A 57,671-nucleotide genomic window follows, 5' to 3' on the forward strand; every position below is an offset into this window, starting at 1 on the left:
CACTCGGGCACTCGGGCACTCGGGCACTCGGGCACTCGGGCACTCGGGCACTCGGGCACTCGGGCACTCGGGCACTCGGGCACTCGGGCACTCGGGCACTCGGGCACCGCGCGATGGCCGGCACCCCGTTCCGCCACCGGGACACGCACACGGATGGCCGGCACCCCGGCGCCGCAGTGCGCGATGGCGCGCATTGGCGCGATCGTGCCCCGTACGCTCGCCCAAAGTCCGCACACGCCCGCCACGCGCGACACCCGCAGCGCGGGCGGCGACCGCGCTACTCCCGCGGCGCGTCGCCGTTCGCCCGGCGGTCGCCCGCGCGCCTGCCGTTGATGCGGTGGGTCTTCGTGACCTCGAAGGTGCGCTGCAGGGGCTCGGTGACGTCGTCGCCGCGGCGCTGGGCGATGCGCACGAACAGGAAGTCGACGAGGGCCAGTTGGGCGATGCGGCTCGACATCGCGCCCATGCGGTAGCTCGACTCGCGCGCATGCGTCGTGAGCACGAAGTCGGCGAGTTCGGCGACCGGCGAGTCCGGCGAGTTCGTGATCGCCACCGTCGTGGCGCCCGCGTCACGCGCGACGCCGAGCGTATGCGTCGTCTCGGTCGTGAGCCCCGAGTGCGAGATCCCGATCGCGACGTCGCTCGGCTTCCGCAGCGCCGCCGAGACGAGGGCCAGGTGCACATCGACCGAGCAGAAGGCCGAGATGCCGATGCGGGCGAGCTTCTGCTGCAGGTCCTGCGCCGTGAGCCCGCTCGCGCCGAACCCGTAGAGGTCGACGTGGGCGCCGCCGACGATCGCCTCGACGACCCCGTCGAGCACCGCTGTATCGAGCCCCTCGACGGTCTGCTCGATGGCCAGTACCTCGTGGAACGCGATCTTCGCGACGACGTCTTCGGCGCTGTCGAGCGGGTCGATGTCGGAGTTCGCGAGGCCGAAGCGCTCGCGCTCGGCGGCCTCGCGGCTCACCGCGCTCGCGACCTCCATGCGGAACTCCCGGTAGCCCGAGTAGCCGAGCGTCTGGCAGAATCGCGCGACCGTCGAGAGCGACGTGCCGCACACGCGCGCGAGGTCGGTGATCGTGAGGTCGACGACGAGGTGCGGGTCGGCGATGATCGCCTCGGCGACACGCGCTTCCGACGAGCTGAGGCGCGGCAGCGCCTCACGGGCGGCGGAGAGCACGTTCGCCGTCATCTATCGGCTCCTCGATCGGTGGTCGGGTTGCGTCAGGATCGGTTCCTGCACGCTGGAGATAGCATCCCGCAGCACTCCATCCTCTGCGGCGAGGCGCGCGAGCGCGACTTCGGGTGCGACCCCGGTCAGGGTGACGAGAATCGCCGCCTTGACCGAGCCGTCGACCGAAACGAGGGCCGACGACGCCGCGGCGGCATCGACCCCGGTCGCCTGCATGACGATCCGTTCCGCGCGCGCACGGAGCTTGGCATTCGTGGCGCGCACGTCGACCATGAGGTTGCCGTGCACCTTGCCGAGCCGCACCATCGCGATCGTCGAGATCGCGTTGAGCACGAGCTTCTGCGCTGTGCCGCCCTTGAGCCTCGTCGACCCGGCGACGATCTCGGGGCCGACGACGGTCTCGATCACGAGGTCGGCGGCCGCACCGATCGCCGAGTCGGCGTTGCACGCGAAGCCCACCGTCAGCGCCCCGGCGCGGCGCGCGTACTCGATGCCGCCGAGCACGTACGGGGTGCGTCCCGACGCCGAGATGCCGACGAGCGCGTCGTCGGGGCCGAGGCCGATCGCCTCGAGGTCGGCCGCGCCGCGGGCCGGCTCGTCCTCGGCGTCCTCGACCGCCGAGCGCAGCGCGACCTCGCCGCCGGCGATGACCCCCACGACGAGCGCGGGGTCGGTGCCGAACGTCGGCGGGATCTCGCTCGCGTCGAGCACCCCCATGCGCCCTGCGGTGCCTGCGCCGGCGTAGACCAGCCGACCCCCGCCGCGGAGTCGTGCGACGATCGCGTCGATCGCGGCAGCGATCTGCGGTGCGGCCTCCGACACGGCGGCGACCGCCTGCGCGCTCTCCTCCTGCATCGCCACGAGCTGCGACTCGGTCGAGAGCAGATCGAAGCCCGCGTACTCCTCGTTGACTCGCTCGGTCGAGAGTTCGCCGAGCAGGTCGCGCAGCGCGACATGTTCGGGCGACTGCTTCGGTGCGGGTGTCATCGGGCCCCTCCCCCGGTTTCGATGGGTTCGCCGCGTTCGATGCGATCGATGCGATCGACGCGGGCGATGGTGACGGATGTCCCGGCCGCGAGCGGCTCGGGAAGTCGAAGTGGCCCCGGGCCCGCCGAGAGGCGCCCGAGCACGCGGGCGGGCGCATCGCGCGCGAGCGCGAACGGCACCCCGTGCCAGCTGCAGTACCCGAGGAACGCGAAGAGCAGCGACTCCTTGAACGCGGGGTCGATGCCGCGATCGGCGCTCGACTCGACGGCGATGCCGTGCTCGGCGCCGAGCGTCGTGAGCCGTGCGATCAGCACCGGGTTCAGGGTGCCGCCACCCGAGCAGATGAGTGCCGCGGGCGGTTCGGACGGTTCGGTCGTGATCGCCTCGATGACGCTGCGCGCGGTGAGCTCGGTGAGCGTCGCGACGAGGTCGTGCACGCCGAGCCCGAACGCGCCCGATGCGACGATCGCCGCGTCGACGAGTCCGAGGTCGAATGTCTCGCGCCCGGTCGACTTCGGCGTCGGCGCCGCGAAGTACGGATGCTGCAGCAATTGCTCGAGCAGACCGTCGTGCACGCGTCCCGCCGCGGCGAGGCGCCCGCCGTCGTCGAAGCCGTCGACGCCGCGGGAATGCCGGTCGACGACCGCATCGATCAGGCAGTTGCCCGGTCCGCTGTCGAACGCGACGACGTCACCGTCGGTGCCGATGAGCTGCACGTTCGCGATGCCCCCCAGGTTGGCCGTGGCGATGCTGCGGCCCTCGGCGCGCGCGTCGGCACCCAGCCAGGCGCGGTCGAAGGCGGCCATGAGCGGCGCGCCCTCACCGCCCGCGGCGATGTCGGCCATGCGCACGTCGGAGAGTACGGGCACACCCGTGCGCTCGGTGATCCACGCGGGCTCTCCGAGCTGCAGGGTGCCACGGGCGTGCCCGGACTCCACCCAGTGGTACACGGTCTGGCCGTGCGAGACGATGAGGCCGGGCACGACGCCCGATTCGCGGATGCCCCGTGCCGCGGCCTCGGCGAACGCCTGACCGAGTCGCGTGGTGAGCCGGGTCCAGGCGCCCGCATCGAGGGCCTCGCCCGCGGCGACCGCGAGGATCTGCGCGCGGAGGCCGGGCTCCCAGGCGACGGTCTCGGCGTGCAGGCAGGTCATCGCGACCCCGGTGGGTTGAGGAGGCGCGCCAGCGCCTCCGTCGCTCCTCAACCCGCTCAGGGCGAACTCGACGACGGCGACATCGATGCCGTCGGCAGAGGTGCCCGATTGCAGTGACAGCACGATCACGCGGGTGCTCCCGAGTCGAGCAGGTCGCGAGCCGCCTCGGCCGCGAGGCGGCTCGCGGCACGCACGTGCAGGGTCGGGAGCGGCAGCGCGGCGCCCGGCATGCCGGCGTTGACGACGATCGCATCGGGTCGGATGCGTGCGATGTTCGCGACCCGGTCGAGCTGAGGCCCGGGCACGCCCACGGCATCGACGAGCACGACGAGCGAACCCGATCCCGGCACCGCCGCGTCGCCCCGCAGCACTGTGCCGCCGGCGGCCAGCGTCGACTCGACGTAGTCGCGATCACTGTCGACCGCGAGGGTCGAGCGGCCGCGCACGTCGAGCACGGTGCGCGGGCCCGGCTTCGCAGGCACCGGTCCCTCGACGCTGATCGCATCGCGTGCGACGAGCGGCGCATCGAGGGACATCCGTTCACCGACGGCCGACCGGGCCACCGAATCGGCGAGCGCGCGCACCCGGCGTGCCGCGCGCTCGAGTGCCTCGACGGGCAGTGTGCCGGCGTCGAGCGCGTCGAAGATCGCGTGCTGTACCTCGCGGAAGTCGCGCACGTCCTGATCGGGCGCCGCGGCCGCGCCGAGGTTCGCCGGGTTCGAGATGCAGAGCAGGTCGGCACCGGCGAGCAGCGCCTGCACGGCCCCGGGGCCTGCGCCGACGGTCTTGCGAACCGCGGCCATGTCGAGCGCGTCGGTCACGATGACGCCCTCGAAACCCATGCTGCGAAGATGGCCGAGGGCCACGGGGTTGAGCGTCGCGGGCGCGTCGCCCCATGCCGGCACGATGATGTGCGCGGTCATCACCATCGCGACGCCCGCGTCGATCGCCGCCCGGAACGGAGCCAGGTGCACCCGCTCGAGCTCGTCGAGCCCGATCGTGAGCGCCGGCGCCGCGTGGTGCGAGTCGAGGTGCGTGTCGCCGTGCCCCGGGAAGTGCTTGACGCACGCGGCTGCGCCCGCCGACTGGATGCCGCGCAGTGCGGCGACGGTGTGCCGGGCGACGAGCTCGGGCGACTCGCCGAACGAGCGCACCCCGATCACGGGGTTGCGGAGGTCGGTGTTGACGTCGGCGACCGGGCCGAGCACGGCGTTCGCGCCGACGGCGAGCGACCGGTCGGCGAGGTGCTGTCCGACCGCCTCGGTCACGGCGAGGTCGTCGAGGTACCCGAGCTGCGCGGCTCCCGGCAGGGTCGAGCCCGAGTCCGCGTCGACGCGAGTGACGTTGCCGCCCTCTTCATCGATGCCCACGAGCAGCGACGGGCGGATGCCGCGAAGATCTGCGGCGAGGGACATCCGGCTTCGAGACGCTCCTTCGTCGCTCCTCAACCCACCTTCAGCGTGGAGGTTGTGCGCGAACAGCACCGCACCTGCGAGACCCTCGTCGAACTCGCGTCGAAGCCAGTCGGGAACGGTGCGGCCGAGGAATCCCGGCCACAGCACCCCGCCCACGAGCGCCCGCAGCGCCCGGTCGTCTGCGGCGGTCATCCCTTGACCGCTCCCGCGACCAGGCCGCTCGAGAGGCGGCGTTGCACGATGACGAAGAAGATCATGACGGGGATCGTGATGATCGTCGAGGCGGCCATGATGTAGCCCCACTCGTTGGAGTGCTCGCCGAAGAACTGCTTGAGCCCGATCGCGACGGTGTAGTTCTCGGACGCGCCGCCGAGCAGCGTCATCGCGAAGATGAACTCGTTCCACGCGGTGATGAACGAGAAGACGGATGTCGCGACCAGGCCCGGCATCACGAGCGGCAGCATGACCGACCGGAACATGCGACCCCAGCTCGCGCCGTCGAGGTACGCGGCCTCCTCGAGTTCGACGGGCACTGCGGCGACGAAGCCGCGCAGCATCCAGATGCCGAACGGCAGCGAGAGCGCCACGTACACGACCATCAGCCCGAGCAGGGTGTTCAGCAACTGCAGATCGCGCACCTGCACGAACAGCGGGATGACGAGCGCCTCGAGCGGCACCATCTGCACGATGAGGATCATCAGCAGCATCGCCGTGCGGAACTTGAAGCGGAACCTGGCGACCGCGACCGAGGCGAGCAGGGCGAGCACGGCGCTCGCGAGCACCGTGACGAGCGCGACGATCGCCGAGTTGCGCAGGAACACGTCGAAGCCGCCCTCGGTGAGCACGTAGGCGAAGTTGTCGAGCGTGAACTCGCGCGGCAGCAACTGCTGGCCGCCGGTGCCGGCCTTGGAGTCGAACGCGCTCGAGAGCATCCAGAACGCGGGGAACAGGGTGAATGCCAGCAGCAGCACGACGAGCACGGCCTTGCCCGCGGCCGAGCGGGTCTTGCGGGCCGAACGTCGGCTCGTGCGTACGGCGGGAGTGACGGATGCCTCGGGGCGGGCGCTCACTGCGACATCCGCCGTCGTATTCGTGGTGGAGACGCTCACAGCTCGTCCTCCTTCAGCATGGTGCGCACGTACACGACGGTGATGGCGAGCAGCACGAGGGTCAGCAGCACGGCGATCGCCGAACCGAAGCCGTAGCGGTTCTGCCCGAAGGACTCGACGTACGACCAGACGCCGAGGTTCAGCGCCTCGCGGTTCGAGCCCGCGCCGCCGGGCATCAGGTAGACCTGCGCGAACACCTTGAAGTCCCAGATGGTCGACAGGATGATCACGACCGCGAACACCTGCTTGAGGTTCGGCACGATGATGCGCCAGAACCGGCGCCATGCGCCCGCGCCGTCCATCTCGGCGGCCTCGAGCATCTCTTTCGGCACGCCGAGCAGACCGGCGAGGATCGTGATCGCCACGAACGGGAAGCCGTGGTGGATGACGTTGAGCAGCACGATCGCGTAGAAGGTGTAGCGGTTCGTGAACCAGTTGACGGGCTCATCCTGCAGCCCGAGCGCCTGCAGGGTCTCGTTGAAGATGCCGCGGTCGGCGTCGAAGATCCACACCCAGACGTAGGTGCCGGTGACCGCGGGCATCGCCCAGGCGATCATGATGGCGCTGCCGACGACGGTGCGCCAGAAGGGGCCGAGCGCGGCCATCAGCACGGCGACGGCGGTGCCGAGGGCGACGGTGCCCGCGACGGCCAGGACCGCGAAGCCCACGGTGTTGGGCAGTACGACGGTGTACAGCTCGGGGCTCGTGAAGATCTCGCCGAAGTTGGCGAGGCCGATCCAGTTGGGCTCGCCCGAGACGATCTCGCGCAGCCCGTAGTCCTGCAGTGAGAAGAGGAACACCCGCACGAGCGGCCAGAGCAGCAGCACCGCGAGCACGGCGAGTGCGGGTGCCAGGAGCAGCCACGGCCTGGTACGGGTCAGGAGGTTCTTGGTGCGGCCGGGCCCGCCGGCCGCGCGGGGAGCCGGGGCTCCCTGCGCGACCGACGGCGCCTGAAGGGTGTTGGTCACTCGATCAGCCGTTCATGATCTCGTTCATCTCCGCGGCGGCGTCAGCGGTGGCCTGTTCGACCGTCTTCTGCCCGGAGAGGATCGCCTGGATGGCGGTGTTGGTGGTCTTCTTCGCCTGCACTGCACCGTACTTCGGGGTCACCGGCACCGTGCCGCCGCCCTCGACGAGCTGCGTGGCGAACGGGGCGACGAGCGGGTCATCCGACTCCATCGTCTCGGCGAGCAGCGACGCCTGGCCGGGGAAGTACCCCGACTGCTGGCCCCACTGGTCGGCGAACTCGCCCGTCGTCATGAGCTCGACGAACTCCCACGCGAGTTCCTTGTTCTCTGCCGTCTCGAACATCGAGAGGTGCGAGCCGCCGAGCACCGACGGAGCGATGCCGCCGTCCTTGCCGGGGATCGGCGTCGCGGCGAACTTGCCCTCGAGCTCGGCGTTCTTCTCGACGATCGCCGCGGGCGTCCACGAACCCATCAGGGCCATTCCGACGTTGCCCTGCGCGAAGTTGTCGAGCACGTCGGTCTCCTTCCACGTGGTGGCGCCGGCCGACGAGAAGCCGTGCTCGGTGGCGAGGCCGGTGTAGAAGCCGATGCCCTCCTGCGACTCCGCGCTGTCGAGACCTGAGGCCCACTCGTCGCCCTCCTGCGTCGCGACCTCGCCGCCGGCACCCCAGACCCACGGGTACACGGGGAACTCGGCGTCGCCCGGAACGGCGAACGGCATCATGTCGGGGTGCGCGGCCTTGATGGCCTCGCCCGCGGCGACGATCTCGTCCCAGCTCGTCGGCGCCTCGAGGCCGAGCTCCTCGAAGATGTCGGCGCGGTAGACGAGCGAGCGCACACCGGCGTACCACGGCATGCCGTAGAGCTCTTCCTCGTAGGTGCCCGACTCGACGAGGCCCTCGACGAGGTCGTCGCCCAGACCTGCCTCGTCGACGAATTCGCCGATGGGCGCGAGCGCGCCGGCGTCGGCGAACTCGGCGGTCCAGGTGGTGCCGGTCTCGGCGACGTCGGGCGTGGTGCCGCCCGCGATCGAGGTGACGAAGCGGTCGTGGGCGTCGGCCCACTGCACGAACTCGACGTCGAGCTCGGCGCCGGTCTCTTCGGTGAACGCCTCGCCGACCGAGTCGAAGAACGCCTCGGATTCGGGGTTGGTGCCTTCCATGATCCAGACGGTGAGCGTCTGGCCTTCGGCGTCGACCCCGCCGCCGGCGGTGTCGTCGGAGCCGCCGGCGCACGCGGTCAGCGCCAGCGCGGCCGTGAGGCCGAGCGCGACGATCGGGAGGGAGCGCTTGTTCATAGGGTTGGTCTCCTCATTGAAACTTGGGGGCAGGACGTGCCCGGGCTGTGGTTCTGGATCAGACTGGTGATCCGTACAGGGTGGTGACTCTGGAAGTAGTATTCAGGAATGAGCGCAATTTTGCAAGAAACTTCCAAGCGTGCGGATTGGGTGCTGGGCATCGACATCGGCGGCTCGGGGAGCCGGGCGGCGCTCGAGCCGGTTTCCGGCGGTGCCGGCGGTGCCGGCGGTGCCGGCGCCGCGGTCGGCACTCGCCACCTGTTCGAGGCCGAGCCGGTGTCCATTTCACCGAATGGAAGCTCCGCGTTGCCTGTGATCGCCTCGCTCATCGAGCGCGTACGGGCCGAACGACCTGATGCCGCGCTGGCGGGTGTCGGCATCGGTGCGACCGGTCTCGCGTCGCTCGTCGTCTCTCCGGCGGCGTCGCTCGCGTCCCTGAGTGCGTCGGCGGGTGCACCTGTCGCGCTCGCGATCGACGCGGTCACCGCGCATCTCGGAGCGCTCGGCGGTTCCGCCGGTGCCGTCGTCGCCGTCGGCACGGGTTCGATCGCGATCGGCACCGACTTTCGCGATGTGTGGCGTCGCGTCGGCGGCTGGGGTCACCTCTACGACGATCGCGGCTCGGGGGCGTGGATCGGCATCGAGGGGCTGAAGGCGGCCATTCAGACTCACGATGGCGTGACGACGGATGCCCCTGCCCTGCTCTCGGCCGCGGTGTCGCGGTTCGGCCCGGCGCCGACCTGGCCGTCGCAGCTCTATACGCGCGACGACCGCGGCGCGGTGCTCGCGGGGTTCGCGGCGGATGTCGCGGGCCTCGCCTCGGTCGGCGATGACGTGGCCACGCGCATCATGGCGACCGCGGGCGCCCTCGTGGCGGGCACGCTCGCTGCGGCGCTCGATCCCGCGCTTCCGGCCCGCGCGGCTGGGGTCGGTGGGGTGTTCGCCTCAGGCGCCGCGTTCACTGCTGCGTTCGCGGAAGCGTTCGCACGCATCGCGCCCGACGCGACGCTCGTGGAGCCGGCGGGTGGGCCGCTCGATGGCGCTGTTGAGCTGGCGCGGCTCGTGGCCGCCGATGAGGTGGTGGCGGCGCATCCGCCGTTCATCTGGCGGTAGCGGCGGCCCGCGCGCCGCCGCTCACCGCTCACCGCTCGTCGCTCACCGCTCACCGCTCTGGGCCGTATCTGCGCCACGTCGGCACCCTCTGCGCCAGTTCAATTGGCGCAGAGGCCACGGAGGTGGCGCAGAGCGAGGCGCTGCAACTCAGCAGCCGGGGCTCGAGGGGTAGGCCGTGCAGTCGCCGACGGTGAGCACGGTGTCGACCTCTCCGACGAGTACTCGCTGCGAGGCGCCGTCGATGGTGAGGGTGCCCGCGATCGGCAGCCAGCCCGACCCGGCGAACCGGTACTCGGCAGCGAGCGCAACCCGGAGCGTGACGGTGTACTCCCCGCTCGCTGCGTACACGTGACTGGTGTCGGTCGGCGTGAACTCGGCGACTCCGAGCGCACTCCATGTCGCCCCGGGCGATGGACTGGTGACGGTCGTCCCATCGGAGTGCACCCACCGGTACCCGACGGGCGTGAACCGCACATCGGCGGGCTGCCCGAGCAGCGTGCCCGACACGACTTCGGGCCTAGCTTCTGCGACGAAGTTCGCCGGAAGTCCGACGACCGCCCACCCGTTCGGCTCCATCACATCGCTCGGCTCCGCCGGTCGGAACGACGCGATGTCTCGCAGCGTCACCGCGGGCGCGCCCGGCGCCGGCGTCGGTGGCGGCGCTGTCGGCGACGACGGGCGGGAGCAGCCCGTCTGGAAGTTCGCGCCGCACAACTGCTCCCAGCCGGGCCCCGACCACACATCGACAACGCCCCGCGGCGGGGGCTCAGTCGCTGTGCCATCACCGTCGCCGCCGCCGCCGTCGCTAACCTCGGATCGTTCGTCGTCTTGGACAAGTGCATCGATGATCACGCGATCCGGTTGAATAGTTCCGGAAGTGTTCGGATGGCAGCCCACAAAGCCCTGCGACGGCGTGCATGCATTCGCGGGTGGCGCCGCGGTCAGCGCGAGAATCAGACCCGCCGCCGCGCCACCTACTAGCAAAAGTCGTCGCCTGGCCAAAGCTCCACCTTGTCCACAAGCAGTTCCTCGGCTGAAGTGCCGACGAGGAATGCGACGAGCGGGCTCCGATCTTTCCGATCCGGCGGAGTCACATCTGCACCACTCGCGTCAAGCACTCGAATGCCCGAGACGTCTCGACATACGTAAATCGATACAGTTGCCGCGTCACCGACTTGTGCGTTCTCGGACAATGAGAACGTGTCGAGCGCGACCGCGCCTTCAATGTGAATGCCTGCTTCGCGATACTGCATGAAGTCGCCCTTCAGCTCAGGGAGGTAGTCCGATGTGACGAGCGATTCAATGCGATGGTCGTTCTGGCCGCCATCCGCAGCGACGGCCCTGGACACATCCTCAAAAGTCGAGTACGCCGCCTCAGCCGCGGCGAGCGCCTCCTCATCCGAGGCGAAGATCGGCGCCGCCTCGGTCGGAGTAGGGGTGGGGGTCGGCGTGGGGGCGCCGACGCAGCCCGTGAGCATGAGCGCGAGCGCGCCTGCCGCGGCGAGCGCAGCGCCGAGACGGCGGGGCGTTCGGCGCTTCGGACGAGAGGTCGGCATGGCGATTACCCTAGGCGAGGCGAACAGGGATCAGCGTCGGTTATCCACAGGGCGGGCCGGTGACAGCGTCGGCGGGTGCGGTGCGAGTACGGACCCGGCACTTCGGCACTTCGGCACTTCGGCACTTCGGCACTTCGGCACTTCGGCACTTCGGCACTTCGGCACCGAGTCTGCATGAGCAACCCCCGCGCGCCCGCGGCGATCTTGCCGCTCCGTCCTCGCCGCTGCGGTCCTCCACCCGCGCCCAAACCACTCGCGGATGTCGGCGGCGCGTCACATGATGAAGGCATGCGCAGGATCACGGTCAACAACAATGTGTCGCTCGATGGCGTGATGCAGGCACCGATGTCGGCGGCTGAAGACACGCGCGGCGACTTCCCCTACGGGGGGTGGGCGCTCGCCGGCAACGACGAGGCCCTCGCCGTCGAGATGGGCGTTGGCATGGATTCGGGCGGCGCGATGCTGTTCGGCCGCCGCACCTACGACAACATGGCCGCGTTCTGGCCGCACCAGACCGACGGCAACCCGTTCACCGAGTACCTCAACCGGGTCGAGAAGTTCGTCGTGTCGCGTAACTCGCACACCCACCTCGACTGGCAGAACTCGACGCTGCTCGTGGGCGACGCCGCCGAAACGGTGGCCGCCCTCAAGCAGGGCGACGGGCCCGACCTCGCGATCCTCGGCAGCGGTGAGCTCGTGCGGTCGCTCGCCGCGGCGGGACTCATCGACGAGTACGTGCTCATCATCCATCCGGTCGTGCTCGGCACCGGCATCCGCCTGTTCGGCGACACCCACCAGGCGCTCGAGCTCACCCGCAACATCACGACCCCGATGGGCGTCACCGTGGCGCACTACCGACCGACCGGCGCGCCCGAGGCGGTGTCGTGAGCGACGAGTCAGCGCACGAGCGACATGCGTCGCTCGTGTTCCGGCCCGTGACCGAGCGCGACCATGCGCGAGTAGTCGGGGCGATCCCAGAGTGGTGGCAGACCCCGAACTCAGAGGCGCTGCCGCTGCTGCTGCCGCGCCTCTTCTTCCAGCACTTCAGCGATACCTCGACGATCGTCGAAGACGGCGACGGCAGGCTCGCGGCGTTCCTCGTCGGATTCCGCTCGCAGTCGCAACCTGAGGTCGGGTACGTGCACTTCGTGGGCGTGCGCCCCGACCTGCGCGGCGCCGGACTCGCGCGCTCGCTCTACGAGCGCTTCTTCGCACAAGTGCGGGCGCTCGGCTGCCGACGCGTCGACGCGATCACCGGCCCCGACAACATGCGTTCGCAAGAGTTCCACCGGGCGATGGGATTCACGATCGGCGGCGACACCGACGTCGACGGCGTACTCGCGTACCTCGATTACGACGGGCTTGGCGAGCACCGCGTCACGTTCACGCGGGTGATCTGAGGGGCGAGCAGCGACCAGCGGATGCCCCGGCTCACGCCCGCGCGAGGATCGCCGAGGTGTCGACACCCGGCGGCAGCGCGCCGTACAGCAACCCGCCGTCGCCCTCGAGGCGGGTGCGCACGAACGCGTCGGCCACCGCAGCTGGCGCGTGCTGCACGAGCAGCGACGCCTGCAGCACGAGCGCGAGCCGCTCAGTGAGCTCGCGGGCACGTGCGGCAGCCGCACCGCTCGTCACATCGGAGGCCACCTCGCTCACGACCGCCCGGGCCCCGGCGAGTGCGAGATCGAACGCCGCGTGCTCGCCGGCTGCCTCTCCCACGACGTCGAAGAACGCCTCGAACGCCTCAGGCTCACGTGCCAGCACCCGCAGCACGTCGAGCGCGATAACGTTGCCCGAGCCCTCCCAGATCGCGAGCAGGGGTTGCTCGCGATACCGGCGCGCGAGCGGGAACGCCTCGGTGTAGCCGTTGCCGCCGAGGCATTCGAGCGCCTCGTACGCATGGCCCGGGCCGCGCTTGCAGATCCAGTACTTCGCGACGGCCGTGGCCAGGCGGCGAAAGCCCTGCTCCGGGACATCCGACGAATCCGGCGCCGCGGCATCGTCGTCATAGGCCCGCGCCAGCCGCATCGCGGTGATCGTCGCCGCCTCGGACTCGAGCGCCAGGTCGGCGACGACCGCCGCCATCGCGGGCTGATCGACGAGCAGGGAGCCGAACGCGCTGCGATGCCGCACATGCCACGCCGCCTCGGCGACCGACTGGCGCATGCCCGCGGCCGACCCGATGACGCAGTCGAGGCGGGTGCGCGTGACCATCTGCACGATGGTCGCGACGCCGCGCCCCTCGTCGCCGACCAGCCACGCCGCCGTACCGTCGAGCTCGATCTCGCTCGACGCGTTCGAGCGGTTGCCGAGCTTGTCCTTCAGGCGCTGGATGCGGAACACGTTGCGCTCGCCGTCGGGCAGCACGCGCGGCACGAAGAAGCAGCTGAGGCCGCCCGGCGCCTTCGCGAGCACGAGGAACGCGTCGCTCATCGGCGCACTGCAGAACCACTTGTGACCGGTCAGTCGGAACTCGCGGCCCCACGCGTCGTCGACACCGGTCGGCTCGGCGCGCGTCGTGTTCGCGCGCACATCGCTGCCGCCCTGCTTCTCGGTCATCGCCATGCCGACCAGCGCCGAGTGTTTCGCCCCGGATCTCGATACGGGTCGCGCTTCGCGTGGCCCCACTCGATCGGCGAGGGCGGGCTCGTACGCGCGGCTCAGCAGGCGGGGCATCCATTCATCGCGAAGAGCGGATGCCGCGAGCTCGAGCGTCGGCACCGCCGCGTGCGTCATCGACACCGGGCACGCGTGCCCCGGCTCGACCTGCGCGAAGAGGAAGAAGACCGCCGCACGGTCGACGTTCGCACCGACACCCGGCGACGCCCACGCCGAGGTGTGCGCACCCGCCCCGATCGCCGCGGCCATGATGCGGTGGTAGGCGTCGTCGTACTCGACCTCGTCGATGCGGTTGCCCCACCGGTCGTGGGTGTGCAGCACGGGCGGATGCGTGTTCGCACGCTCGGCGTCGCGCTGGAATGCGGCCGAGCCGACATGACGGCCGATCTCGTCGAGGGTCGAGACGTCGGGTGCTGCGCGGTGCGTGCGACCCGGCCCCGCGGGCGCGGGCGCGCCCGGGACATCCGCCCGGCCCCATCTCGCGACCGCCTCGACGAGCGGCGCATTCGAACCGAACTCATCGACGCCCTCGCGTGGCGGCGGCTGGTTCAGGACTTCGTGGGTGTTGATCATCGTCGACCTCCGCGTCCCATTCTCGACGAGCCCCGGGACTTGACATGTGCGAACCGTCGCAAGAAGCTAACCCCTAGGGTCCGCAGTGAGCACCAAAGACGTGGCGAACGTCGGACATGCACGACGATGTCGTCACTCACTTTCTGACCGGAGACGGACCGAAGGAGAGTTCCCATGATTGGCACTCGTTCCATTCCGAAACGCCTGGCCGTCGGCGTCGCCGCGCTGGCAATGGTGTTCGCGATCCTCGGCCCAGTCGGCGCAAGCGCCGCCGAGGAGGATGGCGCGCTCGACATGTACACGGCGGACGTGAGCGCAGCCGAGGCGGCCGAGATCGCCGCCGGCGGTTTCGATGTCGCCGACAGCAGGGTCACCGATTCCGGCGTCAGCCTCGACGTCGTGCTCACCGAGCAGGAGGCGAAAGGCCTCCGAGACCGGGGAGTCGATGTCAAGGTCAAGAAGAACAAGGACGGCAAGTCCGCTCGGCAGCTCGCTGTAGAGCAGGCCGCATCGGGCTTCGAGGTCTTCCGTTCCTGGGACGAGCCGGGCGGAATCCGCGACGAGCTCTACGGCCTCGCGAAGGACAATCCGCAGCTGGTCAAGCTCAAGGTGCTCGGAGAGACCTACGAGGGTCGCGAGATCATCGCGCTCAAGTTGACCCAGGGTGCGAGGGGTATCGCAGATGGAACCCGGCCTGCGGTGCTGCACAGCTCGACGCAGCACGCGCGTGAGTGGATCTCCACCGAGGTGAACCGACGCCTGCTGAACTCGTACATCGACGGGTGGCGAGCCAACGACAAGGAGACCAGAGACCTCCTGAGGAACAACGAGCTGTGGTTCGTGGTCGTGGCCAACCCCGACGGTTACCAGTACACGTTCGACACTGAGCGGCTGTGGCGCAAGAACCTGCGCGACAACGACAACGACGGGCAGATCACCCGGGCAGACGGCGTCGATCCGAACCGCAACTACCCCGAGCACTTCGGGTACGACGAGGAGGGTTCGTCGTCGCAGATCTCGAGCGAGACGTACCGTGGACCTTCGGCAGGGTCCGAGCCCGAGACGCAGGCGATGATGTCGCTGTTCGACCAGGTGGACTTCTCGTTCCAGATCAACTGGCACTCCTTCGGGCAATGGCTGCTGTACGCGGAGGGCTGGCAGACCGGCACCCCGAGCGCCGACGACCCGATCTACTTCGCGCTGTCGGGCAACCGCGACAACCCGGCCATTCCCGACTTCGAGCCGGGCCTGTCGTCCGATGTGCTGTACGTGACCAACGGCGAGACGACCGATTTCGCGCACTCCCAGCACGGAACGCTGGCTTGGACGCCCGAGCTCGGCGAAGGCGATGACGGCGGCGGGTTCGTGTTCCCCGACGACGAGGCACAGGTGCAGGCGGAATTCGAGCGCGTTCTTCCGTTCGCGCTCGACGTGGCCAAGTCAGCGGCCGACCCGGCCGACCCGGTGTCGCACCTCGGTCTCGAGACCAAGCCCTTCTACCTCGAGAGCGACGACACCTACAAGGACGGGCTGCCACTGGCGAACTTCACGTTCGAGTACTCCTACGGCGACCCGCAGGAGGTGCGTGTCATCGCACGGCGCAGCCTGGGCGACGTGACGCTCATGTACTCCATCAACGGCGACCCCGCAGTCGCAGTTCCCACCGAGGAGTGGACGGGCGGTGAGAAGTACGGCGGCCAGACCGGCGCCCACTACCGCATCGTGAGCGGACTCGTCACCGGGACCGATCCGGGCGACAGCGTCGAGGTCTGGTTCGAGGGCGGTGGGGAGTCGAGCGACTCCTTCACCTACCAGGCCGTCGAGGAAACCAGCAACGACGTGCTGATCATGGCGGCCGAGGACTACACGGGCGCCTCGCCGGTTCAGGCGGGCGGGCCGAACTACCTCGACTACTACCAGGACGCGCTCGACGCCAACGGCACCGGCTACGACGTCTACGACGTCGACGCTCGCGGGCGCATCGCGCCCGACAGCCTCGGCGTGCTGTCGCACTACGATGCCGTCATCTGGTACACCGGCGACGACGTCGTCACCCGCGAACTCGGCTGGGGTCCGGGAAACGCCTCCCGGTTGGCGATGGACGAGGTGTTCGAGGTCCGAGACTTCCTCAACGAGGGCGGCCAGCTGCTCTACACCGGGTCGTGGGCCGGCAGCCAGTACACGACGAACGTCGGCACGCAGTTGTACGATCCGACGGCGGCGAACGCGCAGTGCACCAGCGATCCGGCAGTGCTGGAGCGGTGCCGGGCGCTCGTCGGCTCGGGCGACTTCACCAACGACGTCATGCAGTACTGGCTCGGCGCGTTCCTCACCATCAGCGACGCCGGTACCACCGACGACGGCCTCCTCGACGCCATCGGTGTCGACACGCCGCTGACGGACCTGGCGTGGGGGTTCAACGGAGCCGACAGCGCTGCGAACCAGGGCCACAGCAACTCGTTCATCACGACGAGCGGCATCCTCGACCCGGCCGTCTACCCCCAGTTCGAGAGTTGGGTCGCGGGCAGGTGGGATCGTGAGGGCGGCCCGTTCGAGCCGCGCACCGGCGAAGCCTACGCCTACTCGCAGCTCGGCGACGTGTCGTACAAGCGTCTGACCAACACGATCGACGTGCCGGCCGGCGGTGCCACGATGTCGTTCTGGACGTCGTACGACACCGAGGTCGAGTGGGACCACCTGGCCGTCGAGGCCCGCACGGCCGGACAGGACGACTGGACGACGCTGCCGGATGCCAACAGCCACACGAGCCAGAGCACTGGGCAGAGCTGTCCGGCCGGCTGGCGCGAGCTGCACCCGCATCTCGACTACTACCAGACGGTCGTCGACACGACCTGCGACCCGACCGGCTCCGACGGCGGCGAGTGGTGGGCCGCATCCGGCAACTCGGGCGGCTGGCAGCAGTGGTCGGTCGACCTGTCGGCGTACGCCGGCGGTGAGGTCGAGGTGTCGATCGCGTACATCAGCGACTGGGCCACACAGGGGCTCGGCGTGTTCGTCGACGACATCGAGGTGTCGACCGGAGCGGGCACGACGTCGTTCGAGGGTGGCGACACGGGTGGCTGGGAGATCACCGGGCCGCCTGAGGGCAGCGCTCCGAACCCGAACAACTTCATCATCACGACGGCTGCAGGATTCCCCGAGGCCGCCGTGGTGGCGACACCCGACTCGCTGATGACCGGCTTCGGATTCGAGGGAATCACGGGCGCCGACACGCGAGCCGAGTGGATGGGGCGTGCATTGGATCACCTGCTCGACTGAGTCGACCGTTGAGCGGATGCCGCGTCACGGGGTCGCCCGTGACGCGGCATCCGTCTGTCCTGACGCAGGCACTGATGCCGGACGGCATCAGTGCCGGAGTCTCATCCGGGATGCGTCGACCGCGCGCCCGGGTAGAGCTCGTCGAGCAGGCCGAGCGCCAGGTCGCTGAGCGCGGCCTGCAGCGCGCGTTCGAGCCGCTCGCAACCGTCGTCGGCGCCCGCGGGCGCGCGCCCGCCTGCGCCGCCGCCTGCGCCGCCGCCGTCGATGTTCGACCGCCGCGCCCACACGGCCGCGAGCTTCGCCTCGTTGGCGACGACCGCATCGACGACGAGCGGTCGCCAGAACGGCGGATACTCGCTCTGCTTCCACTCGCCCCGGCCGCGGCCGTAGTGCGCGATCGCGAGGTAGCGCAGCAGCGCCGACGTGACGAGGCCGTCGAGGAAGGCCTCCTCCCAGCGCAGGCTGGACTCGGTGCGGCCCCGCACGAGGTTGACGCCGCGCGCGACCCCCGCGCCGCCGAGGGCGCCGATGACGGCACCGGCCACCATGCCGGCACCGAAGGTGAGGCCGCCCGCCATGAGGTCCGCGCCCAGCCCGGCGGCCGCACCCGAGAGCACGCCCGACACCACGCCGGCGCGTCCCTCGTCGATGGGGGCGTCGACGCGCACGTCGCTCGCCACGCGTTGCAGCACCTCGTCGGCGGCACGGCCCTCGAGCTCGTGGATCGCGATGAGTCGTTCGGTGCTCGACCGCAGTCCGGCGTCGAGCCGGTCGCTCATCTCACGCGTGGCCGTCGCCTGGGACTGCGCGCGCGCGGCGTTCGGCAGGCCGATCGAGCCGCCGAGCCGCGTCGCGAGGGGCTCGGCCGGCAACACGGCGCGGTCGCACGCGGCCTGGGCGATCGGTTCGGCGAGCGCGGTCATCGCCTGGTCGAACTGGTGCATGCGGCGATCGCGCCAGGCCTGCGAGAGCCGAGCGAAGCCGTCAACGAGGTCGCCGGAGGCCTCGCGGCGCGCCTCGTTGCGCCAGTTCGGCGCGCCCTGCGCCGGTTCAACTGGCGCAGAGGCCGCCGAAGTGGCGCGCCCGGGGACGCCGGCCGCAGGAGTGGCGCGGGAGGAGCCGCCGGCAGCCAGCACCCGCCCGATCGCCGCGAAGAGCGTGAGCTCCTGCACCCAGCACCGGGCGAACGCGTCGAGCGCGAGGACGTCGCGCACATGCGGAGCGTTGGCGAGCGCCGCACGCCAGCGGTCGGCGTCGGCCGCCTCGACTTCGCGCTCGCGTGGCCGGCCGGTCTGATTGAGCAGCACCAGCACCGGCTTGCCGACCCACTCGAGCACCTCGAGCTCCGACTCGAGGTACCCGGCATCGGCAGGCTCCTCGGCCGCGTTCACGAGGTAGAGCACCACGTCGGCCTGCTCGGCCACGTTGCGCACGGCGAGCTGGGTGAGCCAGAACGCCCGATCCCGGTAGCGATCCCACACCTGCGACAGGAACCAGCCGATGGGGCTGCCGTCCTGCCGCAGTCGGCGCACGAGCCGCACGCTGTCGCCGAAGCCCGGCGTGTCCCAGAGGGTCAGCAGGTCGCCCTCTGCCGTCTGCACGAGCGGGAACGGCGTCGCCTCGACGGTGACGTGGGGCGCGTCGCGCACCTCGCCGACGTCGCGGCCGAGCAAGGTGCGCGCGAGCGTCGTCTTGCCGGCGTTCGTGTGCGAGATGAGCGAGAGGGCGATGGCGGCGGGCTCGATCACGTCACCTTCCCCTTCGGCGGCTCGCCGGCGTCGGCCGCGGATGCCGCGGCGAGGTCGGCCTCGGCCGCCGCGAGATCGGGCGACGAGAGATCGAGGAACACCGCGACGGACGCGTGGTCGTCGAGAAACTCGCGCCAGGCCGTGCGGCGGCCGGCGAGGCGCCCGTCGTCGTCGGGCCAGCGGGCGAGGAAGCCAGATTCGTCGATCAGTGCGATGAGCGGATGCCCCGTGGGCACGCCCGTGGCGAGCGCGTCGAGGAACGCGCCGTGCGCCTCCCGCTCGGGCGTCGCGGCGAGGCTGAACAGCGGAAGGATCACGGCGGTCTCGCTCGACGCCGCGCCGGGCGCCGGCGCCGGCGCAGCGGCGCCGGTCCAGAGCCCGAGGAGCGCCTCGTCGTCGCCCCATCCGATCGGCGGGTCGATCGTGGCCGCCGCCCCGCTGTACGCCCGCGAGAGCACGGCGTCGAGCCCCGCCTGCGCCTCGGGCGTCACGCTGTAGCTGTAGGGCACGACGCGCACGCGACCCGGTCCGCCGAGGTAGCCCGAGACGAGCCGCCGGTAGTACGGCTCCGACAGCGGCAGCTCGACACGGACCGCGCGGCGGCGCTCGATCAGACCGGTGATGATCGCGAGCCCGATGCGGGGGATGATGACCACCACGGCCACGGTGCCGGCGAGCAGGTGCATCCACGTTGCCGCATTCTCGCTCGCGGGCGCGCGGATCGCCTCGATCGCCGCCACGTCGGGGACCGGGATGCCCGTGATCCACGACCCGGGCGCGAGGGTCGCGGCGAGCAGCGCGCGCACCTGCTCGGCGCCGAGGAACGTGCTCTCCCACGACGCGCGATACTCGAACGCGAGCCCGCGGGTGTAGAGGCCGGCGACCACGCCGAGCGCGGTGGCCGCGGCGGCGAGGTGGAGCACGCGTGCGGCGCGGGCGCCGTACAACGGTGCGGCGATGCCCGCCCAGTCGGTGGGGAGCGCGGTGAGGATCGATCGGCGCGCGGCGCCGGCATCGTCCGCACGGTGCCGTGTCAGCGGCGTGCGCAACGCCGCGACGCGGATGAGCATGGCTCGCACCGGCCCGGCCCCCGCGCCTCGGAAGGCGACGGAGCGCACGATGAGCGAGAGGTAGACGACGACGTTCCACACCACGAGGGCGAACACCGGTGGCGCGAGCAGGTTGATGCTCGAGCCGCCGCCGATGCGGTCGATGAGCAGCCCCAGCAGGAAGGCCGCGACGATCACGACGACGCCGACCCACGGCCGCCAGCCGAGCGCCCGCACCGTGCGCGGCACGGCGGGCTGGCGCGGGCCGATGCGTTCCAGTACCAGCTGCGCGCGGCGGCCCAGGAAATCCTCGGGGTTCGCCCCCTCGCCGACCACCTCGGCCGCGGCGCGACTCGCCCACTCGCGGTCGGCGTCGGACCAGAGCAGGCGATCGCGGTCACCCGTCTCGACGGCGCGGGCCGCGGTGACGTCGAGAGCCGCTGACTCGTCCATATGCGCGAATTCTATGCCGGTGCCTCGAACGGCTCGGGGCGACGCGTGCACGGGGCATCCGCCCGCATGGATTTCGCCCTCGGTGAACGAGCATGTCGGATGCCCCTGTTCGTCTTGACTCATCGATGCGCCCGTGTAAGCCTCGAATGCTGCAATGTCGCAAGGGGGTGCGACACTGTACCCGCCGTCGGGCAGGTGCCTTCCGTCCACATGTCGTGGGGCTCCGCCGGTCGACTCTCTCCTTCCCGCCCTCCGACCCGGAGACCTCATGCTCGGAAAAATCCTCTTCCGTTACCTGAAGCCCTACAAGTGGTGGCTGCTCGGCGTCCTGGTGTTCCAGATCGTGGCCGCGATCGGCACCTTCCTGCTGCCCAGCCTGAACGCCGACATCATCGACGAGGGGGTCTCAAAGGGCGACACCGCCTACATCTGGTCGACCGGCTCGGTCATGCTCGCGATCTCGCTCGGGCAGATCACGGCCTCGATCATCGCCACGTACTTCGCGGCGCGGGCCGCGATGAGCGCCGGTCGCGACATCCGCAACGACGTCTTCGAACGCGTCTCGAGCTTCAGTGAGCGCGAGGTCTCGAAGTTCGGGCCTGGCTCGCTCATCACCCGCAACACCAACGACGTGCAGCAGGTGCAGATGCTCGCGATGATGGGCGGCACGTTCCTCGTGACCGCGCCGATCCTCGCGATCGGCGGCATCTTCTTCGCACTGCGGCAAGACGTCGGCCTCGGGTGGATCATCGCGATCGCGGTGCCGGCGCTGCTCGTCATCGCCCTGCTCATCATCAGCCGCATGGTGCCGCTGTTCCGCAGCTACCAGAAGAAGCTCGACAGCGTGAACCGCATCATGCGCGAGCAGCTCACCGGCGTTCGCGTCGTGCGGGCGTTCGTGCGCGAGCCCATCGAAGAAGCACGGTTCGGCGAGGCGAACACCGACATCATGGTCGTCGGCCGCAAGGTCGGGTCGCTGTTCGTGCTGCTGTTCCCCCTCTTCATGCTCGTGCTCAACGTCACGGTCGTCGGAGTGGTCTGGTTCGGCGCGTTCGAGGTCGACGCCGGCAGCGTGCAGATCGGCACGCTGTTCGCCTTCATGCAGTACGTCATGCTCATCCTCACCGGCGTGCTGATGGCGAGCTTCATGACGATCATGATCCCGCGCGCCGCGGTCTCGGCCGAGCGCATCGGCGAGGTGCTCGACGCCGACACGTCGCTCATGCGACCGGCCAACCCCGTCGGCACGTTCCCGGCACCCGGCACCGTCACGTTCGCCGAGGCCGAGTTCAGCTACCCCGGGGCCCAGCACCCGGTGCTCTCGGGCATCTCGTTCACGGCGGTCAGGGGCGAGACGGTCGCCATCGTCGGCTCCACCGGGGCGGGCAAGACGACGCTCATCTCGCTCATCCCCCGCCTGTTCGACGTCACCGGTGGCAGTGTCGAGGTCGGCGGCGTCGACGTGCGCGAGGCCGATCTCGAGAAGCTCTGGAGCTCGATCGGCCTGGTGCCGCAGCGACCGTTCCTCTTCACCGGCACCGTCGCATCGAACCTGCGCTACGGGCGCGAAGAGGCGACCGACGAAGAGCTGTGGCACGCGCTCGAGATCGCGCAGGGGCGCGACTTCGTCGAAGAGATGGAGGGCGGCCTGAATGCCCGCATCTCGCAGGGCGGCACGAACGTCTCGGGCGGCCAGCGCCAGCGACTCGCGATCGCGCGGGCCATCGTGCACAACCCCGACATCCTCGTCTTCGACGACTCGTTCTCGGCGCTCGACCTCACCACCGACGCCAGACTCAGGCAAGCACTCTGGAGGGAGTTGCCACAGGTGACCAAGATCGTGGTCGCGCAGCGCGTCTCGACCATCACCGACGCCGACCGCATCATCGTGCTCGACGACGGGCGCATGGTCGGGGTCGGCACGCACGACGAACTGCTCGAATCGAGCACCACGTACCGCGAGATCGTCGAATCCCAGCTCGGAGTGGAGGCAGCACGATGACCGCGCAGACCCCCCTCTCGGCAGAAGAGCAGCTCGAGATCGAGCTCGGCGAGCAGGCACGCATCAACGCCGATGACTGGAGCGGCGCCGTCGCCCCGGGCAAGGCGAAGAACTTCGGCCAGAGCTTCGGCCGGCTCATCGGCCTGCTGAAGCCGCACGCCTTCGCGTTCGCCTTCGCGTCGATCCTCGGTGCGCTCGGCGTCGTGCTCGCCGTGTGGGCGCCCAAGGTGCTCGGCGAGGCGACGAACATCATCTTCGCCGGCGTCATCGGGCAGCAGCTTCCGCCGGGCACGACGACCGGCCAGGCCGTCGATGCGCTGCGGGCCGCCGGGCAGGACGACCTGGCGAACGTCGTCGCGACGGCCGGCGTCACTCCGGGCGAGGGCGTCGACTTCGTGCGCCTCAGCCAGGTGCTCATGCTGGTGCTCGCGCTGTACATCATCGCCTCGGTGCTCACGTGGCTTCAGGGCTACGTGATCAACGTGATCATGGTGAAGACCATGTGGCGCCTCCGCGAGTCGGTCGAAGCCAAGATCAACCGCATGCCGCTCAGCCACTTCGACAAGGTGCAGCGCGGCGAGCTGATCTCGCGGGTCACGAACGACATCGACAACATCACGCAGACGATGCAGCAATCGCTGTCGACGGTCATCACCTCGGTGCTCACCGTGCTGGGCGTGCTCATCATGATGTTCTCGATCTCGTGGCAGCTCGCCCTCGTGGCGCTCGTGTCGCTGCCGCTGATGGCCGTGATCTTCGGCATCATCGGCCCGAAGTCGCAGAAGGCGTTCGGCATCCAGTGGCGCAAGGTCGGGCGCCTCAACGCCCGCGTCGAGGAGTCGTTCTCGGGGCACGCGCTCGTCAAGGTGTTCGGTCGCGAACAGGACTCGCGGGCGAAGTTCCAGGCCGAGAACCAAGAGCTCTACGAGGCGAGCTTCAAGGCGCAGTTCCTGTCGGGCATCATCATGCCCGGCATGATGTTCATCGGAAACCTCACCTACGTCGGCATCGCCGTGCTCGGCGGCCTCATGGTCGCGAGCGGTCAGCTGCGACTCGGTGACGTGCAGGCGTTCATCCAGTACTCGCAGCAGTTCACGCAGCCGCTGTCGGAGCTGGGTGGCATGGCCGCGGTCGTGCAGTCGGGCACCGCCTCGGCCGAGCGCGTCTTCGAACTGCTCGACGCCGACGAGCAGGAGCCCGATGCGGCCGACGCCCCGGCGCCGGTCGAGGGTGACGGCACGATCGTGTTCGACCACGTGTCGTTCTCGTACAACCCCGAGCACCCGCTCATCACCGACCTGTCGTTCCGGGTCGAGCCGGGGCAGACGGTGGCGATCGTCGGCCCGACGGGCGCCGGCAAGACGACGCTCGTGAACCTCATCATGCGGTTCTACGAGCTCGACGGCGGGCGAATCCTGCTCGACGGGCAGAACATCGCCGACCTCGCCCGGCGCGACGTGCGCGCCCGCACGGGCATGGTGCTCCAAGATCCGTGGCTGTTCGCCGGGTCGATCCGCGAGAACATCCGCTACGGCCGACAGACGGCGACCGACGACGAGGTGCTCGCGGCTGCGAAGGCGACGTATGTCGACCGGTTCGTGCACTCGTTGCCCGAGGGCTACGACACCGTGCTCGACGAAGACGCGTCGAACGTCTCGGCCGGTGAGAAGCAGCTCATCACGATCGCCCGTGCCTTCGTCGCGCAGCCGTCGGTGCTCATCCTCGACGAGGCCACCTCGTCGGTCGACACCCGCACCGAGCTGCTGCTGCAGCACGCCATGGCGGCGCTGCGACAGGGCCGCACCTCGTTCGTGATCGCGCACCGTCTCTCGACGATCCGCGACGCCGACCTCATCCTCGTGATGGAGCACGGCGACATCGTCGAGAAGGGCAACCACGACGATCTCATCGCCGCGAAGGGCGCGTACTACCGCCTCTACAACTCGCAGTTCGAGCAGGCCGCGACCGACCTCGACGCCGAAGAGGCGCTCGAAGACGGCACCGTGGTCAGGTCCGAGGCGCCGAACGCGCTCGAGTCGGTGATCACGGCCGCGGGCGAGTCCGAGCTGTAGGCGCAGGCCGAAACTCCACGCCACCGCACCGCGAACCGAGCGGATGTCCCACACGGGGCATCCGCTCGTTCGCGTTCACGCGTTCACGCGTTCACGGCGAGGAACGGCTCGTGGTGGTAGCCGCTCTCGTCGAGAATCGCCACGGTCGACTCCGGCACTTCGAGGAATGCTCCCGGCAGTTCATTGAGGGGCTCCGAGACGACGACGTGGGCGTGCCGGCCGAAGAGCTTCAACCGTTCGATCTCGGGGTACAGCTCGCGCAGGGTGTCGATGTCGGCGGAGTGGAAGAGCGACCGCGACCGGCCCTGGGTCGAATAGCGGAACGCCCAGATCGTCGCGCCGTCGGAGAGCGCCATCGTGCCCTGCATCGGGAAGCGGATGCCGTGCTCGCGGCCGACCGACTCGACCATCTGCACGGCCTTCGTGATGCCGGCGATCGGGTCGTCGCGAAGGCCCAGGGTGAGCGCGAGGTGGAAGACCACCTCCGAGTCGGTCGTGCCGTGGATGTGCGGGTACAGCGACGGGTCGACTGCGAACACGAGGTCTCGCTTCATCTTCGCGAACTCCGCGAGGAAGCCGTTGTGCATGAACATCCAGTTCTCGTAGCGGAACGGATGGCAGTTCGTCTGCTGGATCGGCGGGCCACCGGCGGCGCGCACGTGACTGAAGAACAGCGGGCTCTCGATGGCCTGCGTGAGCTCCCGCAGGTTCTGGTCGTTCCAGGCGGGCTCGATGCTGTGGAACAGCGCCGGCCGACTGCCGGCGACCGAGCCGCTCGGATACCAGCCGAACCCGAAGCCGTCGCCGTTCACCGTCTCGGCGCCGAGCGGCGAGTTGAGCGACTGCTTCACGAGCGAATGCTCGGCGTCGAGGATCAACGTCGACGGGTGGAGCGGTTCACCCGAATATGCGAGCCAACGGCACATGTCCTCATCCCCCTCGCAGCGCCCCCCGGCGCACCCACATGCTAGCCCCGCGCGGGCACGGCGTCACCACTACCCCCGGACTACGCTGGAAGCGACCCGGGCCCCGCCCGCACCACCATCCGCGACACCCGAAGGCCGGCCCGTGATCACGCTGCCCCCGCTCCCGCGCCCATGGCGCATGTGGCTGCTCTGGGGGGTCGGCGTCGCGGCCTACGTGCTGTCGGTCACGAACCGCACGTCGCTCGCGTCGGTCGGCGTCGACGCGGCGGTTCGATTCGATGCGGATGCCTCGACGCTGTCGATGTTCGCGGTCATCCAGTTGGCCGTGTACGGGCTCATGCAGATCCCGGCGGGGCTGCTGCTCGACCGCTACGGCGCTCGCCCGATCATCACGATCGGCATGGTGCTGATGGCGGCAGGCCAGCTCGTGATGGCGTTCGCGCCCAGCGTGGGCATCGCGATCGTCGCCCGCATGCTGCTCGGCGCGGGCGATGCCGCCGTGTTCCCGAGCGTGCTGCGTGTGATCGCGACATGGTTCCCCGACCAGAAGGCACCGGTCATGGTGCAGATGACGGGCGTCCTCGGCCAGGCCGGCCAGCTGCTCGCCCTGCTGCCCCTCGCGGCGCTGCTGCACGCGACGACGTGGAGCGTCGCCTTCGGCAGCCTCGCGGGGCTCTGCGTGCTGTTCGCGGTGCTGACCTACGCCGTCATCCGCAACCGTCCGCCCGGCAGGGACGCCGATGTGTCGGTCGACACCTCGACGGGCGTCATCCGTGCCGTCACGTCGTCGGCCGACCTTCGAGAGGGCTTCCGCGAATCGTGGGCGCACCCCGCGACGCGCCTCGGATTCTGGTCGCATTTCACGACGCCGTTCGCGGGCACCGCGTTCGTGATGCTGTGGGGCTTCCCGTTCCTCACGGTCGGCCAGGGCTTGTCGACCTCGCTCGCGTCGCTCGTGATCGCGGTGTTCGTGGTGTTCGGCATGTTCGCCGGACCGGTGATCGGGGCGCTGTCGAGCCGGCACCCGATGCGGCGCTCGAACATGCTCGTGCTGCCGACGGTCGCGATCCAGGTCGTCGCGTGGCTCGTCGTCATCGCTCTGCCCGAGCCGGCGCCGCTCTGGCTGCTGTTCGTGCTCGCGTGCGCGCTCGCGACGGGCGGCCCCGCGTCGATGATCGCGTTCGACCACGCACGCACCTTCAATCCGAGCCACCGGCTGTCGACCGCCACGGGCATCGTCAACGGCGGCGGTTTCCTCGCGGGCCTCATCGCGATCTTCCTGATCGGCCTCGCGATGGACCTGCAGGGCGCCGGCACTCCCGAGACCTACAGCCTCGAGGCGTTCCGGGTCGCGTTCCTCACCCAGGTGCCGCTGTGGCTGCTCGGTTCGGCGTTCATCGTCATCGAGCGCAAGCGCACTCGGCTGCACATCGGCCTCGACGAGCGGCGCCCGCGCCGCCGCGACCGCGGGCAGATCTGACAGGGCACGCAGCGAGGCCGGGAAGCGAGCGGGTGGCGCTGCGCCGCCCGCACACGCGAAACGGCCCGGGCGACTCGCCCGGGCCGTCCCGCATTCCCCGCTACTTGATCGATGCCGCCTCGAAGGCCCGCTCGATCTCCTGGCTGAAGGTGTTGCCCGCAGCGTCGGTCGCTGTGACCCGCAGGTCGACCCAGCCCCCGGCATCCGGCACGCGGATGTCGGCGTCGTAGGTCGTGAGGTAGGCACGTGCCTCGGGGAAACCATCGACCGGCGGCTCACCGGGGCCCGAGTCATCCGCCGACGTGACGTCGAGGTCGACGCTGGTCCATGCGCCGCCGGCGACGCGCGCTTCGAGCGTCGCACCCGTGATCGCGCCTGATCCGACTGCGCCGGCCACATGTCCGAGCTCGAGGCCCAGCTTCACGGGCTTGCCCTTCTTGCGGTCGTCGCCGACTCGGCCCGAGTCGTCGAGGTCGACGTCGTAGTAGGCCTGCAGCATCGGCAGGATCTGCCGCGTGTAGTCGGTCGAGTCCCACGTCGATGAGAACGCCCATTCGGTGCGGGTCATGGTCGACGACGGAGTCGCACTGCCATCGTGCGTCGCCGTGTTCACCACCCGCACGTCGTGCTCGCCGTCGACGATGCCGAAGAGGTTCAGACCCTGGAACTGCGAGGTCTTCACGAGTTCGCCGTCGAGGTGCAGTTCGATCGACTGCGCGATCCCCGGGATGCCGGCGTACGTGTCGAATGCGCCGGTGCGTTCGGGCGAGTCACCGTCGGACCATGAGGGCAGGTTCAACTGCACCCCGTCGCCCGACCGCAGCGGCGCCCAGTACCCGGGCCCGACGTACGGGCGCACGACCGAACCGAAGTAGCTCGCCTCGGCGCGCTCGCCCGGCTCGTACGCACGAACGATGTCTCGGATGTCCCATCCCCAGTCGATCGCGTTCACGTTCTGGTACCACTCGACCTGGTCGGTGTTCACCCACTCGGCCCGTTCGATGCCGCGTGTGGTGCGCATCGGGAACCCGGTGCCGTACTCGGTGCTCGGCACGAAGTCGTACCGGTACTCGCCGACGGTCGCGCCCTGCTCGCCGTGGTAGGTGGTGTCGATGCGCGCGAGCTCCTTCGGCGTGTAGGCGAGGTTCTCGGGTACCGATCCGTCGCTGTACCGGGCGATGTCGAAGACCTCGTCGGCGACCGGGATACCCTCGCCCCTGACCGTCGTCGGCTTCGCGGCGATGGTCTCGAGCACCTGCCGTCCTTGCACGCCGCTGATCGCGGCGACGGGGATGGCGACGTCGGCGGTGTAGTCCTCGGAGCCGACCCACTCGCTGAGTTCGCCGTCGCCGTCGTTGACGACGATGAGCAGCTTGGCTCCGGCCGCGGCGGCGTTCGCGGCGCGTGCCGATGCCGGCACCGTGTCGGAACGCGTGACGACCGCGACCTTGCCCTTCACGTCGACCGCCGCGAACTCCTCGACGCTGCCGAGGCCGGCGTCGACCGCACGGGCGCGGATCTCACCGTCGAGCAACGAGGATCCGACCTGCGGAATGAGGTCGAGCTGCACTTTGCCCGCCTGCAACGCGAGCAGCGGCTGCTGCAGGCGCCAGCGGGTGGTGAAGTCGAAGCTCTCGGCCTCGGGGGCGTCCATCGGCTGGGCGTAGAGCTCGTCGATCCACACCGGGGCGAGTGCGCTGCCGCTGAAGCCGTCGACCGTGAAGTCCATGCGGCGCACGACCGGCTCGAGGCCGTCTTCGCCGACGTCGACAGTGACGGGCTTGGTGGCACGGGCGTCGAACGCGACCGTCGCAGCACTGTCGAGCACGACGTCGGGGTCGCCGACGAGCGCGATCGTCTCGGTGTCGGCCTCACGTGCGACGTCCATGAACGACATCACCGAGTAGAGGCCGCCGGGCAGGCGCAGGGTGGTCTCCCCGGCGACGCCGAACGACGTGTACCAGCCGGTGGCGGCGTTCCAGATCCATCCGTAGGTCTCGAGCGGCTCGCCCTCGAAGTCGGTCGCGGTGACCGTGAGGTCGTAGCGCTCGGCCTCGGCGATGATGCCCAGCGCAGTGCGGGTCACGGCGGTGCCGTCGACCGTGGCGGTGAGCACGCCCGAGTACTGCGCGCCCGCGGGCACCTTCGTCGGGTCGGCCGTGAGGGTCACCGAGCGGGTCTCGCCTGCGGGGATCGTCACCTCGTCGGCGTCGATCGCGAGCACGTCGGAGGTCGCAGTCGCCGACATCGGCACCGGGCCGCCGTCGCCGCCGGGTGTGGTGTCGGTGAGCGTCGCTCCGACAGCAAGCACGACCTCAGCGTCGCCGCGGTTCGCGTACTCGATAGTGCGCACGACCGGCTCGGCCGCCTCGCCCCACGAGAGCATCCCGAAGTCGCCCGAGCCCGAGGCCACGACCGTCGACTCGACGGCGTTCGCGACATCGACCACGCCGGAACCGACCTCGTAGGGGGTGAGCCCCACGTCGGTCGCGGTGCTCACGAGCGCCGCGCGCAGTTGCGCCGAGGTGTACTCGGGATGCTGCTGCTTCACGATCGCGGCGGCACCCGCGACATGCGGGGTGGCCATCGAGGTGCCGCTCATGCCGATGTAGGCGCCGTCGCCTGCACTGTCGGCCGAGCGTGCCGCGGTGACGTCGTTGCCGGGGCCCGCGAGGTCGGGCTTCAGCGCGCCCGAACGCACGAGCGGTCCCTGGCTCGAGAACCACGAGAGCGCGCCGGTCGGGTCGTCGATCGAACCGATCGTGAGGGCGCTCGCGGCGGCGCCGGGCGAGCCGATCGTCTCGGGCGCGGAGGAGTTGCCGGCCGCGACGACGAAGAGCGCATCGGTCTCGGCCGAGATCGTGTCGAGCGCCTCGGACATCACGTCGAGGCCGTCGGAGCCCTGCCGGGTGCCGAGGCTCATCGACACGATGTCGGCGCGCTCGGCGGCCCACTCCATCGCGGCGATGATCCACGAGTCCTGGCCCGAGCCTCCGGCGTCGAGCACCTTGCCGACGAGCAGGTCGGCGCCGTCGGCGACTCCGCGGTGGGTGCCGTCGCTCGCGGCACCCGTGCCGGCGATCGTCGAGGCGACGTGCGTGCCGTGACCGTTCGGGTCGTCGGCGACGTCTTCACCGGGCACGAAACTCGTCGACTCGCCGAGCACGCGGCCGGCGAGGTCGGGGTGGGTGTCGTCGTAGCCGGTGTCGAGCACGGCGACGGTGACGCCGTCACCGGTGTAGCCGGCGGCCCACGCCGTCGGGGCGCCGATGTAGGGCACGCTCGAGTCGAGGGTCGCCTCGACCTTGCCGTCGAGGTGGATGGCCTCGATGCCGCCGCCGAGCGAGGCCTCGGAGGGGTCGGCGCTGAAGGCGCGGGGACCGGCTGCAGGGGCATCCGTCAGCGTGGCCCACGTCGTCGCAGCGCTCTCGTGATCGGCGGTCGCGGCCGCGCCGCCGATGCTCGCGAGCGGTGTGCCGATCTCGACGCCGGGCACGGGGGCCGGCGCCGACCGGCGCGACGCCGCACCGTCTTCGAGCTCGACGATGATGGGCGTCGCATCGACCGAGGCGTCGTCGTAGCCGAACTCGATGAGCTGCGACACGTTGAACAGGTCGCGGTCGAGCACGCCCGCCGCGAGGTAGGGCATCGCGGCGGCCGGCAGCACGTGCAGGTCGCCGGCGACCTCGATGGTCTGCACGCCCGCACCGGGTTCGGCGGTCTCGATCTCGACGGCGTGCGTGCCGTCGGAGAGGTCGGTGACCCGCACCCGGTCGCCGGTGATGAGCGTGACCGCGTGCTCGTCGGTGGGGGCGGCGGCGGCGGGCGCGTTCGGGACGCCGCCGCCACCACCCGGGTCACCGGGATCTGCCGCCGCCGGGAAGGCTGCGGCGCCGATTCCCGCGACGCCGATCGCGATGCCGCTGATGGCGGCTGCGATCGAGCGTCTGCGGCGTGATGCGGGTGATCTATTGCTTCGTGGCATGTAGGGATACCTCTCGCATGTCGGACGTGACTTGCCATGCACGCTTCCACACGGCGTTGGCTAGGGTGGTGGCGGAGAGATGCCATGGCCTCGATCCGCCACGACGGTGCCGACGTCGATGCGCGTCGTCGTGGGCGGTCGTGGCAGGGCGGAACGGAAGGCTCGCGTGCTCGAGGCGATCGGACTGGACGACGAGCACACCGCGGTCTACCGGCAGATCCTGCGTGTGCCGTCGGCGAGCGTCGACGAACTCGCCGCCGCTGCCGGCATGACCCCGAGCCTGGTCCGGCAGATCATCGAAGATCTCGAGGGACTCGGGCTGCTGGCCCGGCAGGCATCCGCGCCCGACCGCGTGGTCGGGTCGCCCCCGTCGCTCGCGCTGCGCCCCATGCTGCTCGAACGCGAACGACGCCTCACACAGGCGCACGAGGCGCTCGTGCAGTTGAGTGAGCTGTACCGACAGGGTGCGGCGCAGCGCGACGCGCCCGACGTGGTCGATGTGATCCTGGGCACCGATGCGGTGCGCCAACGGTTCGCGCAACTGCAGGCCTCGGCCGCTCGACAGGTGCGCGTCTTCGTGCTGAACGAGGTCGCATTCCTCGACGCGAGCGAGAACGAGGAGGAGGAGCGTGCCCTCAGACGTGGCGTGCGCTACCGCGTGATCGTCGAGAAGGCGGTGCTCGAACGGCCGGGGTTCATCGACGCGGTCCGCGAATCGGCCCCGCACGGCGAGGAGGTGCGGGTGCTGCCGACGCTGCCGACCCGCCTCATCATCGCCGACGACCAGGTGGCGTTGCTGCCGATGCGGTCGCACGGCGACGAGCGGGCGTCGGGTGCGTTGCTCGTGCACCCGAGCGGCCTGCTCGATCTCGTGATGGCGATCTTCGAGGAGTTCTGGGCGGTGTCGACCGAGTTCGGCTCGGAGGGCGAGATGCCGGGCTCGCACGATGGCATCGATCGCGACCTGCTGAAACTGCTGCTGCTCGGGCTGACGGATGCCGCAGCCGCGGCGCAGCTCGGAATCTCGCTGCGCACCGTGCAGCGGCGGGTGGCCGAACTCATGGAGACGGCCGGCGTGACGACGCGAATCCAACTCGGCGCCGAGGCCGTGCGACGCGCGTGGGTGTGAGGTGGGTCTGACATGGCCTGACGTCGCGCAGCATGCCGTGCGCGGCATGTAGGTGCGCACAGGTATGCACGACGCCGCGGCGCCGCGACGGCAAGCTCTCAGAAGCGTCCGCCGCGCGGGCCCTTCGGTGCGCCCGATTTGGCGGGGGCCACCTCGAATGCACGCACGATCTGCTGGCTGAACGTATTGCCCGCGGCATCGGTCGCGGTCACCCGCAAGTCGATCCACGCGCCCGCGTCGGGTGCCGCGATCGCTGCCCGGTACGCCGAGACGAAGGCACGCGACTCGACGAAATCGTCGGCGCCCGGGTCGACAGGCCCGGACGGAGCATCCGTCTCGCTCGCTTGCAGCTCGACCGGTGTCCACTCGCCGCCGACGACTCGCTTCTCGAGCGTTGCGGCGGTGACCGTGTCGCTGTCGATCGCGCCAGCGATGTGACCGATTTCGAGCCCCAGCTCGACCGGCGCGCCCGCCTTGCGACCGGCACCGACGGTGCCCGCAGTGTCGAGATCGACGTCGTAGAAGGCCTGCAGCATCGGCAGCAGCTGCTCGGTCAAGTCGGTCGAGGTGCCCGACGAGCGGAAGGTCCACTCGCTGACGGTCTCGGTCGACGACGCGAGGTAGGTGCCGTCGTGCCTGGCGGTGTTGCGCACCCGCCAGGCGGTCTCGCCGTCGGGCAGGTCGAAGACGGTGGCCGCCTGCCACGGCGATGATGAGAACAGCTCGCCGTCGATCCACACCTCGGTGAGCTGCGACCGATCGGTGCGCCCCGAGAAGATGTCGAACGCGCCGGTGTGCTGTGCGCTGCCGCCGTCGCCCCACGACGGTACGTTCACCTGCGCCCATCCGCCCTGGCGGTTCGGCGCCCAGTAGCCGGGGCCGACATACGGGCGCACGATCGGGCTGAACCAGTTCTCGGTCGAGACCGATCCGGGCTCGTACGCCTGTCGCAAGCCGCGCACCTCCCAGCCCGCGTCGAGCGCGAGCGCGAACTGGTACCACTCGACCTCGCCGGTGTTCACCCATTCGGTGCGCTCGATGCCCCGCTCAGTGCGCTGCATGAAGCCCTCGCCGTACTGCACGCCGGGAGCGTAGTCGTAGCGGAACTCACCGACGGGCTCGCCCGCGTTGCCGTGGTAGCTCGTGTCGATGCGGGCCAGCTGCTCGGGACGGTAGTCAAGCTTCGCCGGGATCGAACCCTCGGTGTCGTTCGCGATGTCGAACGTCTCGGTCGCGGTCGGCACGCCGAGACCCGTGATCGTCACCTTCTTCGCGGCGATCGCGTCGAGGAGCCGGGAGCCCTGCACCCCGCTCATCGCGGCGACCGGGATGGCGACGGACGTCAGGTAGTCATCAGAACCCACCCACTCGCTGAGCTCGCCGTCGGCGTCGTTGACCACGAGGAGCAGCTTCGCTCCCGCGGCGAGCGCGTTGACCGCACGCGAGTGCGGCGAGACGTCGTTCGATCGGGTGACGACCGCGATCCTGCCGGCGACCGCCGACCCGAGGGCGGCGAACTCCGCGGCGCTGCCGGTTCCCGCGTCGACGGCGTCGGCGCGCACCTTGCCGTCGAGAAGGACCGAGCCGGCCTGCGTGATGAGGTCGAGTTGCTCCTTACCGGCGGCCAGCGCGAGCGTGGGCTGCTGCAGACGCCACCGGGTCGTGAACCCAAAGTCCTCGGCCTTCGGCGCCTCGAGCGGCTGGGCGGTGAAGCCGTCGATCCACGGCAGGCCGAAGATGCTGCCCGTGAACCCGTCGACGCGGTAGGACATCTTGCTGAAGGCGGCTTCGAGCCCGGCCTTGCCGACGTCGACGGTCACCGGCTTCGTGGCACGCGCGTCGAAGGCGACCGCTGCAGGTGCGTCGAGCACGAGGTCGGGGTCGCCGACCAGGGCCGTCACCTTGGAGTCGGCTTCGACGTCGACGTCCATGTACGACATCACCGAGTAGCGCCCGCCGGGCAGGCGCATGGTCTGTTCGCCCGCAACGCCGATCAACTCGAAGTATCCCGTCTCGACCTGGTAAAGGATGCCGTAGGCGTCGACGGGCTCGCCGTCGAAGCCGGTGGCCGTGATCGTGAGGTCGTATCGCTCGGGCTCGGCGATGATGCCGATCGCGGTGCGTGCGACGGCGGTGCCGTCGATCGACGCGACGAGGGTGCCCGAGTACTGCGTGCCGCCCGGCACCGCGGCGGGGTCGGCCGTCATCGTGACGGTGCGGGTCTCGCCGGCCGGGATCTCGAGTGTGTCGACGTCGATCGCGACCACGCCCTCGGGTGCACCGCCGAGCGACGCCGACAGCGTCAGTACGACCTCATCGGCGGTGCGGTTCGTGTAGTCGACGGCGCGCACCACGGCCTCGGGCGCCTCGCCCCACGCGAGCGTGCCGAAGTCGCCCGAGCCCGCGGCAACAACCGGTGCGTCGAGTGCCTGCTCGATGTCGACGACGCCGCTGCCCGTCTCGTACGAGGTGAGTCCGACGTCGGTGGCGCTGCTGATGAGCAGCGAGCGGATCTGGTCGCCGGTGTACTCGGGATGCTGCTGCTTGAGGATCGCCGCAGCGCCCGCGACGTGCGGCGTCGCCATCGACGTGCCGCTCATGCCGATGTAGCTGCCGTCGCCGGGGCTGTCGGCCGATCGGGCCGCCGTGATATCGCTGCCGGGGCCCGCCAGTTCGGGCTTCAGGGCGCCCGAGATCGCGAGCGGTCCCTGGCTCGAGAACTCCGAGCGCGCTCCGCTCGGGTCGAGGACCGAGGCGATCGTCAGCGCACGCTCGGCGGAACCGGGTGAGCCGATCGTCTCGGGCGCATAGGAGTTTCCCGCGGCGACGACGAAGAGTGCGCCTGTCTGCTCGGAGATCGTATTGAGCGCCTCGGACATGGGGTCGTTGCCGTCATCGGCCTGCGACGAGCCGAGGCTCATCGAGACGATGTCGGCGTTGGCGCCCGCCCATTCCATTGCCTCGATGATCCACGAGTCCTGGCCCGAGCCGTCGGCGCCGAGTACCTTGCCCACGAGCAGGTCGGCGCCGTCGGCGACGCCGCGGTGCACACCCTCGCTCGCGGCGCCGGTGCCGGCGATCGTCGAGGCGACGTGGGTGCCGTGACCGTTCGGGTCGTCGGCGACGTCTTCGCCGGGCACGAAGCTCGTCGACTCGGGTAGTACCCGTCCGGCGAGGTCGGCGTGGGTGTCGTCGTACCCGGTGTCGAGCACGGCGACCGTGACACCCTCGCCGGTGAACCCGGCTTCCCAGGCCTCGCGGGCGCCGATCCACGGCACACTCGAGTCGAGCGTCGCCCGCACCTTGCCGTCGAGGTGGATCGCGTCGATGCCACCGCCGAGGGCGACCTCGGTGCTGAATGCGCGCGGGCCGGATGCCCCGGTCAGGGCGTTCCACGTCACAGCGGCTGTCGCGTGCTCGGCGGTGGCTGCGGCGCCGCCGACGCTCTCGAGCGTCGTGCCGACCTCGACACCGGGCAGCGGTGCGCTGTGCGTGGTGGGCCCATCGGTGTACTCGACGATGATCGGCGTCGCGTCGACCGAGGCGTCGTCGTAGCCGAACTCGATGAGCCGCGTGACGTTGAAGAGGTCGTCGTCGACGACACCCGCGGCGAGGTACGGCATCGCCGACCGCGGCAGCACGTGCAGCTCTCCGCCGAGTTCCGCGGTCTGCACCGCGGCACCTTCGACGGCCGTCTCGATGCGCACGGCGTGAGCGCCGCCCGCGAGATCGGTCACGTGCACCCGGTCGCCGGTGATGAGGGTCACGGTGTGCGTCTCGCCCGCGGCAGCGGCTGGGGAGGTGTCGGATGCCGCGGGCGGAGCGCCTCCCCCGGCGGCCGGATCGGCGACCGCGGGGAGCGCGGCTGCGCCGACGCCTGCGACGCCGATCGCGAGGCCGCTGATGGCGGCCGCGATCGAACGCCGCCAGCGTCGCGCGGATGGTGTGCTGCTTTGTGGCATGGGTGAACCTCTCGCATCTGTGGCTGGCTTGCAAGCACGCTGTCACACGCGCGTGGCTAGGGTGGTGGCGAAGAGTTGACATGGCCGCGACTCGCCACGGCCCCAGCCATCGGAGGCGCGTGTGCTCGACGCGATCGGACTCGACGACGAACAGTCCGCCGTGTATCGGCTGCTGCTGTCGACGCCGTCGGCCACGATCGACGAGATCGCGGCTGCCGCGTCGATGCCCACGGCCCACGTACGGGCGGTCGTCGACGACCTCGAACGGCTCGGCCTGCTCGCCCGGCAGGCCTCGGCGCCAGATCGGGTGGTCGCGTCGCCACCGTCGCTCGCGCTGCGCCCGATGCTGCTCGAACGCGAGCGTCGACTGACCGAGGCGCATGAGATGCTCGCGCAACTCAGCGAGCTCTACCGCGAGGGCGCACTGCGACGCGAGGTGCCCGACGTGATCGACGTGGTGCTCGGCCCCGACGCCGTGGTGCAGCGGCTGGGTCAGTTGCAGGCCGCTGCGGTCCAGCGTGTCGACGTCTTCGTGCTGCGTGAGGTCGCTCTCGTCGGTGGCGACGAGAACATCGAGGAGGACCGCGCGCTCGCCCGCGGTGTCGCCTATCGGGTGGTCGTCGAGGCTGGCGTGGTCGAGCGCCCCGGGTTCCTCGACCAGGCGCGGTCGGTGATGCCCCTCGGCGAGGAGATCCGCGTGCTGCCCACCCTGCCGACCAGGCTGTTCATCGCCGACGGCGAACTCGCCCTGCTGCCGATGTGGTCGCACGGCGACCAGAAGGTCTCGGGCGCGCTCCTCGTGCACCCGAGCAGCCTGCTCGATCTCGTCAACGCGATGTTCGAGTCGTCGTGGCGCTCAGCCACGAGGCTCGTCGAGACAGGTTCGCTCGCTGCCGACGACGAGGCGGTCGACCGCGAGCTTGTAAAGCTCGTCATGCTCGGGCTGACCGATGCCGCGGCAGGCGCCCAGCTCGGCATCTCGGCGCGCACGGTGCAGCGTCGGCTTGCCGACCTCATGGAGGCGACGGGCGTGCTGACCCGCCTGCAACTCGCCGCCGAGGCGGTTCGACGCGGCTGGGTATGAGACGCGTTCGCCCGCTGGCGGTTGACGCGCCTCGGTGCCGAGTCCAGTATGAGGAAGGTTCGGGTGGGGACATCCGCCTCGCTCGAATGATCGTGGACCACCGTCACCGAACGTGCCCATCGGCACAAGGGGGTTATGCCATGCTCCGTCAGCTCGCCATCGCATCAGCGGCAGCGCTCATCCTCACCGGCCTCGTGGCCGCGCCGAGCGCCGCGAGTCCAGCGCCACCACCGGGTGGCGACGATCCACTGGCCGTGTACACCGGCACCGTCGATCGTGAGGGCCTCGCCGCCATCGTCGACCTCGGCGTCGACCGGCACGAGCTCGTCGCGACACCGATCGCCGAGTCATCCGACCGGGTCGAGGTGCAGGTCATCCTGAGCGGTGACCAAGCCGCCGCGCTCAATGCGCGGGGCGCCGAGCTCTCGGCGAAGCAGCCGGCCGCGCAGCGGCGTTCGCTGCAGGCGACCGACGGGGTCTACCGGCAGTACTACCCCGAGGGCGGGCTGCTCGACGAGATCATGAGCCAGGCCGCCGCGCATCCCGGCATCGCCCAGTTCCGCGTCATCGGGCAGACGACCGACGGCAACGACATCGGCGCGGTGCGGGTCACCGGCGACATCGCGAAGCAGAAGAAGGACGGCAAGCGGCCGACCACCATCTACGTCGGCGCGCAGCACGCGCGCGAGTGGATCACGCCCGAGATGGTGCGTCGCCTGCTCGACCTGTACCTGAACTCGTACGGAACCGATGAGCGCATCACCGACATCATCGACTCGACCGAGCTGTGGTTCGTGCCGGTCGCGAACCCCGACGGATACGACTTCACGTTCACCGAGGGCAACCGGCTCTGGCGCAAGAACCTGCGCGACAACAATGGAGACGGCGTCATCACCACGGGTGACGGCGTCGACCTGAACCGCAACTTCGCCACCCGCTGGGGCTACGACAACGAGGGCTCGTCGCCGAACCCGGCGAGCGAGACCTACCGCGGCCCCGGGCCGAACTCCGAGGCCGAGACGCAGGCGCTCGACTCGCTGTTCGCGACGACGACGGCCGAGTTCCTCGTGAACTACCACTCGGCGGCCGAGCTGCTGCTGCACGGCATCGGCTGGCAGGTGTCGACCCCGTCGCCCGATGACGTGATCTACGAGGCGATGGTCGGCGACGACGCGGACCCGGCGATCGAGGGCTACGACCCCGATATCTCGGCCGAGCTGTACACGACCAACGGCGACACCGACACGCACGCGCAGGAGGAGTACGGCACGCTCGGCTTCACCCCCGAGATGACCACCTGCGAGACCGTGTCGAACTCGATCCCCGACGACGAGTGGGTCGCCGACGACTGCCAGAGCGGCTTCAACTTCCCCGACGACGAGGAGCTGATCCAGGCCGAGTTCGAGAAGAACATCCCGTTCGCCCTTGCGGTGGCCGAGTCGGCGCTCGATCCGGATGACCCGGTGTCGGTCGTCGACCGCGAGGCCGAGGACTTCCGCGTCGACAGCTTCGAGGTGTCGTACGGAGACCCGCAGCCCGTCGCGGTGACGGCCAAGCGCAGCCTCAAGGCGAAGTCCATGTTCTACTCGATCAACGGCGGCGCGACCGTCAAGGCCAAGCTCGACGAGTGGGCCGGCGGCGAACGCTACGGCTTCGAGAACACCGACTACTACGCCGAGTACCGGGGCGTCGTGACGGGTGCGAGCCCGGGCGACAGCGTCGAGGTGTGGTTCACGGCGCAGGAGACTGCAGCCGATGTCGGGCCGGGCGAGAAGCCGGGCAAGACCGAGAGCGAGCACTTCACGTACGAGCTCGCGCAGGACTCGGGCAGCCCGGTGCTCGTGCTCGCGAACGAGGACTACACGGGCGTGAACCCGACCTACCCGGCCGGCTCGACAGCCCCGAAGTACCTCGACGAGCATGTCGCGGCGCTCGAGGCCAACGGCGTGACCCCGGCCACGTGGGATGTCGACGCGCAGGGCGTGCCGCACGACCTCGGGGTGCTCTCGCACTTCGACGGCGTGATCTGGTACCTGGGCGACAACCGGCTGACGCAGGATCCTGAGGACTTCATCACCGACACGTTCCTGTTCGGCCCGTTGCCCGACCTCGCGGTCGCCGAACGGCAGCAGTACCTGACGATGTCGGTGCGCGACTACCTCAACGAGGGCGGCAAGCTGGCGCACTCGGGCGAGACGTCGGCGTACTTCGGCCTGCTCGGCGACCAGATCGGCGGCATCTACTACGGCCTCGACGGCGCGCCCGAAGAGGACTGCGTGATCTCCGGGGACTTCTTCTCGGACTGCCTGCTGCTCGCCGACGACTTCACGCAGTACTGGCTGGGCGCCAACTCGCGCACCGCCAGTGACTTCACCGGTACGACGGGAATCGCGCCGCCGCTCGAGGGGTTCACCGGCACGTTCGGCGGGCCCGCGACGGTCGACAACCCCGTCGACGAGGCGGGCGCGTTCGTCGCGACGAGCGACGTGCTGCCGGTCGACGAGTTCCCGCAGTTCGCGAGTGAGGGCGCCGCCGAGTACGCGAGCCCGTACGACGCGGTCGAGGGAGAGTGGGCGGCAGCCGCCGGCCACGTCGACTTCGGCTACCAGCGCCTCGCCCGCACGTTCGATCTCACTGGCGTGAGCGCGGCCGATGCTCCGGCGTTCGAGGCGCAGATCGCGTTCAACACCGAGCCGAGCTACGACAACGTCATCGTCGAGGTGCACACCGTCGGACAGGACAACTGGACGACGCTCGCGTCGCCCGGTGAGACCACCTCGAGCATGCCCGCTGAATGCGCGGCGGGCTTCCTGCTCGATCTGCACCCGTTCCTGCTGAACTACATTACGCCCGGCAGCCCGTGCACGCCGGCGAGCCCTGGTTCGTGGAACCGGCTCACGGGCTCGACGAACGGCTGGATCCCGGTGTCGTTCGATCTGTCGGCCTACGCGGGCCAGCAGATCGAGCTCGTGGTCAGCTATGTCACCGACCCGGCGAGCGGCGGGCTCGGCGCGATCATCGACGACACCAAGCTGGTGGTCGCGGGCAACGCGACGCAGGCCGAGGGCTTCGAAACGGGTCTCGGCGCGTGGCAACTGCTCGGCGCACCTGAGGGCAGCCCCGCGAACCTGAGCGACTGGGAACGCGCGCAGGGACTCGCGACCCTGCTGTCGACGGTCACGACGCCCGATTCGATCCTCTTCGGGTTCGGGTTCGAGCAGCTCGACTCCGATGCGGCACGTGAAGACGTCGTCGCGCGGATCCTGACGCACTTCGCCGGGTAGCGAAGCGCCGAAGAACGGATGTCCCGCCGCGGGGTTGCCCCGCGGCGGGACATCCGCTTCATGGGTCTCGATTCGGCGCCGGCACGCGTATCGATTCCCCGCGGGACATCCGTTCAGCGGATCCCGCGCCGGAACAGCAGTAGCGGCGTGCGCTCGGCGTACTCGCGATACTCGTCGCCGAACGCGTCGAGCAGTCGATACTGCTCGACGTGCGCCTTGATCACGAGGACGACCGTGAGCAGCACCCACACCAGACCGAGTTCGGGACGTGCCCGCCACAGCACCCACCCGGCCGTGGCGAGGATCAGGCCGAGGTAGATCGGGTTGCGGGTGAACCGGAACACGCCGGTGGTGCGCAGCGAGGCGCCGGACTTCGGCGCGACCCACACCACGAGTTCACGGCCGAGGCTGACCGCGCCGGCGATCGCGAGCGCGGCGCCGAGCAACAGCAGCAGCGTGGCGACCGCGGTGATCGGCGGGGCGCCCCACAGAGGCGGCCCGGGGAGCACGAGCAGGCCGAGCAGCACGAACTGCGCCCACACCAGCCAGTTCGCCCGATCGGCCACCGGTTACCGCCTCGCTTGTGTCGGGCTACGCCGGGCGGTCGCCGACGAGTTCGGCGCGGTTCGCCTCGTACTTCGGCCTGCCCACCCATCGCCAGACGAGCCGCACGGGCGGAGGCAGGTGCTTGCGCTGCCACTCGGCGCCGCCATCGGGCTGCGCGGCGAGGATCGCCCCGAGCTGGAAGAACATGCGCCCCTTCGGCGTGGCCTTGCGACCGTGCTCGCCGAGCGCGTCGACCTCGGTCTGCGTGAGCACCGCCTCCATGACGGGGACGATGTTGTGCTCTTCGTCGCCCAGATGCTCGTAGAGCGCGGCGTTCACGCCATCGAGCGCGACGCCGAGCCTCGCCGCATCGACGGACCTTCCGCTCGCGCGCCAGGCCGGGAGCGCGGCGTCGAGCGCCGTCAGGTGCACGAGCAGCTGCGCATGCTGCGCCTTCATGCGCTCGACGTGCGGCGCACACGCCGGTGAGCGCTGTTCGAGGGCACCCCAGAGCATGCTGTCTTCGCCCTCGTGGTGTGCATGCAGCCCGGTGGAGAGCATGGCGAGGTGGTCGGCCACGACGCCCGCGTGGGCCGTGTTGCCCTCGCGCACTCCGTCGATGAGGGCGCGGGCCTCGCCGAACCCGACGCGGAACATGCGGTGGATCTCGGCCATGCCGCTCGCGTCGCAGATCTTCGCGCCGGTGGGCAGGTCGCCGCTGGGAGGCAGTGCGGTCGCGGGCATGACGGCTCCGTTCGTCGACGTTGAGTGCCTTCGCGCGAAGGATACGGCGAAGTCGGATGCCGCGACAAGACCCCGTACGGGCCACGGCACCGGTGTCATGCGCGGCGAGTAGCATCGCGCACATGCGCATCCGCTTCACCGCTTCGATCTATGAATGGGCGGCGCGACGCAACTGGTTCTTCGTCGACGTGCCGCCCGAGCCGAGCGCCGACATCGCCGACCGGCCCCGCATGCCGCGCGGCTTCGACTCGGTGCGCGTCACCGCGACCGTCGGAACGACCACGTGGAACACGTCGATCTTCCCCGGCGGCGGCACCTATGCGCTGCCCCTGAAGGCCGCGGTGCTGAAGGCCGAGGGCATCGGCCGCGGCGACGAGATCACGGTCGATCTCGACGTGCACGACGGGTAGGCAGGCGAGTCGGGTAGCGTGCTCGAATGCACGTCACGCAGCTTCGGATCTACCCCGTCAAGTCCTTCGCCGGCCTCGACGTGGTCTCGGCCGAGGTGCTGCCGTGGGGACTCGCGGGCGATCGTCGCTGGGGCGTCGTCGACGTGAACGGCGTGCCCGTCACCGCCCGCGAACGCAATTCGATGCTCGGTCTCACGGCCGAACCGCTCGTCGACGGCGGCCTGCTGCTCAGCGACGGCGGCGGCGGCCCGCTGCGGATCGATGTGCCGACGGATGCCTCGCCCATCGACGTGGGCCATTCCCGCCAGGGCACCGCCCTGGCGGCGGGCGACGAGGCCGACGAGTGGCTGAGTGCTCGCCTGGGTGCGCCCGTGCGACTCGTGTGGCAGCCCGATCCGCGCGCCCGCAGCGTGAACCCGAACCACGGCGGACTCCCCGGCGAGGTGCTGACGCTCGCCGACGCCGGCCCGCTGCTGCTCACGAGCGAGGCATCGCTCGCCCGTCTCGACGCGTGGACCGATGATGCGACTCCCCCGCTCGACATGCGACGGTTCCGCCCGAACGTGGTCATCGACGGTGACGAGCCGTTCGCCGAGGAGCGGTGGTCGCACATCGACCTCGGCGGGTTGCGCTTTCGGGTGGCCTCGCACTGCGACCGCTGCGTGATGACGACGATCGACCCCGACACGCTCGCCCGCGGCAAAGAGCCGATCCGTACGCTCGCGAAGCACCGCCGCCGTGACGGCAAGACCTGGTTCGGCGTGCGGCTCGTGCCCACGACGCAGGGCACGATCGGCGTCGGCGACGTGGCACTGGCTTCGTGAGCCCGGTTGGCACGGTTGGCCCGGTTGGCCCGGCGCGCCGACTGTTGCGCGGATCGGCGCGCGAGGCCCGTGATGTCGGATGCCTCGGCTAACGTGGCTCCAACCTCGCAGCACCCCTTCTCGACCCGAAGGATCCCGCCGATGGCGACGTCGAACTCCGCGCTGGCCCGAGCAGCGCCATCCGGGGCTCGCCATCGCGCCGAGCGCGCGCCGCTTCCCGCCCCGGTCGCCGACGAGGCCGGGGCCCGAGCGCTCGCCGCGCGCATCCTCGACCCGCAGCGCACCCGGCCGCTCGTGGTGCTCTCGTCGGAGTTCGCTGCGGCCGGACATCCGCTCGCCTTCCCGATCGACGGCGATCAGGTCCTGCACGAAGCCGGCGACGTCGTCGAGGTCGCCCTGTTGCCGACCGGCGACCTGTCACGTGTCGTCGAGTACCTGCTGCCGCCGCGTGCGCAGGTGTTCGGCGGCGCGGGGCGGTCGTATCCGGTGGGCTTCGGGGTCGATCCCGACTGGCGCACGTCGCCCCTGCGGTTCCCCACGAGCTCTGCCGAGCGCGCGACCGCCGCGGTCATCGCCGACGCGCTCGGCCACGCGCACGCGGCCGGCCTGTTCGAGCGCGAGTCGTCACGATCGCATCGCGTCGTCGGCTCGGTCACCGGATTCGCTGCCGGCGACTCCCGTGCCATCGTCGCGCTCGACGGCGGCGGCATGGCGATGGTGTCGGCCGAGCTCACCTATCCGCCGACGCCGCTCACGTGGGTGCTTGCGCGGGGGCAGCGCCTCACGGCGGCGCTCGACGGCGGCACTCGGCGACTCACGCTCACCGAGCGCACCCCGACGAACGGCGAGCTCGCTGACGCGTTCGCGCATCTCAGCGTGACGCTCGCGCTCGTCGAGCACGTATCGCCCGGTCGTGCTCGGCTCGCGTTGCATCCGCGTCGCACGTTCGAGATCGCACGTTCCGATGTCTCGCCGAATCCCCATGACACCCTCGACCTGCTGCTCGCCGAGGGCGAGGTGGTGCGCGTTCGCGTCGTGCACCTCGCCGGCGATGGGCTGCACCTGCGACTCAGCGATGTCGATGACGACGAACCGGTCGTGCCGCCGATGCCGCTCGTCGAGGGTGGGCCGGCGTGGCTCGTCGAAGGGCGCTCACTGCCGGGTCGTCAATCCCTGCGCGTCGAACCGCTCGAAGCCGATCCGCTCGCAGTCGATCCGCTCGCGGCCACCGTGCCCGTCGCGGCCACCGCGGCCACCGCGGCCACCGCGGCCTCCGCATCGTCGCCGCCGGTGCCACGCCCGATGCCCGGCCCGGGGCTGCACCGCGTGAACGAGGAGCCGCGATCCGCGACATCCGATGCACCGCCGCAGCCCGCTTCCGCACCCGCACCCGCACCCGCACCCGCACCCGCTCCTGTGCCAACACCGGCATCCGCACGGCCACCCGCACCCTCACCACCCGGTGCCGCCCACGCCCACACCGTCGCCCTGCATGACACGCAGCTTTCGCTCACGCGGGCGAAGCAGCGCATCGCGGCGCTCGAGCAGCAGTTGTCCGATGCGGGTGCGACGGACTCCGACATCGCCCAGCTGCGGGAGCAGCTTCGCCTCACGCGGCAGCAACTGCGCGACACGAAGGCCGATCTCGGTGAAGAGATCGCGCGAAACGCCGCGCTGCGCGAGAGCAAGACCCGCGCGACGACCGCGCTGCGTCAGACCCGCACCCAGCGTCGTCCGACCGCCATCGCCGAGTCGGGGCGCCCCGCAGACCGTCGCACCGCGTGGCCCGACGACGAGTCGTGGATGCGCCACGAGCTGCTGCTCGCATGGGTCGAACGCATCCCGGCCGCCGAGAAGCCGACCCTGCCGATGCCCGCGTTCACGATCGGACCTGAGCTCGCCGCCACGATGCTCACGCTCGAGGCCGGTCAGTTCCGCAAGGCCGTCAAGGCCGCGGTAGACGTGCTCACCGGTCGCGCCGACCACATGCCGGGACGCGACGCGCACCGCCTGCGCACGTCCGACGCCGGCGGCAGCCCCTACCGCACCCGCGACGACGGCTCGCATTGCATGCGCGTCGCGATCGAGCAGAACACGCCGGCCGCGCGCCGCCTTCACTACTGGGTGAAGCCGGGCGGCGGCATCGAACTTGCGCGCGTCGTGACGCACGACGAGATGGCGGCGTAGGCAGGCGCGCCCGGTCGCCACTTCCCCGGCGGCGAGATCAGCAGGCAGATCGACTGATCCGCGGTCGCCGGGACGGCACGCCCGCCACGCGTCCGCGCACGCACGCCCGCGCCATCACGCGGCCGGATCCGGTCTTCGTTCGAGCTGGTCTGCGATCCTGGTCGGTGATTTGGTGGCGTCGCGCCATCCGCCGCCGGGGTCGAGCCATACCGGTGGGCGGATCTGCGGGACCCCGTGCTGCATGCGGATGCCCCATCCCGACGTCTCGATGGTGCGGTGGTGGAACCAGCAGACGAGTACTCCGTTGTCGGGATGCGTCGGCCCACCGTCGATGTCGGGGATGACGTGGTGGATCTCGCACCATGATGCGGGTACGGAGCAGCCGGGGATGAGGCATCCGCCATCGCGGACCGTGATCGCGCGTCGTTGCTGCGGGGTGAAGCAGCGCTCTGGCGAGCCGAGCTCGATGATGCGACCGCGATCGTCGAACCCGACGCGCTGCGTGCCGCCGGTGCACATCAGTTGACGCACGGCCCGCAGCGAGATCGGGGTCTCGACACCGTCGGCGTGGCCGGCGCCGCGACCGGCGGCGAGGTCGGATGCGCGCACGCTCACGAGCACCGTGGGCGGGGCACCGCCGAGGCTCGGATGCGCACCCGACCGGGCTGCGGTCTCGATGATCGCGGCGAGCACGTCGTGGCGTTGCTGGTCGGTGGTGCGTTGCTCACCGGAGACGTCGAAGTGCGCGGCCTCTTCGTCGGTGACGAAGCCGGTGCTCGATCTCGGTGAGAGGTGCGCGTCGAACAGCCGGGTGAGCCCGGCCGCGACCTCGGGCATCAGGTCGCCGCGGATCGGGATGAGCCCGTCGCGGGCACGCCCGAGGCGCACCCCGCGTCGCAGCATGGCGTGATCGTCGTCGGGTTCGGGGCCGTCTTGGTCGAGGAACGCGGCCCATGCCTGCGCCTGCACCCGCAGTTCGTCGGCGGCGCGCCGAACCCTGCCGCCGCTCCCGTCGCCGACGCCGCTCCCGTCGTCGCCGCCGCCGGTGCCGGTTGCCGCGGCCACGAGTTCGCGCTCTGCCGCAGCGAACGTGACCGGGTCGGCGATGCGCCGGGGCCGATCGAGTTCGCGGACGATCGTGGTCGCGGCGTCGGCTCCGAGTACCCCGTCGGCGAGCGCGGTGGCGACACCCGGGAACTCTGCTTCGAGCGGCTCGCCCGTCAATCCGACGCGGCCGCGCGTCGCCGCCCCCAACGTGATGCGCCGCCGCGCCTCAGCACCCGACACCTGGGTCACCCGCTCGATGAGTTCTGACACCGATCGGCAGCCGCGCCGCGCCGACAGTCGCTCGCCGCCCAGCTCGACCCTGGATCGCTCGGCGACCTCGCCGGCACACGCCGCCCGATGCGCGTCGATGACGCGCCCGACCGCCTCGATCGACGCCGTCGCCGCGAGCAACTCGTCGTCGGACCACCGTGCCGGGTCGTCGAACCGCAGCCCGTCGAGGAGCGACGAGCGAACCTGCTCGAGAGCTTGGGCGACTGCGGTCATGGCTCCATTCTGCCGCGACCCACCGACATTCAATCCAACCGGAAACCGCAGATCAGCCTGTGAATAACTCCACCAAGAACACGCCTGTCGAGGACAAGTGGAGCACGGATGGGGCGCCCGCCACCGTTGAGGACAAGTCGGCGCGGATACTCACTCCCAGCGCACCCAGCTCAACCGCGCCGCAACCGCACCGTCACCAGCTGGAACGGCCGCACCTCGAACACCCACGACCGGTCGCCCTCGGGCACGAGCACCACGCGCGACTCCCCGCGCGACTCCTCGAACGACCGCTCGAGCAGGTCGGTCTCTTCAGCCACCGCGTCGAACGACGCCGAGAGGCGCACTCGCGAACGCCCGCCGATCGCCTCGTACAGTCGCACGACGACATCGCCCGACCGGTCCTCGGCCAGCTTCACGCATTCGACGACAGCGCCGTCGACCCGCACGAGCGGCTCGATCATGTCGACTGCGGCGTCAGGCACCGATCGGAGCGGCAGGTTGAGCCGATACCCCTCCTCGACCGCCTCGGGGATGCCCGCGCCGGGCGCGATCGACACACGCATGCGGTGCTCGCCCTGGTCGCTCGCAGGGTCGGGGAACAGCGGGGCCCGCAGCAGCGAGAGTCGCACGGTCGTGACGGTCGCCCCGCGTTCGCCGATCGAGCGCCGCACGTCGTGTCCGTAGGTCGAGTCGTTCGCGACGGCGACGCCGAAGCCCGGCTCGCCCACGTGCACCCATCGGTGCGCGACCGTCTCGAAGCGGGCGGCGTCCCACGACGTGTTCACGTGCGTCGGGCGGCGGACATGGCCGAACTGGATCTCGGACGCCGCCGACTCCGCGTGCACGTCGAGCGGGAATGCGAGCTTCAGCAGCTTCTGCCGCTCACGCCAGTCGATGTCGAAGTCGACCTCGAGCGCTCGCGCCCCGGCCGCGAGCGACACGGTCTCGACCAGGCTCGACGCGCCGAAACGCCGCACGATGCGCACGCTCGCGGTCGCGGCATCCGACTGCACGATCTCGACCGTCTCGGCGGCGCGCAGTTCCTCGACATTGCGCACATAGTGCGCGTCGATATCCCAGGCATCCCACTGGGTGGGGGTGTCGCGGAACAACTGCAGCAGCTTGGCCGGATGTCCCGTGGGCACGGATTCCCGTCGGCTCGCGAGGTCGCGCAGCGAGACGAGCAGGCCGTCGGCGTCGAGCGTCGCCTCGAGGTGGGCGTTGGCGAGGGTGATGCGGGTCGTCTTTCCCTCGCCGGTCGAGTACGCGCGCAGCGCCATGTCGAGATCTTCGTCGCCGCTCGCGTGGTGTCGGTACGCTCCTTCGTCGCTGCTCGACCGACGAGCGCCACCGAGCGGCGCAACCCCGTCGACCTCGAACGGCCCGGCGTTCAACCGAATCGTGCGAGTACCCGACCCGGCGAGCGCGCGCGCCGACCGATCGATGATCGCCGTCAGCGCGGACGCGACCTCGTCGTACCGGCGTTCGGCCTCGCGATGCACCCAGGCGATCGACGAGCCGGGCAGGATGTCGTGGAACTGGTTCAGCAGCACCGTGTGCCACGCCGACTCGAGCTCGTCGTAGGGGTACGGCGCGACCCCGCGCACCGCGGCCGTCGCCGCCCACAGCTCAGCCTCGCGCAGCAGGTGCTCGCTGCGACGGTTGCCGCGCTTCGTGCGCGCCTGCGACGTGTAGGTGCCGCGGTGGAACTCGAGGTACAGCTCTCCGGCCCACACGGGCGGCGACGGGTACTCGGCCTCGGCGGCCTCGAAGAACTCGCGCGGCGAAGACATCCGCACGCGCGGTGAGCCCTCGAAGTCGGCGGTGCGCTCGGCGGCGGCGATCATCTCGCGGGTCGGCCCTCCGCCCCCGTCGCCCCAGCCGAACGGCACGAGCGAGGTGTTCGCTGCGCCCTTCTCGGCGTACTGGCGCTCGGCGCGGGCGAGCTCGGCGCCCGACAGTTCGGCGTTGTAGGTGTCGACCGGCGGAAAGTGGGTGAACACCTCGGTGCCGTCGATGCCCTGCCACCGGAACGTGTGGTGGGGCATCACGTTCGTCTCGTTCCACGAGATCTTCTGCGTGAGGAACCAGCGCGACCCCGCCGCCCGCACGATCTGCGGCAGCGCCGCCGAGTACCCGAACGAGTCGGGCAGCCACACCTCGAGGGGCTCGATGCCGAACTCCTCGATGAAGAACTTCTTTCCCGCGATGAACTGCCGTGCCAGGGCCTCACCGCCGGGCATGTTCGTGTCGCTCTCGACCCACATTCCCCCGGTGGGCACGAACGACCCCTCGTGCACGCGCCGCCGGACGCGTTCGAAGAGCTCGGGATAGTCGCGCTTCAGCCAGGCGTACTGCTGAGCGGATGACGCGGCGAAGACGAATCCCGGATGCGCGTCGATCAGCGCATCGACGTTCGAGAACGTGCGTGCGACCTTGCGCACCGTCTCACGCACCGGCCAGAGCCAGGCGCTGTCGATGTGGGCGTGCCCCACGGCGTGGATGCGATGCGAACTCGCCCAGGCCGGCGCGGCGAGCGCAGGCGCCAGCACCTCACGGCCGTGCGCTGCGGTGCCGGCGACGTCATCGGGGTCGACCACGTCGACGCAGTGTTCGAGGGCGCGCAGGATGTCGGCCCGACGCGGCAGCGACTTGGGCAGCTGGGCGTACAGGCCGCGGAGCGTCCACACGTCTTGCAGCAGCTCCCAGACCGTGACATCGAGCAGGGCGATGTCGACGCCGCGCAGCACGTAGGCGGGATCGCTGCCGGCGCTCTCCCATTCGCCGAGCGCCGTCGGGGCGAACGACCACTGCCCCGCGACATCCGGATTCGACGCGCCCTCGAGGTAGAGCTGGAACGCGCCGCTCGCGGGCACCGGCACCGCGCGGTTGCGGGGCTCGACCGCCTTGATGACGATGCCCTCGGTCGACCAGGCGAGCGCCTCGGCCTGGAACCCGGGCTGGGCGGCGGTGAAGCCGAGGTCGACGACGAGTTCGGGGCGCACGCCGTCGATGTCGGCCCAACCGTTCGGTACGTCGCCCGACACCCGGAACCAGGTCGTGCCCCACGGCCGCCCCCACGCCGTGCCCGGCGCGATGGGCGCGAACGACGCGGCGGCGGCTTCGGCGAACGGAACCGGCTCACCGGGCACCTCCCAGAATTCGACGCTCGCCGGCACGCGCTCACGGTGGACCGCCGGCGTGAGCCGTTCGGCGACGAAGCGCGCGATGCGCTTCTCGACGAGCGCGTGGTCGTCATGCATGGCGGTGATCACCTATCCCTTGACGGCACCCTGCAGGGCGAACGAGCCACCGATGCCGCGCGACACGATGACGTAGAGCACGATCACGGGCAGCGAGTACAGCAACGAGTATGCGGCGAGTTCACCGTACGCCACCGTGCCGTACTGCCCGAAGAAGCTGTAGATGCTGACCGCGGCCGGTTGCTTCGCCGGACTCAGCAGCAGGATGAAGGGCACGAAGAAGTTCCCCCAGGCCTGGATGAACACGAAGATGAAGACCACCGCGATTCCGGGTCGCATGAGCGGCACGACGATGCGGCGCAGCGTGCCCATGGCGGATGCCCCGTCGACCCAGGCGGCCTCCTCGAGGCTCACGGGCACCGAGTCCATGAAGTTCTTCATCATCCAGATCGCCATCGGCAGGCTGGTCGCGGCGAGGAACGCGGTGACCGCGAACAGGTTGTCGAGGTAGCCGAGCCGCACGAACAGGCTGTAGACGGGCACCATGATCGCCGTGATCGGCAGGCAGGTTCCGAAGAGGATCGCGTACATGTACGGACGGTTGAACCGCGATTGGTAGCGCGACAGCGGGTATGCCGCGAGCACTGCCACGACGACCGTGATCGCTGCCGATCCGGTCGACAGCAGCAGGCTGTTCCAGAGCGGCAGCAGGGTGCCCTCGACCGTCAGCACCGCGGCGTAGTGGTCGAACGTGAACCCCTCGGGAAGGCGCGCCTGCTGGCTCGGCCGGGTGTCGATCGACGCGAGCACGAGCCACGCGAGCGGCAGCAGGAAGCTGAGCCCGATGATCCAGAGCACGAGATTGCGGGCGGCCGACGCCACCGCCTTGCGTGGCGAGGCGAGGTCGCGTCGGGTCGCGGCGGTGCGCACCGTCTCGGCCGCGGTCATCGCTGCGCCTCCGGTCGAAGCGCACGGATGTACGCGATGGAGAACGCCGCGCCGATGACGATCATCACGACGGCGATCGCCGAGCCGTAGCCGATCGCCTGGAACTTGAACGCCTCTTGGTAGGCGAAGATCGGCAGCGTGGTGCTCGCGACGCCCGGCCCGCCCTTCGTCATGACCCAGATCAGCGTGAACACCGCGAGGGTCTGCAGGGTGATGAGCATGAGGTTCGTCGCGATCGCGCCGCGGATCATCGGCAGCGTCACCCACACGAGTCGCTGCATCCCGCTCGCGCCGTCGACCGTCGCCGCCTCGGAGATCTCGGGCGGCACGTCGCCGAGAGCCGCCTCGTAGACGAGCATCGAGAATGCGGTGCCGCGCCAGACGTTCGCGAGCACCACCGCGAGCATCGGGTACTCGAACAGCCAGTTCGGCCCGTCGATGCCCAGGCCGGCGAGCAGCTGGTTGAGCGTGCCGTCGTCGGCGAAGTATGCGTAGGCCGCGAAGGCGGCGACGATCTCGGGGAGCACCCACGCAGCCACGACCGCGGTCGAGACGAGCGCGCGCGTCGTGCGATTCACGCGGCCGAACAGCAACGCGAGGCCGAGGCCGAGCAGGTTCTGCCCGATGATCGCCGAGCCGATCACGAACGCGATCGTGAGCAGCAGCGACAGTGGGAAGGCCGGGTCGGCCAGCAGCCTCGTGTAGTTGTCGAGGCCCACCCACTCGGGGTCCTTCGCGAACCGCCCGGTGAGTGCCGAGTTCGAGAACGAGATGACGATCGCCCAGACCACCGGACCGGCCATGAAGAGCAGCAGGAGCAACACCGAGGGGACGACGGGCAACAACCGCACTATCCCTCGTGACCGGCGGCGGCCGACACGCGCGCCGGAGTCGTCGCGTGTCGGCCGGTCACCGCCTCGCACCGCAGGTGCGTGGGCCGTGACCATCCCCCTACCCGGTCACGTTCTCTTCGCCGACGATGCCGACCACCGCCTCGTCGTACGCCGCGGCGGCGTCCTCGGGCGACATCTGCCCCGTCATGACGGCCTCGGTGGCTGCCTGGATCTCGGCCGAGATCTGCGGGTAGTCGGCCGTGGCCGGGCGGAAGTGGGTGTAGGTCACGAGGTCGGTGAAGAACCCGATGAACGGGTTCGCCTCGAGATAGGCGGGGTCGGATGCCACGTCGGAGCGCACGGCGATCTGCGAGTTCGCGATGTTGTACTCGAGCGCGTTCTCCTTGTTGAGCGCCATGGCGAGGAAGTCGAACGACGCGTCGGCGTTGCCGGTGTTCGCGCCGACCGCGAGGGTCCATCCGCCGGAGAGGCTGACCGCACCGTCGCCCTGGCCGTTCTGGGTCGGGAACGCCGCCACGCCGATGTCGTCGACGTACTCGGGCCACTCGTACTGGCCGCCCTGCTTCCAGAACGACGGCGACCACGAGCCTTCGATGGTGCCGGCGATCTGACCGCCGGGGAACCACTCGCCGAAGAGCTTCTGCCACATCGACCCGTCGAGCGCGACGTCGGGCGCCGGAGCGAGCCCCTCGCCGTAGAGCGTCTCGATGAACGCGAGCGAGTCGATGAATCCCTGCGACCCGGTGACCCACTTCTGGCTGTCGGCTTCGTAGAGGGTGTCGTCGGTGCCGTACATCAGCATGCCGAAGCCCTGCATCACCGAACCCTCGCCGGCCGGCTTGCCGGCGTAGGCGTTGAACGCGACCTTGTCGGGCGACGCTTCTTTCACCTGGCGCGCCGTCTCGAGGATCTCGTCCCACGTCTTCGGCTCCCACGGCAGCGCGACGCCGGCGGCCTCGAGCAACGACTTCGAGTACCAGATTCCGCGGGTGTCGGTGCCGAGCGGCACCGCGTAGATGCTGCCGTCGTCGGCTCGCCCCGCCTCTTTGGCGCCCTCGTTGAACTGGTCCCACTCATCCCATTCGGCGAGGTGGTCGTCGAGGTTCAGCAGGTAGCCGGCGTCGACGTCGCTGCGCACGCGGAACGTGTCTTCGTAGAACACGTCGGGCGCGGTGTCGGGGCTCTGCTGCATGAGTGCGAGCTTCGTGGCGTAGTCGGCCTCGTCGGCGACGATCGGTTCGAGCTCCACCGTGACGCCGGGGTTCGCTTCTTCGAACTCGGGCTTCACCTTCTGGAACAGTTCGTCGAGCGCGACGAACCCGTCGGTCTTCTGGTAGACGACCCGGATGGTGTCGGCATCGCCGCCACTGTCGGCGCTGCAGCCGATGAGCGCGAGGGATGCCGCGGTGACCGCGATCATCGCGATGGTGGCGCGTGTGCGACGCATGTGGTGCTCCTTTGCTCCTGATGTGGCGACGACGCTGTGCGGCCGGAGCCGAGACCAGCCCCCCGGTGATCGGCTCCGGCCGGGCCCGTCGAGATGAATCGCACGGGCTTGGCAAGATAGTAAATCGAATGGACTTAGTCGACAAGGCTCCGAGCGCGGCCGAGTGCGGGCGTTACCGGACTGTGACCTCTCCGGGGGTCAGTGGGCCAGCAGCAGCCGCGCGGCCGACGGCGTGAACGTGCGCTCGAGCACCAGGCACGCAGCGCCGATCGCGCCGACGTCGTCGCCGACCCCCGTGCCGACGACGGGCACGCGCCGCAGCGCACCGGTGGCGCTGAATGCGTCGAGGTGGGGCGGGATGCGCTCGAGGTACCGCTCGCTCACCCGCTGCCACATCGGCCCGCCGAAGACCACGCGGTCGACGTCGAGCAGGTTCGTGAGCACGGCCACGGCGCGCGCGGTGTGCTCGGCGGCCCGATTCAGGATGTCGCCGGCCGCGGCGTCTCCCCCGGCGGCGACACGGCACAACCGGGTGAACTGGGCGTCGACGTCACGGGCGTCGCGCAGCAACGTCGCCGCATGACGGGTCTCTGGAATGACCTCGGCGCGCTCGGCCTCTTCGACCATCGCCTGCGGCGTGCACGTCACCGCGACGCATCCCCGCTGCCCGCACCAGCAGACCGGCCCCTCTGGGTCGGTGACGATGTGCCCGACCTCGCCGGCGTTGCCCGAGACGCCGCGCATGAGTTCGTCGTGCACGACGAGGCCGGCGCCGACCCCCGTGCCGAGGTACACGAAGACGAACGACCCGGCACCGCTGGCCCCGCCTGCCCACGTCTCGGCGACGGCCGCCGCCGTCACGTCCTTGTCGACGAGCACCGGCAACCCGGTCGAGGTCTCGAGCGCATCGCGCAGCGGCACGCGATGCCAGTCGACGAGGTGCGGCGGGTCGACGATCGTGCCGCGTTCCTGATCGATCGGGCCCGGCGCGGCGACGCCGACTCCGACGATCTTGTCGCGCGGCACCTCGGAGTCGGCGATGAGCTGCTCGATGCCGTCGTGGATGAGCGCCATCACCCGCTCAGGGCGATTCGCCTTCGGCGTGCGACGCCTCGAGTGGGCGACGACCCCGCCGACGAGGTCGAGCACGACGAAGGTCATCACCGCCGGGTCGATGTGCACCCCGACGGCGAACATGCCGGTGCGGTTCAGGCGAAGCAGCGTGCGGGGCTTGCCGATGCCCGCGCGCTCCTTGCCCGCCTCGACGACGAGCTCCTGCTCGAGCAGCCACCTGGCGATGTTCGACACCGTCTGCGTCGACAGCCCCGACATCTCGACCAGCTCGACCCGACTGCGCCCTTCGGGGGCGCGCCTGATCGCGTCGAAGATCACCGATCGGTTGAAGTCGCCCATGCGCGGCAGGTTGGTGCCCCGACGCGCGGTCGCCACGTCGCCCATTCCGCCTCCCAGGGGTTAGTCCGGTCGATGGACAAATGATACGCGTGCGGTCGACGTCGTGGAGTCGTCCTCGAGTCGTCCTCCCCATCCGCACCGCGAGCGCCGGATTCCACCGCTGGCCGCCGCGCAGGCGAGAATCTCCAACCGGTACGAATACGGTTGGCGCTCGAACAGCTCGCGGTCTCGCGTGATCGCTCGCATCGTCAGCGACGAGAGGCGTGTGCCGAAAGACGCCGTCGAGGACCTGATGACCGCGGTGCTGGGCGTGACCACGCCCGACGCCCTGCCAGACGAACCGCAAGCCCTGGCGATGACGGAGTCGCTGCGCTCGGCTCTCAGTCGTCTGCCGAGTTCCCGTGTCAAGCCACGCCCGACGACCCCGGCAGACATCGATCCCACACACGATCAGATGCTGCGAGCCGTCAACGTGGCGTACCGGCGCGGCGGCGTGCTGCTGCGCACTCGCGCCGGAGACGACGCGCTCGCCGACCCACACGAGCTGCTCCGCAGATGCGCGGCCACGTATTGGTCGCTCAAGGGTGTCGACGACGTGAACGTGTACGTGGCACTGGCGGTCGCCGAGGGAATACGTGGCGCTGCGCTCATCGAGCGTGTCACCGTCGCGGCCGGGCGGCAGATCGACGGCGCAGACCGAGAGATCGCCGAGTGCCTGCGCGAGCTCGAGACGTGCGGTGGCATGGCGGTCGAACCGTTGACCGGCGCGGCCCTTCGGTCGTTCGCGAGTCTCGTGCTGCAGGCGTGACGCGTCTATATAGTGGTCTATATGGAAAGGGGGAACCGTGGCCATCACGTCGATCGACATCGACGCCGACGAACTCCGCGTCGCTCGGCAGCTGACCGGCGCGTCCAGCAATCGCGAGGTGGTCGACATCGCCCTTCGCACGCTGATCGCGATGCGGCGCCAGCCCGCCGCCGTCGAGCGGCTCATCGCGCGACGATTCGACGACGATCAGATCGACGCTCCGACAATGCCACCGGCCACAGATGCGTCGGCAGATCCGACCTCGCACACTTCCCGTCGCACGGTCGACCCGTGAGCACCTACCTCGTCGACAACAGCATCTGGCAGAAGGCCGGCCGCAGCGATCGCATCGCAGCTCGCCTGCGCGCCTTGTCGCCGCAGCACCTCTTCATCACCTGTCCACCTCAGGTGCTCGAGTACTGCCACTCCGCTCGGAACCCCGAGGAGTTTGCGAGCCTACGGCGCGACATGGACGACCTCTTTCCGGCCCCCGTGCACCCGACCGCATCGGATGCGCTCGACCTGCAGCAGCAGCTCTGGTCGACCGGGTTCGTACGAGCAGCCGGCGCACTCGACTGTCTCATCGCGGCGTACGCCGTGGTCAATGACGCGATCCTGCTCCACGGTGATCGTGACTTCACGTACATCGCAACCGCCACCGAGGGTCGACTACGCGAGGAGTACGTGCCGGCCGGGTGATGGTCGGGCGGTCGATACCCGCCAGAGATGTCGCGACTACCGCCCCCGCCGAATCGGAATCAGCGTCTCGGGCGGCTCGGGCCCCAGCAGGAACTCCTCGATCACCCCGGCCACGAACCCCGGTCGTTCGAGCACGACCGCATGCGACGCCCCGGGAACCACGCACAGCTGCCCGGCCGGCAGCGCCTCGTAGAGCGCGACCGCGTGGTCGAGTCGCACGAGGTCGTCGTCGCCGACGAGCACGAGCGTCGGATGCGCGATCCGCGCGAGATCGTCGGGAGTCAGCGTCGGTTCGGTGCTGGCCATCGCCATGAACTTCTCGGCCACGACCGGAAAGTGGTCGGCCCCGTCGGGAGACCGCGCCGCATACGCGTCGAGCATCACCGCAGGCGGTGCGGCATCGCCGAAGTCCAGCGGGTGGATGCCGTCGAAGTGGAAGTTCACCCCGATGAGCGAGAGCCGGTCGACGAGATCGGGCCGGCGAAGCGCGACGAGCATCGCCACGATGCCGCCGTCGCTCCATCCCACGAGATGCACCGGCGCCGCAACGCCGGCACCGCCCCCGGCACCGCCCCCGACCCGCTCGAGCACCGCGATCGCATGCGTGGCCATGTCGTCGTAGTGGAACGGCGCATCGGTATCGGCGGTGTACCCGTGGCCGCGACGATCGAACGCGACGAGACGGAATTTCTCGCCGAGCGTTGCCCCGATCGAGTCGAGCAGGTCGTCGCTGTTGCCGAGCCCTCCGTGCAGCAGCACGATCGTGTGCTCACCGCTGCCGCGCCTCTCGGTCCATGTGCTCAGACCGTCGATATCGATGCGTGCCCCCACGATGACTCCTCGCTCGGCGAAACGGATCAGGCCCCGAGCGGATCCGGACCGCAGTGCTGCAATGGTGACGCCGATTCGTCGACGCGGCAACTGATGACCGGCCGATGCCACGACTCGACCCGCGAGCCAACCCCGCATCGACGGACTCATCTTCCCGTACTCTCGTCACCGTGATCTCGCTCGCTCATCTCACGGACCTCGTCGATCGTCGTGCCGCTGAGACGGGATTCTCCGGAGTCGTGCGCGTCGATGTCGCCGGCGAGCCGGTGATCGCCCGCGCGTACGGGCTCGCGGACCGGGCGAACGAGATCGCCAACACGACGGACACCCGGTTCGGTATCGCGAGCGGATGCAAGCCATTCACGGCCCTCGCGGTGCTCAGCCTGATCGCCGAAGGCACGCTCGACCTGTCGACCACCGCACGCTCGGTGCTCGGCAGCGACCTTCCCCTGATCGACGACGAGGTGACGATCGAGCAGTTGCTCTCCCACCGCTCCGGCATCGGCGATTACATCGACGAGGAGGACCCGAGCCTCGACCTCGCGGACTACGTGATGCCCGTGCCTGTTCAGCAGCTGGCGACGACCGAGCAGTACCTCGCCGTGCTCGACGGCTTTCCGCAGAAGTTCCCTCCGGGCGAGCGGTTCTCATACTGCAATGGCGCCTACGTCGTGCTGGCGCTGATCGCCGAGCGGGCGAGCGGCATCGCGTTCCACGAGCTCATCGAAGCACGGGTCTGCCGCCCGGCGGGGATGACGGACACCGCCTTC

General features: G+C 70.1%; 42 protein-coding genes (1 of these 42 running past the window's edge). 17 read left to right on the plus strand and 25 right to left on the minus strand.

Annotation, left to right across the window (positions count from 1 at the left end; all coding sequences use genetic code 11):
• The 8 genes from LSF15_RS14850 to LSF15_RS14885 form a co-directional block, all read right to left on the minus strand.
• Positions 1-194 (minus strand): hypothetical protein (locus LSF15_RS14850; protein ID WP_232499335.1); only part of this gene is annotated, 194 nt, incomplete at its 3' end.
• Between the two features lie 83 nt (positions 195-277).
• On the minus strand, positions 278-1,192 hold the full coding sequence (locus LSF15_RS14855; protein WP_232499336.1) for a MurR/RpiR family transcriptional regulator: 915 nt from the start codon (positions 1,190-1,192) through the stop codon (positions 278-280).
• Positions 1,193-2,179, minus strand: coding sequence for an N-acetylmuramic acid 6-phosphate etherase (gene murQ, locus LSF15_RS14860; protein WP_232499337.1), 987 nt, complete (start codon positions 2,177-2,179; stop codon positions 1,193-1,195). It abuts the gene before it with no gap.
• On the minus strand, positions 2,176-3,462 hold the full coding sequence (locus LSF15_RS14865) for an anhydro-N-acetylmuramic acid kinase (protein WP_232499338.1): 1,287 nt from the start codon (positions 3,460-3,462) through the stop codon (positions 2,176-2,178). Before LSF15_RS14865 ends, murQ begins: the two co-directional genes overlap by 4 nt.
• Complete coding sequence (locus LSF15_RS14870) at positions 3,459-4,940, minus strand: glycoside hydrolase family 3 protein (RefSeq protein ID WP_232499339.1); 1,482 nt, start codon at positions 4,938-4,940, stop codon at positions 3,459-3,461. The genes LSF15_RS14865 and LSF15_RS14870 overlap by 4 nt, the downstream gene beginning before the upstream one ends.
• Positions 4,937-5,728, minus strand: a complete 792-nt coding sequence (locus tag LSF15_RS14875) for a carbohydrate ABC transporter permease (RefSeq protein WP_232499460.1) — start codon at positions 5,726-5,728, stop codon at positions 4,937-4,939. Before LSF15_RS14875 ends, LSF15_RS14870 begins: the two co-directional genes overlap by 4 nt.
• Before the next feature lie 125 nt (positions 5,729-5,853).
• Positions 5,854-6,825 carry a carbohydrate ABC transporter permease gene (locus tag LSF15_RS14880; protein WP_232499340.1) on the minus strand — a complete coding sequence of 324 codons (972 nt, stop codon included), beginning with the start codon at positions 6,823-6,825 and terminating at the stop codon, positions 5,854-5,856.
• A gap of 4 nt (positions 6,826-6,829) precedes the next feature.
• Positions 6,830-8,122 carry a sugar ABC transporter substrate-binding protein gene (locus LSF15_RS14885; protein WP_232499341.1) on the minus strand — a complete coding sequence of 431 codons (1,293 nt, stop codon included), beginning with the start codon at positions 8,120-8,122 and terminating at the stop codon, positions 6,830-6,832.
• A gap of 108 nt (positions 8,123-8,230) precedes the next feature.
• Here LSF15_RS14885 and LSF15_RS14890 point away from each other — a divergent pair, with 108 nt between their 5' ends.
• A complete protein-coding gene (locus tag LSF15_RS14890; RefSeq protein ID WP_232499342.1) occupies positions 8,231-9,235 on the plus strand; it encodes a BadF/BadG/BcrA/BcrD ATPase family protein in 1,005 nt (334 codons plus the stop codon).
• A 147-nt stretch (positions 9,236-9,382) separates the two neighbouring features.
• On the opposite strand, the gene LSF15_RS14895 is transcribed toward LSF15_RS14890, so the two are convergent.
• Complete coding sequence (locus tag LSF15_RS14895) at positions 9,383-9,811, minus strand: PKD domain-containing protein (RefSeq protein ID WP_372460033.1); 429 nt, start codon at positions 9,809-9,811, stop codon at positions 9,383-9,385.
• 401 nt (positions 9,812-10,212) lie between these two features.
• Positions 10,213-10,791 carry a hypothetical protein gene (locus LSF15_RS14900; protein WP_232499344.1) on the minus strand — a complete coding sequence of 193 codons (579 nt, stop codon included), beginning with the start codon at positions 10,789-10,791 and terminating at the stop codon, positions 10,213-10,215.
• A 288-nt stretch (positions 10,792-11,079) separates the two neighbouring features.
• Here LSF15_RS14900 and LSF15_RS14905 point away from each other — a divergent pair, with 288 nt between their 5' ends.
• Together LSF15_RS14905 and LSF15_RS14910 are read left to right on the plus strand one after the other, a co-directional pair.
• On the plus strand, positions 11,080-11,679 hold the full coding sequence (locus LSF15_RS14905; RefSeq protein WP_232499345.1) for a dihydrofolate reductase family protein: 600 nt from the start codon (positions 11,080-11,082) through the stop codon (positions 11,677-11,679).
• Complete coding sequence (locus LSF15_RS14910) at positions 11,676-12,191, plus strand: GNAT family N-acetyltransferase (protein ID WP_232499346.1); 516 nt, start codon at positions 11,676-11,678, stop codon at positions 12,189-12,191. The genes LSF15_RS14905 and LSF15_RS14910 overlap by 4 nt, the downstream gene beginning before the upstream one ends.
• A 31-nt stretch (positions 12,192-12,222) precedes the next feature.
• Here the strand turns inward: LSF15_RS14910 and LSF15_RS14915 are convergent, their stop codons facing one another.
• The gene (locus LSF15_RS14915) at positions 12,223-13,983 is read right to left on the minus strand and encodes an acyl-CoA dehydrogenase family protein (RefSeq protein ID WP_232499347.1); all 1,761 of its coding nucleotides are present in this window, start codon (positions 13,981-13,983) and stop codon (positions 12,223-12,225) included.
• A 174-nt stretch (positions 13,984-14,157) separates the two neighbouring features.
• On the opposite strand from LSF15_RS14915, the gene LSF15_RS14920 reads away from it, so the two are divergent.
• Positions 14,158-17,262 (plus strand): M14 family metallopeptidase, encoded by a 3,105-nt coding sequence (locus LSF15_RS14920; protein ID WP_232499348.1) that lies wholly within the window; start codon positions 14,158-14,160, stop codon positions 17,260-17,262.
• Positions 17,263-17,363: 101 nt separating this feature from the next.
• Here the strand turns inward: LSF15_RS14920 and LSF15_RS14925 are convergent, their stop codons facing one another.
• On the minus strand, positions 17,364-19,010 hold the full coding sequence (locus LSF15_RS14925) for a DUF3482 domain-containing protein (protein ID WP_232499349.1): 1,647 nt from the start codon (positions 19,008-19,010) through the stop codon (positions 17,364-17,366).
• Complete coding sequence (locus LSF15_RS14930) at positions 19,007-20,512, minus strand: DUF2868 domain-containing protein (RefSeq protein WP_232499350.1); 1,506 nt, start codon at positions 20,510-20,512, stop codon at positions 19,007-19,009. Before LSF15_RS14930 ends, LSF15_RS14925 begins: the two co-directional genes overlap by 4 nt.
• A gap of 268 nt (positions 20,513-20,780) precedes the next feature.
• Here LSF15_RS14930 and LSF15_RS14935 point away from each other — a divergent pair, with 268 nt between their 5' ends.
• Both LSF15_RS14935 and LSF15_RS14940 read left to right on the plus strand, forming a co-directional pair.
• A complete protein-coding gene (locus LSF15_RS14935; protein WP_232499351.1) occupies positions 20,781-22,514 on the plus strand; it encodes an ABC transporter ATP-binding protein in 1,734 nt (577 codons plus the stop codon).
• Positions 22,511-24,586, plus strand: a complete 2,076-nt coding sequence (locus tag LSF15_RS14940; protein ID WP_232499352.1) for an ABC transporter ATP-binding protein — start codon at positions 22,511-22,513, stop codon at positions 24,584-24,586. The genes LSF15_RS14935 and LSF15_RS14940 overlap by 4 nt, the downstream gene beginning before the upstream one ends.
• An 83-nt stretch (positions 24,587-24,669) precedes the next feature.
• Here the strand turns inward: LSF15_RS14940 and LSF15_RS14945 are convergent, their stop codons facing one another.
• Positions 24,670-25,512 carry a class II glutamine amidotransferase gene (locus tag LSF15_RS14945; RefSeq protein WP_232499353.1) on the minus strand — a complete coding sequence of 281 codons (843 nt, stop codon included), beginning with the start codon at positions 25,510-25,512 and terminating at the stop codon, positions 24,670-24,672.
• Between the two features lie 178 nt (positions 25,513-25,690).
• On the opposite strand from LSF15_RS14945, the gene LSF15_RS14950 reads away from it, so the two are divergent.
• Positions 25,691-26,992, plus strand: coding sequence for an MFS transporter (locus LSF15_RS14950; protein ID WP_232499461.1), 1,302 nt, complete (start codon positions 25,691-25,693; stop codon positions 26,990-26,992).
• A 100-nt stretch (positions 26,993-27,092) separates the two neighbouring features.
• On the opposite strand, the gene LSF15_RS14955 is transcribed toward LSF15_RS14950, so the two are convergent.
• Positions 27,093-30,977 carry a S8 family peptidase gene (locus tag LSF15_RS14955; RefSeq protein ID WP_232499354.1) on the minus strand — a complete coding sequence of 1,295 codons (3,885 nt, stop codon included), beginning with the start codon at positions 30,975-30,977 and terminating at the stop codon, positions 27,093-27,095.
• Positions 30,978-31,056: 79 nt separating this feature from the next.
• Here LSF15_RS14955 and LSF15_RS14960 point away from each other — a divergent pair, with 79 nt between their 5' ends.
• Positions 31,057-32,106 (plus strand): MarR family transcriptional regulator, encoded by a 1,050-nt coding sequence (locus LSF15_RS14960; RefSeq protein WP_232499355.1) that lies wholly within the window; start codon positions 31,057-31,059, stop codon positions 32,104-32,106.
• 98 nt (positions 32,107-32,204) lie between these two features.
• Here the strand turns inward: LSF15_RS14960 and LSF15_RS14965 are convergent, their stop codons facing one another.
• Positions 32,205-36,068, minus strand: a complete 3,864-nt coding sequence (locus LSF15_RS14965) for a S8 family peptidase (protein ID WP_232499356.1) — start codon at positions 36,066-36,068, stop codon at positions 32,205-32,207.
• A gap of 121 nt (positions 36,069-36,189) precedes the next feature.
• Here LSF15_RS14965 and LSF15_RS14970 point away from each other — a divergent pair, with 121 nt between their 5' ends.
• Together LSF15_RS14970 and LSF15_RS14975 are read left to right on the plus strand one after the other, a co-directional pair.
• Entirely contained in the window at positions 36,190-37,152 is a 963-nt protein-coding gene (locus LSF15_RS14970) for a helix-turn-helix domain-containing protein (protein WP_232499357.1), read from the plus strand.
• A gap of 140 nt (positions 37,153-37,292) precedes the next feature.
• Positions 37,293-40,436, plus strand: a complete 3,144-nt coding sequence (locus LSF15_RS14975) for a M14 family metallopeptidase (protein ID WP_232499358.1) — start codon at positions 37,293-37,295, stop codon at positions 40,434-40,436.
• 113 nt (positions 40,437-40,549) lie between these two features.
• Here LSF15_RS14975 and LSF15_RS14980 read toward each other — a convergent pair whose 3' ends face one another.
• Positions 40,550-41,002, minus strand: coding sequence for a methyltransferase family protein (locus LSF15_RS14980; RefSeq protein WP_232499359.1), 453 nt, complete (start codon positions 41,000-41,002; stop codon positions 40,550-40,552).
• Between the two features lie 25 nt (positions 41,003-41,027).
• Positions 41,028-41,726: a hemerythrin domain-containing protein gene (locus LSF15_RS14985; protein ID WP_232499360.1), complete on the minus strand. Its 699-nt coding sequence runs from the start codon at positions 41,724-41,726 to the stop codon at positions 41,028-41,030.
• Between the two features lie 122 nt (positions 41,727-41,848).
• Here LSF15_RS14985 and LSF15_RS14990 point away from each other — a divergent pair, with 122 nt between their 5' ends.
• The 3 genes from LSF15_RS14990 (at position 41,849) to LSF15_RS15000 (ending at position 45,147) form a co-directional block, all read left to right on the plus strand.
• Positions 41,849-42,136 carry a DUF1905 domain-containing protein gene (locus LSF15_RS14990; RefSeq protein ID WP_232499361.1) on the plus strand — a complete coding sequence of 96 codons (288 nt, stop codon included), beginning with the start codon at positions 41,849-41,851 and terminating at the stop codon, positions 42,134-42,136.
• 26 nt (positions 42,137-42,162) lie between these two features.
• Complete coding sequence (locus tag LSF15_RS14995) at positions 42,163-42,960, plus strand: MOSC domain-containing protein (RefSeq protein ID WP_232499362.1); 798 nt, start codon at positions 42,163-42,165, stop codon at positions 42,958-42,960.
• 141 nt (positions 42,961-43,101) lie between these two features.
• Positions 43,102-45,147 carry a hypothetical protein gene (locus tag LSF15_RS15000; protein ID WP_232499363.1) on the plus strand — a complete coding sequence of 682 codons (2,046 nt, stop codon included), beginning with the start codon at positions 43,102-43,104 and terminating at the stop codon, positions 45,145-45,147.
• A gap of 114 nt (positions 45,148-45,261) precedes the next feature.
• On the opposite strand, the gene LSF15_RS15005 is transcribed toward LSF15_RS15000, so the two are convergent.
• The 6 genes from LSF15_RS15005 to LSF15_RS15030 form a co-directional block, all read right to left on the minus strand.
• Complete coding sequence (locus tag LSF15_RS15005; protein ID WP_232499364.1) at positions 45,262-46,698, minus strand: HNH endonuclease signature motif containing protein; 1,437 nt, start codon at positions 46,696-46,698, stop codon at positions 45,262-45,264.
• A 170-nt stretch (positions 46,699-46,868) separates the two neighbouring features.
• The gene (locus LSF15_RS15010) at positions 46,869-49,961 is read right to left on the minus strand and encodes an alpha-mannosidase (RefSeq protein ID WP_232499365.1); all 3,093 of its coding nucleotides are present in this window, start codon (positions 49,959-49,961) and stop codon (positions 46,869-46,871) included.
• A 12-nt stretch (positions 49,962-49,973) separates the two neighbouring features.
• The gene (locus tag LSF15_RS15015) at positions 49,974-50,849 is read right to left on the minus strand and encodes a carbohydrate ABC transporter permease (RefSeq protein WP_232499366.1); all 876 of its coding nucleotides are present in this window, start codon (positions 50,847-50,849) and stop codon (positions 49,974-49,976) included.
• Entirely contained in the window at positions 50,846-51,652 is an 807-nt protein-coding gene (locus tag LSF15_RS15020) for a carbohydrate ABC transporter permease (protein WP_372460034.1), read from the minus strand. The genes LSF15_RS15015 and LSF15_RS15020 overlap by 4 nt, the downstream gene beginning before the upstream one ends.
• 148 nt (positions 51,653-51,800) lie before the next feature.
• Positions 51,801-53,150, minus strand: coding sequence for an extracellular solute-binding protein (locus LSF15_RS15025; RefSeq protein ID WP_232499367.1), 1,350 nt, complete (start codon positions 53,148-53,150; stop codon positions 51,801-51,803).
• Between the two features lie 198 nt (positions 53,151-53,348).
• The gene (locus LSF15_RS15030) at positions 53,349-54,608 is read right to left on the minus strand and encodes an ROK family protein (protein ID WP_232499368.1); all 1,260 of its coding nucleotides are present in this window, start codon (positions 54,606-54,608) and stop codon (positions 53,349-53,351) included.
• A 220-nt stretch (positions 54,609-54,828) separates the two neighbouring features.
• Here LSF15_RS15030 and LSF15_RS15035 point away from each other — a divergent pair, with 220 nt between their 5' ends.
• Genes LSF15_RS15035 through LSF15_RS15045 form a run of 3 tightly spaced genes read left to right on the plus strand, consistent with a single transcriptional unit; the run spans position 54,829 to position 56,070 of the window.
• The gene (locus tag LSF15_RS15035) at positions 54,829-55,371 is read left to right on the plus strand and encodes a hypothetical protein (protein ID WP_232499369.1); all 543 of its coding nucleotides are present in this window, start codon (positions 54,829-54,831) and stop codon (positions 55,369-55,371) included.
• A 37-nt stretch (positions 55,372-55,408) separates the two neighbouring features.
• Positions 55,409-55,666, plus strand: coding sequence for a type II toxin-antitoxin system VapB family antitoxin (locus LSF15_RS15040; protein WP_232499370.1), 258 nt, complete (start codon positions 55,409-55,411; stop codon positions 55,664-55,666).
• Positions 55,663-56,070, plus strand: coding sequence for a PIN domain-containing protein (locus tag LSF15_RS15045; RefSeq protein ID WP_232499371.1), 408 nt, complete (start codon positions 55,663-55,665; stop codon positions 56,068-56,070). The genes LSF15_RS15040 and LSF15_RS15045 overlap by 4 nt, the downstream gene beginning before the upstream one ends.
• Before the next feature lie 36 nt (positions 56,071-56,106).
• Here the strand turns inward: LSF15_RS15045 and LSF15_RS15050 are convergent, their stop codons facing one another.
• Complete coding sequence (locus LSF15_RS15050; RefSeq protein WP_232499372.1) at positions 56,107-56,901, minus strand: alpha/beta fold hydrolase; 795 nt, start codon at positions 56,899-56,901, stop codon at positions 56,107-56,109.
• A gap of 170 nt (positions 56,902-57,071) precedes the next feature.
• On the opposite strand from LSF15_RS15050, the gene LSF15_RS15055 reads away from it, so the two are divergent.
• On the plus strand, positions 57,072-57,671 hold the 5' portion of the coding sequence (locus LSF15_RS15055) for a serine hydrolase domain-containing protein (protein ID WP_232499373.1). The gene runs 423 nt beyond the window's last position; only the first 600 of its 1,023 coding nucleotides appear in the window; the start codon lies at positions 57,072-57,074; its stop codon lies off the right edge, out of view.

Source organism: Agromyces humatus (assembly GCF_021228295.1).
Lineage (GTDB): Bacteria > Actinomycetota > Actinomycetes > Actinomycetales > Microbacteriaceae > Agromyces > Agromyces humatus.

Excerpts from the sequence above, each read along its gene's own strand:
- LSF15_RS14855 (WP_232499336.1), bottom strand. The coding sequence starts at position 1,192 with ATGACGGCGAACGTGCTCTCCGCCGCCCGTGAGGCGCTGCCGCGCCTC.
- murQ (WP_232499337.1), bottom strand. The coding sequence starts at position 2,179 with ATGACACCCGCACCGAAGCAGTCGCCCGAACATGTCGCGCTGCGCGAC.
- LSF15_RS14870 (WP_232499339.1), bottom strand. The coding sequence starts at position 4,940 with ATGACCGCCGCAGACGACCGGGCGCTGCGGGCGCTCGTGGGCGGGGTG.
- LSF15_RS14885 (WP_232499341.1), bottom strand. The coding sequence starts at position 8,122 with ATGAACAAGCGCTCCCTCCCGATCGTCGCGCTCGGCCTCACGGCCGCG.
- LSF15_RS14890 (WP_232499342.1), top strand. The coding sequence starts at position 8,231 with ATGAGCGCAATTTTGCAAGAAACTTCCAAGCGTGCGGATTGGGTGCTG.
- LSF15_RS14895 (WP_372460033.1), bottom strand. The coding sequence starts at position 9,811 with ATGGAGCCGAACGGGTGGGCGGTCGTCGGACTTCCGGCGAACTTCGTC.
- LSF15_RS14900 (WP_232499344.1), bottom strand. The coding sequence starts at position 10,791 with ATGCCGACCTCTCGTCCGAAGCGCCGAACGCCCCGCCGTCTCGGCGCT.
- LSF15_RS14905 (WP_232499345.1), top strand. The coding sequence starts at position 11,080 with ATGCGCAGGATCACGGTCAACAACAATGTGTCGCTCGATGGCGTGATG.
- LSF15_RS14915 (WP_232499347.1), bottom strand. The coding sequence starts at position 13,983 with ATGATCAACACCCACGAAGTCCTGAACCAGCCGCCGCCACGCGAGGGC.
- LSF15_RS14920 (WP_232499348.1), top strand. The coding sequence starts at position 14,158 with ATGATTGGCACTCGTTCCATTCCGAAACGCCTGGCCGTCGGCGTCGCC.
- LSF15_RS14930 (WP_232499350.1), bottom strand. The coding sequence starts at position 20,512 with ATGGACGAGTCAGCGGCTCTCGACGTCACCGCGGCCCGCGCCGTCGAG.
- LSF15_RS14935 (WP_232499351.1), top strand. The coding sequence starts at position 20,781 with ATGCTCGGAAAAATCCTCTTCCGTTACCTGAAGCCCTACAAGTGGTGG.
- LSF15_RS14940 (WP_232499352.1), top strand. The coding sequence starts at position 22,511 with ATGACCGCGCAGACCCCCCTCTCGGCAGAAGAGCAGCTCGAGATCGAG.
- LSF15_RS14945 (WP_232499353.1), bottom strand. The coding sequence starts at position 25,512 with ATGTGCCGTTGGCTCGCATATTCGGGTGAACCGCTCCACCCGTCGACG.
- LSF15_RS14950 (WP_232499461.1), top strand. The coding sequence starts at position 25,691 with ATGTGGCTGCTCTGGGGGGTCGGCGTCGCGGCCTACGTGCTGTCGGTC.
- LSF15_RS14955 (WP_232499354.1), bottom strand. The coding sequence starts at position 30,977 with ATGCCACGAAGCAATAGATCACCCGCATCACGCCGCAGACGCTCGATC.
- LSF15_RS14960 (WP_232499355.1), top strand. The coding sequence starts at position 31,057 with ATGCCATGGCCTCGATCCGCCACGACGGTGCCGACGTCGATGCGCGTC.
- LSF15_RS14965 (WP_232499356.1), bottom strand. The coding sequence starts at position 36,068 with ATGCCACAAAGCAGCACACCATCCGCGCGACGCTGGCGGCGTTCGATC.
- LSF15_RS14975 (WP_232499358.1), top strand. The coding sequence starts at position 37,293 with ATGCTCCGTCAGCTCGCCATCGCATCAGCGGCAGCGCTCATCCTCACC.
- LSF15_RS14985 (WP_232499360.1), bottom strand. The coding sequence starts at position 41,726 with ATGCCCGCGACCGCACTGCCTCCCAGCGGCGACCTGCCCACCGGCGCG.
- LSF15_RS14990 (WP_232499361.1), top strand. The coding sequence starts at position 41,849 with ATGCGCATCCGCTTCACCGCTTCGATCTATGAATGGGCGGCGCGACGC.
- LSF15_RS14995 (WP_232499362.1), top strand. The coding sequence starts at position 42,163 with ATGCACGTCACGCAGCTTCGGATCTACCCCGTCAAGTCCTTCGCCGGC.
- LSF15_RS15000 (WP_232499363.1), top strand. The coding sequence starts at position 43,102 with ATGGCGACGTCGAACTCCGCGCTGGCCCGAGCAGCGCCATCCGGGGCT.
- LSF15_RS15005 (WP_232499364.1), bottom strand. The coding sequence starts at position 46,698 with ATGACCGCAGTCGCCCAAGCTCTCGAGCAGGTTCGCTCGTCGCTCCTC.
- LSF15_RS15010 (WP_232499365.1), bottom strand. The coding sequence starts at position 49,961 with ATGCATGACGACCACGCGCTCGTCGAGAAGCGCATCGCGCGCTTCGTC.
- LSF15_RS15015 (WP_232499366.1), bottom strand. The coding sequence starts at position 50,849 with ATGACCGCGGCCGAGACGGTGCGCACCGCCGCGACCCGACGCGACCTC.
- LSF15_RS15020 (WP_372460034.1), bottom strand. The coding sequence starts at position 51,652 with ATGGCCGGTCCGGTGGTCTGGGCGATCGTCATCTCGTTCTCGAACTCG.
- LSF15_RS15025 (WP_232499367.1), bottom strand. The coding sequence starts at position 53,150 with ATGCGTCGCACACGCGCCACCATCGCGATGATCGCGGTCACCGCGGCA.
- LSF15_RS15030 (WP_232499368.1), bottom strand. The coding sequence starts at position 54,608 with ATGGGCGACGTGGCGACCGCGCGTCGGGGCACCAACCTGCCGCGCATG.